This is a genomic window from Streptomyces javensis (assembly GCF_039525925.1).
Taxonomy (GTDB): domain Bacteria; phylum Actinomycetota; class Actinomycetes; order Streptomycetales; family Streptomycetaceae; genus Streptomyces; species Streptomyces asiaticus.
The window spans coordinates 805-58,053 of the sequence record NZ_BAAAIF010000059.1; the positions used below are offsets into that span (position 1 = coordinate 805).

Genomic DNA, 57,249 nt, shown 5'->3' on the forward strand with positions numbered 1-57,249 from the left:
ACCGTGACGATCGGCCTGGCTTCCGCCGGGACGATGACCGTGGTGGCTATCGGCGCGATGAGCGTCGGGGAGAGCGCCGCGACGATCGTCGTGACGAGCGGCCGCGTGGGCCTCGCCGTGATGACCGCGACGGTGGTTTCCGTCAGGGCGGTTTCCGCCGGGACCGTGACGATCGGCCTGGCTTCCGCCGGGACGATGACCGTGGTGGCTATCGGCGCGATGAGCGTCGGGGAGAGCGCCGCGACGATCGTCGTGACGACCGTGGCGGTTTCCGTCGCGATGACCGCGACCGTGACCGCGGTGGCCGGGGCGGCGGCTACGAGCGTCGTGATGAGCGGCCTTCGTACCGTCGTGATGACGACCGTGGTGGGTTCCGGCGCGATGACCGTCGTGATGAGCGGCCTTCGTACCGTCGTGACGATGACCGTGGTGGGTTCCGCCGGGACGACCGTCGTGATGAGCGTCGTGACGATCGCCGGGATGACCGGTCGCGTGGGCCGCGCCGTGATGACCGCGACGGTGGTTTCCGGGGCGGTCGGGACGACCGCGGGCCGCGTCGTCCGTACGGTCAGGGACGGGGCCGCGACGACCGGCGCTCCGGCGGCGGTGGGTTCCAGCGCCGTGACGACCGCAGCGGCGGCTATGGGCGCCGCGAAGAGCGTGGCAGGGACCGCGACCGCGAGCCGATCAAGCGGCTGCCGATCCCTGAGGACGTCACCGGCGAGGAGATCGACAAGGGCGTGCGGCAGGAGCTGATGAGCCTGCCGAAGACCCTCGCCGAGGACGTCGCGAGGAACCTCGTCATGGTGGCCAAGCTGCTGGACGACGAGCCCGAGCGGGCGTACCAGTACTCGCGCGTCGCCCTGCGGCTCGCCTCCCGGGTGGCCGCCGTGCGCGAGGCGGCGGGCTTCGCCTCGTACGCCGTCGGGAAGTACGCCGAGGCGCTCGCGGAGTTCCGTGCCGCGCGCCGGATGACCGGCAACTCCGAGCTGTGGCCGGTGATGGCCGACTGCGAGCGCGGGATGGGCCGTCCCGAGCGGGCGCTGGCCATGGCCGGTGAGCCGGAGGTGCAGAAGCTGGACCGGGCCGGTCAGGTCGAGATGCGGATGGTGGCCGCCGGAGCCCGGCGCGACATGGGCCAGGCCGACGCCGCCGTGGTCACCTTGCAGAGCCCGGAGTTGGCCTCGAACTCCATCCAGCCCTGGACCGCCCGGCTGCGCTACGCGTACGCTGACGCGCTGCTGGCGGTCGGCCGCGAGGACGAGGCCCGTGAGTGGTTCGCCAAGGCGCTCGAGGCGGATCAGAGCGGGAGCACGGACGCGTCGGACCGGCTCGCTGAGCTGGACGGGGTCGAGTTCGTGGACGCCCTCGACCCCGAGGAGGCGGCGGACGGCGATGTCTCCCAGCCCGTCGAGGAGCCGACTGCCGAGGAGTCGGAGGACGAAGAGCCGGAGGCCGAAGAGCCGACTGCCGAGGAGCCGACGGCCGACGAGCCGGAGGCCGACGAGCCGTCCGACGAGGACATGGTCGAGCCCGAGGCCGACGACGTCGAGGACGTCGAGCCGGTGGCCGAGGCCACGTCCGAGGACCGGGCAGCCGGGCCCGACGAGGACGGCGACAACCGCTGATGCCATGACATGAAGCCATGACATGAAGGGGGCGGGATCCCGGACCGGGATCCCGCCCCCTTCGCATGTCCGCCCGCGAGCCGCTCAGCCCAGCGTCAGGCTCCGCAGCACCAGCCCCGTCGCCGGTTTCGGCCCGAAGGACGTCGACTTGTGCGGCATCGCGATGCCCTGCCGTGCCAGCTCGTGCACGACGTCCTCGCGCACCGGATGCATCAGCACCGCCGTGCCGCCCAGCCGCTCCGCCTGCTCGACGGCCGCCGCCGAGTCGTGGAGGTAGCCGATGTGCTCGGGCGTGTCCGGTACGTTCCACAGCTGGTCGAGCAGGGTGTGGTGGAGCACCGTCGCGTCCAGCGTCCGCCATGCCTCGGGTCGTTCGTCGGGGACCGTACGGGCCAGCAGCTCCGGATCCGGCCGGTCCAGGAGGTGGAAACGGCCGTCCCCGGCCAGCAGGAAGGCGTTCGGCGTGCCGGGCTCGGCGCGCGCCGCCTCGGCGGCCTCGGCGAGCGTCTCCAGGGCGCGCGGCAGCGGGCCGTCGACCGTCCGCACCCGGAAGGCTTGCCGCACCGCCGGAAGCGCCTGCTCCGGGGGCAGTCGGCGGAGCAGCCGGTGGATGGCCCGGACCCGGAGCGGATAGCGGGCGGTGTCGACGAGCAGGACGAGCCCGAAGTCCCAGGGGCCGGGCTCCCGTCGCTCCTCGCGCAGCCGCAGATAGGTGGCCCAGCGGTGGTGGCCGTCGGCGATGAGGGCCTGATGGTGGCGGAGGTCGGTGGCGACCTCCACGAGGTCGGAGGGGTTCGTGACCCGCCACAGATGGTGGTCGACGCCGTCCTCGGTGGTCGTGGAGAGCAACGGCTCGCGCAGGATGGTCCGTTCGATGACCCGCGCCGCGCCGCCGGTGCCCTGCCCGGCGGCTCCGTTCCCTGAGCCCCCGTTTCCCTGAGCCCCGCTTTCCGAAGCGCCGCTTTCCGAGGTCCCGTTCCCGTTCCCGTTGCCGCGGTACGCGAGCAGCAGCGGCTCCAGGTGGGCGGCGGTGGCGCGCATCAGATCGGCTCGGTCCTCGACGACATGCGGCATGACCTCCTCGTGGGGGAGGACGATGCCCTCCTCGCGGGGGCTCAGCCGCAGCGCGCCGATCAGCCCGCGCTGGAGGGTCGGGCCGTCGCGCTGCTCGTAGACGTAGAGCGCGGGTTCGGGGTCCGGGGCGAGCACCCCGTCCGCCTGCCAGCGGCGCAGTGTCTCGGCCGCCTGACGGTTGCGGGCCTCCGGGGTTCCGGCCTGCGGCAGGATCAGCCGGACGATGTTGTACGGGTCCGCCGTCTCGAGCTCGCGCAGGCCCTCGGGCCTGACCACCACGTCGTAGGGCGGTGAGGTGACGGCCGCGAGACTGCCGACCCGCTCCGCGACATAGCGCAGCCCCCGGAAGGGGGTGAGCTGAAGACCTTGTCCGCCAGGCCCTGGAATGCTCATCAGTGAATGTTATGCCCCGCGCGGCGATACGCGATGATCGGGGGAGAAGCGCACAGATCTGCGAGGAGTGGCCCCCATGAACCAGCCCGTCCGCACCCGGCCCGAGTCGAGCCGGCAGTCGCTGAACGAGGCGTACGACACGGCTCTGCTGGACCTCGACGGGGTGGTGTACGCGGGCGGCGAGGCCATTGATCATGCCGTGGAGTCGCTGGTCACCGCGCGGGACGGCGGGATGCGGTTGGCGTATGTGACCAATAACGCGCTGCGGACGCCGGAGGCGGTGGCCGAGCATCTGACCCGGCTCGGGATGCCCGCCACCCCCGACGATGTGATCACCTCCGCCCAGGCGGTCGCCCGGCTGATCTCCGAGCAGCTGCCGAAGGGGGCGCGGGTGCTGGTGATCGGCGGAGAGGGGCTGCGGGTGGCGCTGCGCGAGCGCGGGCTGACGCCGGTGGACTCGGCCGACGACGACCCGGCGGCCGTGGCGCAGGGTTACGGCGGGCCGGACATGCCCTGGGCGCGGCTGATGGAGGCGGGGTACGCGGTGGCGCGCGGGGTGCCGTGGTTCGCCTCCAACCTGGACCTGACGATCCCCAGCGGGCGGGGCATCGCCCCGGGCAACGGCGCGGCGGTGGAGGTCGTACGGATCGTGGCGGGCACGTCCCCGCAGGCCGCCGGGAAGCCGCTGCCGCCGATGCACCGGGAGACGATCCTGCGGACCGGCGCCCGGCGGCCGCTGGTGGTCGGGGACCGGCTGGACACCGATATCGAGGGCGCGTACGCGGGCGGGGTGGACTCGCTGCTGGTGCTGACCGGGGTGACCACGCCCGCACAGCTGCTGGCCGCCGAGCCCGGGCACCGGCCGACGTATGTGGACCGGGACTTGCGGGGGCTGCTCACCTCGCAGCCGGAGGTGGAGCGGGACGGTGAGTCGGGCGGCTTCCGGTGCGGGGGCTGGACGGCGCGGGTCGAGCACGGCGCGCTGCTGCTGGCGGGCGGGGGCGAGGAGCCGCTGGACGGGCTGCGGGCGCTGTGCGCGGCGGCGTGGTCCGAGGCGGGGGACGGTGTGAGCGGCGCGGACGCGGGGAAGGCTCTGGCCCGGCTGGGGTTGTGAGCCGGCGGACGCGGCTGAGGGGCTGAGGGGCCGAGCCGACCGGGGCTGCGCGGCCGAACTCGCGCTCCGGGTGGCCCGCATGGGTGCGACCAGCGGGACTTAGGGTAACCTAACTTAACCTGAGTCCTGATCGGCCGTGCTGTGAGGTGGAGTTCCGCGTGACCCTGGTCAGTCCGGCGAAAGCCGGGACCGAGACAGCGAGCGCGCCGCCCCGGCGGCGCACCGCGCGCCGTGCGACGGGATTGGTCGTCTCCCTGGGCGTGCTGCTGGCGATCGCCGCGGCGTCCATCGCGATCGGCGCCAAACCGATTCCGCTGGACCAGGTGTGGCACGGGCTGTTCCACTACACCGGCAGTGACACCGATGTGGTGATCCGGGACGTACGGCTGCCGCGCACCGTCCTCGGGCTGCTCGTCGGCGTCGGCCTCGGCCTCGCGGGCGCGGTCATCCAGGCCCTCACCCGCAACCCGCTCGCCGACCCCGGGCTGCTGGGGCTGAACGCCGGCGCGTCCGCCGCCGTCGTCTCGGCCATCAGCTTCCTCGGTGTCACCTCCCTCACCGGCTATGTGTGGTTCGCCTTCCTCGGCACCGCCGTCGTGTCCGTGCTGGTGTACGCGCTCGGCGGCAGCCGGAGCGCCACCCCGGTGCGGCTCGCGCTCGCGGGGATGGCGGTGTACGCGGCGCTCTACGGATACGTCAACGCCGTGGAACTGCTGGACACCGCGGCGCTCGACAAGATGCGCTTCTGGACGGTGGGTTCGCTCGCCTCCGCCAATATGACGGTGGTCCGGCAGGTGGCCCCGTTCCTCCTGATCGGCGTCGTGCTGGCGGTGCTGCTGGGCCGTTCGCTGAACGCCGTGGCGCTCGGCGACGACACCGCCCGTGCGCTCGGCAGCAACCTCAACCGCACCCGGGCGCTCTCGATGATCGCGGTCACCCTGCTGTGCGGGGCCGCGACCGCCGCCTGCGGGCCGATCGCGTTCGTCGGGCTGATCGTGCCGCATCTGGTCCGCGCGCTCACCGGGCCCGATATGCGCTGGATCCTGCCGTACGCCGCGGTGCTCTCGCCCGTTCTGCTGCTGGGCGCCGATGTGATCGGGCGGTTGGTCACCCGGCCCGCGGAGCTCCAGGTCGGCGTCGTCACCACCTTCATCGGCGGGCCCCTCTTCATCTACCTCGTACGTCGCCGAAGGATGGCCCAACTGTGAACGCGAGCAAGCGCACCGTCAGGTCCGGGACGCGCGGGGTCACGCTGCGCACCGCCGGTCTCTCGCTGCGCCTGGACGTCCGCGGCGCGGTCGTGGGGTTGCTGCTGATCGCCGTGGCGCTGGTGATGGGTGTCGTACTGATCGGCACCGGCGACTTCCCCATCGCCCCCGCCGATGTGGTGCGCACGCTGTTCGGCGACGGCACCGTGGCCCAGGACTTCATCGTCAACGAACTGCGGCTGCCGCGGGTGCTGGTGGGACTGCTGGTCGGCGCGGCCTTGGGGCTGGGCGGGGCGATCTTCCAGTCCATCTCCCGCAATCCACTGGGCAGTCCGGATGTGATCGGCCTCGGCCAGGGGGCGGCGGCCGGGGCGCTCACGGCCATCGTGCTGGTCAAGGGCGATCCGAACGTGGTCGCCACCGGGGCCGTCCTCGGTGGGGTGCTGACCGGACTGGCCGTCTACGCGCTGGCCTGGCGGCAGGGCGTCCACGGCTATCGGCTGGTCCTCGTGGGCATCGGCACCTCCGCGACGTTCACCGCCGTCAACGGCTATCTGCTCACCCAGGCCCAGCAGGAGGACGCGGCCCGTGCGGTGATGTGGCTGACCGGCTCGCTGAACGGCCGCGACTGGGACCAGGTCTGGCCGCTGCTGGCCGCCTGCGCGGTGCTCATGCCCGTGGCCCTCGGGCAGTCGCGGAACCTGCGGATGCTGGAGATGGGCGACGACAGCGCCTACGCCCTCGGGGTGCGGGTGGAGCGGACCCGGATGGTGCTGATGGGCGCCGCCGTGCTGCTGGTCGCGTCCGCCACGGCCGCCGCCGGGCCCGTCGCCTTCGTGTCGCTCGTCGCCCCGCAGCTGGCCCGCAGGCTCACCCGCTCGCCCGGTCCGAACCTGCTCCCCGCGGCCTGGATGGGCGCCGCGCTGCTGGTCACCGCCGACTGGGCCGCCCAGCGCGCCTTCGGGGCCGATCAGCTGCCGGTGGGGGTGCTCACCGGGATGCTGGGCGGCGCCTATCTGCTGTGGCTGCTGGTGACCGAGCGCAGGGCGGGGCGGATATGACGAGTGCGGACACGACCCGGACGGAAACTGTGGACACGACCCGGACGGAAACTGTGGACACGACCCGGACGGAAACTGCGGACACGACCCGGACGGAAGACGACATGGACAAGGACACCCGGCAGACCGTGGCTTCCAGCACGAGCGGCACCCAGGACCAGCGGCAGCGGCTCATGGCGGAGGGGCTGACCCTCGCCTACGACCGGCGCACGGTCGCCGAGGAGCTGTCCGTGACCGTCCCCGACCACTCCTTCACAGTCATCGTCGGGCCCAACGCCTGCGGGAAGTCGACCCTGCTGCGCGCCCTGTCCCGGATGCTCAAGCCGACGGCCGGATCGGTGCTGCTGGACGGGCAGTCGATCGGCTCGCTGCCCGCCAAGAAGGTCGCCCGTACCCTCGGGCTGCTGCCCCAGTCCTCGATCGCCCCGGACGGGATCACCGTCGCCGACCTGGTCGCCCGCGGCCGCTATCCGCACCAGGGGCTGCTGCGGCAGTGGTCGGAGACGGACGAGCGGATCGTCGACGAATCGATGGCGGCGACCGGGGTGGCCGAGCTCGCGGATCGCTATGTCGACGAATTGTCCGGCGGCCAGCGTCAGCGGGTGTGGATCGCGATGGCCATCGCCCAGCAGACCCCGCTGCTGCTCCTCGACGAGCCCACGACCTATCTGGACATCCAGCACCAGATCGATGTGCTGGACCTGTGCGCCCAGCTCCACGAGGAGCAGGGCCGCACCCTGGTCGCGGTGCTGCACGACCTGAACCACGCCGCCCGCTACGCCACCCATCTGATCGCGATGCGGGGCGGGCAGGTCGTCGCGGAGGGGGCGCCGGGGGACGTGGTCACGGCAGAGCTGGTGGAGCGGGTCTTCGGGTTGAGCTGCCAGGTGATCGACGACCCGGAGACGGGGACGCCACTGGTCATCCCGGCCGCCCGCCGGTCCCGTACGGCACGGGTGGCGGCGCCTCTGGCGGGTGCCGCGGTGAGCGAGTCCTGACGACCGAGTCGGGGCGCGGCGCTCGGCTAGATCAGCTTCCGCAGCCGCAGCAGATCGCGCAGCCCGGCCTCGAGCTTGATCCGCCCGGCGCCCCACGCCCTTGCGAAGTGCAGTTCGCCGTCGACCAGGGCCACCAGGTCGTCGCCGGTCATCGCCAGCCGGATCTGCGCACGCTCGGCCGGGGGGCCCGGCTCGGTCGTCACATCCTCGATCCGGCTGTCCACGAGACGGCCGACGAAAGTGGTGTCCAGGTCGGTGATCCAGCAGCTGACCGAGCGATCGAGCGCGGCAGCGCTACGAAGGTCCCCGTTCGCGGTCGCGAGGTTCTCCGCCAGTTTGTCGAGTGCGCTGCGGCACTGCTCCAAGGTCGCCATCGCGCACGACGTTACCCCAGGTCTCGTACGTCGGAGAACGAGGGATTCGCGGTAGCGTCGGGGCCATGAGTGAGCCGATGCCGGCCGGGTGGCCCGGCCTCCAGCCCGGTCCGGCGGCCGAGGAGGCCCGGGAGGCCGTGCCGGAGCGGGTGGCCGAAGGGGCGGACGGGGCCGAGGACGTCGCGCCGGAGCGGGTGGCCGAAGGGGCGGACGGGGCCCAGGACGCCGTGCCGGAGCCGGTGCCCGAAGGGGCGGACGGGGCCCAGGACGTCGCGCCGGAGCGGGTGGACGTCGTGCCGGAGCCGGTGCCCGAGGCCGTGCCGGAGCCGCCCGGCCCCGCCGATCCGGCCCCGCTCGGCGTGGACCGCACGCCCACCGGCGTCGCCGAGGTGGACGTCCGGCTGGCCCGGCTGGCCGACGCCGACCACCTCGGGACGAGCGGACATCTGGAGGTGTACGAGGATGTCCACCAGGGCCTGCGCGACACGCTGACCGCACTCGACCGGCGGCCCGGCCCCCCTGCGCCCGGTCCGCGGCCCCCGTCCGCTACGTAAACGACCTCAGGAGCTGAACCACCCGTGGCAGTGACCCGTCCACGACGCGCACGACTCGACGCGGAGCTGGTGCGCCGCAAGCTGGCGCGTTCGCGTGAGCATGCCAGCCAGCTGATCGCGGCGGGCCGGGTCACCGTCGGCGGGGCGGTGGCGACCAAACCGGCCACCCAGGTGGAGACCAGCGCGGCGGTCGTCGTGATCGAGGACGACAGCGATCCGGACTATGTCTCGCGCGGTGGCCACAAGCTGGCGGGCGCGCTGTACGCCTTCAGCGAGGAGTACCGGAAGGGCGCGGGCGCGGGGCAGGACCCGGGGGTCCGCCCGGCCACGGGAGCCGGGGCGGGGCTGAGGGTCGCCGGGCGGCGGGTGCTGGACGCGGGCGCGTCCACCGGAGGCTTCACGGACGTCCTGCTGCGCGCGGGCGCCGCGGAGGTGCTCGCCGTCGACGTCGGCTACGGGCAGCTCGCCTGGTCGCTCCAGAGCGATGAACGCGTCAGCGTTTATGACCGTACAAACGTACGCGAGCTGACACTTGAGCGGATTGGTGGGAAACCGGTGGACCTGGTGGTCGGTGATCTCTCCTTCATTCCGCTCGGGCTCGTCCTGCCCGCCCTCGTACGGTGCGCCGCGTCCGATGCCGATCTGGTGCTGATGGTCAAACCCCAGTTCGAGGTGGGCAAGGAGCGGCTGGGCAGCGGGGGAGTGGTCCGCAGCGCCGAACTGCGCGCCGAGGCGGTGCGCACGGTGGCCGGGCGGGCGGCGGAGCTGGGACTGGGTGTGCTGGGTGTAACGGCCAGCCCGCTCCCGGGGCCGTCGGGTAACGTCGAGTACTTTTTGTGGATGCGCGCCGGGGCGCCGGCACTGGACCCGGCGGATGTTGACCGTGCAGTGGCGGAGGGGCCCAGTTGACCACTTCAGAAGCAGCGCAGCAGAAGGAAGCAGTGCCCGAGGCCGGAGCCGGAACCGGAGCCGGAACCGGAGCCGGAGCCGGAGCCGGGGACGCGGTGACGGCACCGACCGCCGAGCCGATGTCGCCGACGGCCGAGGCGACGGCGGACCGCACCGTCTTCCTCCTCGCGCACACCGGCCGCCCCGCGGCCATCCGCAGCGCCGAACTGGTCGTCCAGGGGCTGCTGCGCAGCGGAATCGGGGTACGGGTGCTCGCCGCCGAGGCGGCGGACCTGCCGCTGCCCCCCGCTGTCGAGCGCGTCGACGCGGGCCGTGACGTGCTGAACGGCTGTGAGCTGCTGGTCGTCCTCGGCGGGGACGGGACGCTGCTGCGCGGCGCGGAGTTCGCCCGGGTCTCGGGCGTGCCGATGCTCGGCGTGAACCTCGGCCGGGTGGGCTTCCTGGCCGAGGCCGAGCGGGACGACCTCGACAAGGTCGTGGACCGGGTGGTGACCCGGCAGTACGAGGTCGAGGAGCGGATGACGATCGATGTGCTGGTCCGCAACGACGGGCACATCGTGCACACGGACTGGGCGCTGAACGAGGCGTCGGTCGAGAAGGCCGCGCGGGAGCGGCTGCTCGAGGTGGTCACGGAGGTCGACAACCGCCCGGTCTCCCGGTTCGGCGGCGACGGCGTGGTCTGCGCGACCCCGACCGGCTCGACGGCGTACGCCTTCTCGGCGGGCGGACCGGTGGTGTGGCCCGAGGTGGAGGCCCTGCTGATGGTGCCGATCAGCGCCCATGCGCTGTTCGCCAAGCCGCTGGTGACGTCGCCGAAGTCGGTGCTCGCGGTCGAGGTGCAGCCGCAGACCCCGCACGGGGTGCTGTGGTGCGACGGCCGCCGCACGGTGGAGCTTCCGGCGGGGGCGCGGGTGGAGGTGCGGCGGGGTGCGGTGCCGGTTCGGCTGGCCCGACTGCACCACGCGTCGTTCACGGACCGCTTGGTCGCCAAGTTCGCCCTGCCGGTCGCGGGGTGGCGGGGGGCACCGCACTAGGGCATGTCCGATGGCTCCTGCCGCCTGCGGCGAGCCGCTCCTTCCCGAACCTGGGGCTCCGCCCCAGACCCCGCTCCTCAAGCGCCGGAGGGGCTGGAAGGCAGGGCTCCGCCCCAAGCCCGGAACCCAGGGGCGGAGCCGCGGCGGGGGGCTGGGGGCGGAGCCCCCAGGTTCGGGAAGGGGTGGGGTGGGGGCTGGCTCTCCGCCGGAGGCGCCCGCACCCCACCCACCCCGAGCAGATGTGCGGGCAGACCCCATAAGTGGCGCCCCTTCGTCGCATCGCACCGACCAAACCTCGTATGGTCGTGCACGTGCTGGAGGAGATGCGGATACGTGCGCTGGGCGTCATCGACGACGCGGTCGTCGAGCTGTCGCCCGGCTTCACCGCGGTGACCGGTGAGACCGGCGCGGGCAAGACCATGGTCGTCACCAGCCTCGGGCTGCTGCTGGGCGGCCGCGCCGACGCCGCTCTGGTGCGGATCGGGGCCAAGGCGGCGGTCGTCGAGGGCCGCCTTACGGTCGACGCCCGCTCGGCGGCGGCCGTAAGGGCGGAGGAAGCGGGGGCCGAGCTCGACGACGGCGTGCTGTTGATCAGCCGTACGCTCTCCGCCGAAGGGCGGTCGCGCGCCCATCTGGGCGGCCGTTCCGTCCCCGTGGGCCTGCTGGGCGAGCTGGCCGACGAACTCGTGGCCGTGCACGGCCAGACCGATCAGCAGGGACTGCTGCGGCCCGCCCGGCAGCGGCAGGCGCTGGACCGGTACGCGGGCGACGCGGTGGCCGGGCCCCTGGAGAAGTACGCGGGGGCCTACCGCCGGCTGCGCGCCGTCTCGGCCGAGCTCGAGGAGCTCACCACACGGGCCCGCGAGCGGGCGCAGGAGGCGGACCTGCTGCGCTTCGGCCTCGAGGAGGTCGCGGCCGCCGAACCCCGCCCCGGGGAGGACGAGGAGCTCGCGGCCGAGGCCGAACGGCTGGGGCACGCCGAGGCCCTGGCGTCCGCCGCCGCCGTCGCGCACGCCGCCCTCGCCGGGAACCCGGAGGACCCGGAGGGCGTGGACGCGGCCACCCTGGTCGCCGGCGCCCATCGCGCCGTGGAGGCCGTACGCTCCCACGACCAGGCCCTCGCCGGGCTGGCCGACCGGATCGGCGAGGTCGGCATCCTGCTGTCCGACGTGGCCGGGGACCTCGCGGGGTACGCCGACAACCTGGACGCCGACCCGATCCGTCTGTCGGCCGTCGAGGAGCGCCGCGCCGCGCTGACCCAGCTGACCCGTAAGTACGGCGAGACCATCGCGGACGTGCTGGCGTGGGCCGAGCAGGGCGCCGCGCGGCTCGCCGAACTCGACGGCGACGACGACCGCATCGGCGAGCTGACCGCCGAGCACGACGCGCTCCGCACCGAACTGGGCGGGCTGGCGCAGACGCTCACCGACGCCCGTACGGAGGCCGCGGGGCGGTTCGCGGAGGCGGTCACCGCAGAGCTGGCCTCCCTGGCGATGCCGCACGCCCGGGTCACGTTCGCGATCCGCCAGACCGAGACGGAGGCGGACGGCATCGAGGTGGGCGGCCGCCCGGTGGTCTTCGGGCCGCATGGCGCCGATGAGGTCGAGCTGCTGCTCGCGCCCCATCCGGGCGCCCCGCCCCGGCCGATCGCCAAGGGCGCCTCCGGAGGTGAGCTGTCCCGGGTGATGCTCGCGGTCGAGGTCGTCTTCGCGGGCTCCGACCCCGTACCGACATATCTCTTCGACGAGGTGGACGCGGGTGTCGGCGGTAAGGCGGCGGTCGAGGTGGGCCGCCGGCTGGCCAAGCTCGCCCGCTCCGCGCAGGTCGTGGTGGTCACCCATCTGCCGCAGGTCGCGGCCTTCGCCGACCGCCATCTGGTGGTCGAGAAGACCAACGACGGGTCGGTCACCCGAAGCGGTGTGAAGGCCATGGAGGGCGAGGACCGCGTACGGGAGCTGTCGCGGATGCTCGCGGGCCAGGAGGACTCCGAACTCGCGCGGGCGCACGCGGAAGAGCTCCTGGAGGCGGCCCGCGCGGGACGCTGACCCTTCGCGCGTTCCTTCACACGACGCTTCCCGCGATCCCTTACGCGACGCTTCCCCGAACCGTCACGCTACGCTCCCTTATCCTTCACCCGAACGGGTGGTACCGCGGACGTGGGGGCGAGTTCGGGGCAGGCGTCACCTGGGAGCGTTGCGACGAGGGTTCGGCGAGTGCTGGCATTCTTGGGCGGAGCGCGTCCGCACCGTCCCTCCATCGCCCCGACACCGCCTCAGGAGCTCCGCCCGCGTGAGCAGTACCGTGAGCAACACCCCGGTCCCGCCGCACGGGCAGTCGTCGCTGCACGCGGTCCAGGTGCTGGGCGCCGGGAGTTCGGGCAGCGGAGTGCATGTGCGGTCGCTGTCGGCCGGGCTGGTGGCGCGCGGACTGCGGGTGACCGTGTGCGGGCCCTGGAGCGCCGAGCAGGGCTACGGCTTCACCCAGACCGGAGCGCGGTTCACCGGGCTCGACGCCATGACGGACGCCGGAAGCATGGCGTCGCTGCGCCGGGCCACCCAGGGCGCGGCCCTGGTGCACGCCCACGGGCTGCGCTCGGGGCTGCTGGCGGCGGTGGCGCTGCGTGGCCGGAACGTACCCCTGATCGTCACCTGGCACACCCGTGTGGACGCCGAGGGCGCGCGGGCCCGGCTGGTCCGGCTGATGGAGCGTCGGGTGGCCCGGGCCGCCGCGATCGTGCTCGGGGCCTCCTCGGACCTGGTGGCCCGGGCCAGGGCCCGCGGTGCGCGCGACGCCCGGCTGGCCCCGGTCGCGGTGCCCGCCCCGCGGCGACCGCCGGAGGCCGCCGACGGCCGCCGTCAGCAGCGGGCCGCCGAACTGGGCGTGGTGGAGCGTCCGTTGCTGGTCACGGCGGGGCGGCTGGAGGCGATGGCGGGACACGGCCCGCTGCTGGACGCGGCGCGGCGCTGGCGGGTGCTCGATCCGCGGCCGCTGCTGGTGGTGGCGGGGGAGGGGCCGGACCGTGCGGTGCTCCAGCGCCGGATCGACTCCGAGGGGCTGCCGGTGCGGCTGCTCGGTCGCCGCGAGGATGTGCCGCAGCTGCTTTCCGCGGCCGATGTCGCGGTGCTCTCCAGCCGCTGGGAGGCCCGGTCGCTGCTGGCCCAGGAGGCGCTGCACGCGGGGGTGCCCCTGGTGGCCACGGCGGTCGGCGGGGTGCCGGAGCTGGTGGGGGAGGCGGCCGAACTCGTCCCGTACGGCGACCCCGAGGCCCTGGCCGACGCCGTGACCGGGCTGCTCGCCGATCCGCTGCGCCGGGGGGAGCTCGCGGCGGCGGGGCGGGCGCGGACGGCGGGCTGGCCGACGGAGGACGACACCGTCGCCCATGTCCTCAGCGTCTACGATGAGTTGGTGCAGACCTTTCTGCGTGAAGGGGTTGACGGGCCCGGTCGTTGATCGGCAGGGTGCTGCGCAGAGGAACGAGAGAGCGCTCTCAATTTCGCGCCTCCCGTCACCCCCCACGCCATTTTCCCGGCAACCCCCACTACGCCGAGGAGCACCATCATCATGATCAGTCGCAGGAAGCTGCTGGGTGGAATCGCCGCCTCCGCCGCCGCCGCGGGAACCGGCCTCGCGTTCGCCGGCGGCCGCGCCAGCGGAGCACCGGACACGAAGGCCGCCGCCTCCCTGCCCCTGACCGTCGTGAACAAGACGGGGCAGTACGACAACGGGTCGGTATGGCTCTACATCGTCGGCAACGAGGGCGATCGGCAGGTCCACGTCACCCCGGACGGCAACATCGCTCCCGTCGCGCTCTCCGACAACGGTTCGGACGGCTTCACCGACTACGCGATCCCGCTGGCCGGAAGCGGCGAGACCAAGCTGAACCTGCCTCAGATGTCCGGCCGGATCTATGTGGCGCTCGGCTCCAAGCTCAAGCTCAAGGTGGTCGAGGACGGGGCGGGCAAGGCCGCGTTGCAGTACCCGGCGGGCTGGGTGTCCGGCGACCCGAACTACGACATCATGCACGACTGCGCGGAGTTCACGTACAACTCCTCTGGCATGTTCTGCAACACCACCATGGTGGACATGTTCAGCGTCCCGCTGTCGATCCACCTCACCGGCGCCCAGGACCAGACGACCGGCACCCTCAAGGACGGCGCCCGCGCCAAGATCTTCTCCGACCTCGCCGGTGTCGACGCCTTCAAGAAGCTGATCGTCGGCGACAATCTGCGGGTGATCGCTCCCGGTCATGGCATGGGCGCGGGGGTGTTCGCGGAGGACTACTTCGCGTCGTACATCGACCAGGTCTGGGACGCCTACGGATCGAAGGACCTCAAGGTCACCACCAACGCGGGCACCTTCACCGGCCGGGTGAGCGGCGGGAAGTTCTCCTTCACCGGCCCGGCCTCGGTCTCCTTCGACAAGCCCTCCACCAAGGACGTGCTGTTCTGCGACGGCGCCCTGGCCGCGCCCAACGACGGGACCACGGGCCCGGTCGCGGCGATCCTGGGCGCGGGCTTCAACCGCACCACGCTGCACAATGCCGACGCTCAGCCGACGACCGATCCGGCCGCCTTCTACGGTGAGGACGTCACCAATCACTACGCCAAGGCGATGCACGCGGCGACGGAGGACGGCAAGGCGTATGGCTTCGCCTTCGATGACGTGGCCGAGTTCGCGTCCTACATCCAGGACACGGCGCCGAAGGGGATCACGCTCACGTTGACTCCGTTCTAGGGGGCATCCGGCGGCCTGTGTCGCCTGCGGCGGGCTGTTCCCCTCCCCGCCCCTTCCCGAAACTGGGGCTCCGCCCCAGACCCCGCTCCTCAAGCGCCGGAGGGGCTGGTGGGTGGGGTTCTGCCCTGGTCCCGGTTCTCACGTGCCGGAGGGGTTGGAGAGTGGGGGCTCCGTCCCTGGCCCCGGTTCTCACGTGCCGGAGGGGTTGGAGGGTGGGGGTTCCGTCCCTGGCCCCGCTTCTCATGTGCCGGAGGGGCTGGTGGGTGGGGCTCAGCCCCTGGTCCCGCTCCTCAAGCGCCGGAGGGGCTGGTGGGTGGGGTTCTGCCCTGGCCCCGGTTCTCATGTGCTGGAGGGGCTGGTTGGGATTGCGGGGTTCCCCGCCCCCGGACCCCGCTCTCAAACTCCCCCAGCTACCGCTGGGAGGTGCCCCTGGGCGGGCTGGTGGGCGGGGTTCCGCGCCGGAGTCCGGGTTCGGGGGCGATGTCCCCGCCGCGCGGCGGAGCCGCATATCGGTGCCGCGGGAAGGGGTGGGGAGGGCCCGCCGGGCCGGGCACGGTCCGGCCTGGGTCGGCACAGAGCAGCCGGGCGGGGAGGTGTCCGCGGCGCACGGCGAGGGCTGCGCGGCGGACGGTGAGGGAGCCACTCCCCGCCCGGCGGCACGGGGGGACGCCGGGCGGGGGCCCGGGGACACCGGGCGGGCCGCGGCCGCGTCGGGCGGGGCGGGCCGCCGTCGTGTCAGCGGACGTGGCGGCGGGCCTGGAGGGCCACCCCCAGGGCGAGCACCGTCCGGGGATCCTCCAGATCGCTGCCCAGCAGCGACGCGATCCGGGCCAGCCGGTCGTACAGCGTCTGGCGGTTGAGGTGCAGCGCGCGGGCCGTCTCCGCCTTGCGCCCCGCATGCCGCAGATACGTCTCCAGCGTCGGCACCAGCGGCGGGCGGGCGGTGCGGTCATGGGCCAGCAGCGGACCGATCACCCGGTCCACGAAGGCGGCCAGATCGCCGTGCTCGCGCAGTCGCCACAGCAACAGGTCGACATCCAGGCTGCGTACGTCGTACCAGCCCCGGTCGGGCGGCGATCCGCAGGCCGCGTTGGCCGCCTCCGCCGCATGCCGCAGCTCGGCTCCGGCCGCGTCCCAGCCGACCGCGAGCCCGGCCACGAGCACCGGGGGCCGGGCGCCCGCCCGGTCGGGCCAGGCCCGCTCCACCCCGGCCCGCAGCGCCGCCGCGATCCGCTCGGCCACCGCGCTCCGCTCGCTCGCGCCGCGCAGCCCCGCCAGCAGCGGAACCCGCCCCTCCGGAAGCCGTACGCCGAGCAGCACCGGCACCCCGACCCCGGCCAGCTCCTCCTGCACGGCGTGGGCCAGCGCCGCCCAGCTCTCCCCGCCCCCGGCCAGCGGCCGCGGATCCTCCACCAGCCGCATCACCACCGGCAGCAGCGGCCCGCCCGGGCCCGGCCGGAACCCCAGCACCCGGGCCTGGGCCGGGGCGTCCGACGCCTCGATCCGGCCCTCGGCGAGCTCGGTGAGGAAGTCCCCGCGCCCGCGCGCCGCCAGTTCCTCCTCCTGACGCGCCCGCAGCAGCACCACCGCCAGCAGATCCGCCGTCCGCTCGGCGGCGATCCGGTGCACCGGGCCCAGCGGCCCGGCCACCGGAAGGACGGTCAGCCGCGCCCGTACGGCACCGGGGCCGGGCCCGCCGCCCGGGATGTCCGCGATGACGCTGCCGGCCGGCGGCTCGGGCCGCTCGGCCGCGCGCGGCGCCCGCAGCCCCTCCCACACCTGGAGCGGATCGGCGGCGCCCGCCGGGGGCGTACCGCCCGGCCCCGCCGCGTACAGCAGCTGTCCGCCGGGGGTCTCCAGGAAGACCGGATTGGCCGCGAAGGCGGCGAAGTGGCGCAGGATCTCCGGCACCCCGCCGCCGCGCAGCAGCACCTCGGTGGCCTGCCGGTGCACCACATCGGCCTGGCGCAGCAGGGCGTAGTGCTCATTGACGATCTCGGTGTGGATCTCCTCGGTGACCGTCACGAACGGCACCTCGCGATGGAGCTGCACCAGTGGCAGCCCGCACGAGCGCGCGGTGTCCACGACCGGCCCCGGCAGGGTGCGGAACCGGGCGCCCAACTCCACCACCAGCGCCGCGATGCCCCGCTCGGCGAGCCTGCGGACGAACGCGCGCTGCTCGGCGGGGCGCGGCCCGACCCCGAGACCGGTGGTCAGCAGCAGCTCACCGCCCTTGAGCAGCGCGGCGATGTTCGGCGCCTCGCCCGCGTGCACCCAGCGCACCGGGCGGTCCAGCAGCTCCTGCCCGGACACCACCTCGGGGAGCCCGCGGCGCAGGGCGGGAAGGCCGAGGGCCCGCGCCACGGTGATCGTTCCCTGTGGTTCCGGTTCCATGCCGCCACGCTAAGCGCTCCGCGGGATGTGCCGCGAGGTGCGGTCGTTCGTCCGCGGCTGCGTCGTGGCTGGTCGCGCCCACGCGGCGGAGCCGCATATCGACACAGCCCCGCACCCCTTCGGGGCGCTGCCCGCCTGGGCCTGCCCGGCGGACACCGCCCGGCGGGCCGAGCCCGGATGTGGGGTGCCCGGGCCCCAGGGCCCGGGCCGGGGGCTAGCCTCCGTACGCGCCGGACGCCGTGAGGCGCAGCGCGGTGTCGATCAGCGGCACATGGCTGAACGCCTGCGGGAAGTTGCCCACCAGACGCTGGTTGTGCGAGTCCCACTCCTCGGAGAGCAGTCCGAGGTCGTTGCGGAGCGCGAGCAGCTTCTCGAAGAGCTTCCGGGCCTCGTCCACCCGGCCGATCATCGCCAGATCGTCGGCGAGCCAGAACGAGCAGGCCAGGAAGGCCCCTTCGTCGCCCTCGAGACCGTCCACCCCGGCGTCCTCGCCCGCGGTGGGGTAGCGCATCACGAAGCCGTCCTCGGTCGACAGCTCCCGCTGGATCGCCTCGATGGTGCCGATGACCCGCTTGTCGTCCGGCGGCAGGAAGCCCATCTGCGGGATGAGCAGCAGCGAGGCGTCCAGCTCCTTGGAGCCGTAGGACTGGGTGAACGTGTTGCGCTCGGCGTCGTAACCCTTCTCGCAGACCTCCCGGTGGATCTCGTCGCGCAGCTCCCGCCAGCGCTCCAACGGCCCGTCCACATCGCCGGATTCGATCAGCTTCACGGTGCGGTCGACCGCGACCCAGGCCATCACCTTGGAGTGCACGAAGTGCCGGCGCGGCCCGCGCACCTCCCAGATGCCCTCGTCCGGCTCGTCCCAGTGCTCCTCGAGGTAGCGGATCAGCTTCAGCTGGAGCACGCTCGCGTAGTCGTTGCGCGCCAGGCCCGTCATATGGGCCAGGTGCAGCGCCTCGGTGACCTCGCCGTAGACGTCGAGCTGGACCTGGCCCGCGGCGCCGTTGCCGATCCGGACCGGCTGGGAGTTCTCGAAGCCGGGCAGCCAGGTCAGCTCGGCCTCGGCCAACTCCCGCTCGCCCGCGATGCCGTACATGATCTGGAGGTTCTCCGGGTCGCCCGCGACCGCGCGGAGCAGCCATTCGCGCCAGGCGCGGGCCTCCTCGCGGTAGCCGGTGCGCAGCAGCGAGGAGAGGGTGATCGCCGCGTCCCGCAGCCAGGTGAAGCGGTAGTCCCAGTTCCGGACGCCGCCGATCTCCTCGGGCAGCGAGGTGGTGGGCGCCGCGACGATGCCGCCGGTGGGGGCGTAGGTCAGCGCCTTGAGCGTGATCAGCGAGCGGACCACCGCGTCCCGGTAGGGGCCGTGGTACGTGCAGTGCTCGACCCACTCCCGCCAGAACGCCTCGGTGGCCTCCAGCGCGCCCTCCGGCTCGGGCAGGGCGGGCGGTTCGCGGTGCGAGGGCTGCCAGCTGATGGTGAAGGCGATCCGGTCGCCGGGGCCCACCGTGAAGTCCGAGTAGGTGGTGAGGTCCTTGCCGTAGGTGTCGGCCTCGGTGTCCAGCCAGACCGAGTCCGGACCCGCGACGGCGACCGTACGGCCGTCCACCCGGTGCACCCAGGGCACGACCCAGCCGTAGGAGAACCGCATCCGCAGCGCGGAGCGCATCGGCACCCGGCCGCTGACCCCCTCGACGATCCGCACCAGTTGCGGGGCGCCGTCACGGGGCGGCATGAAGTCGATCACACGGACCGTGCCGCGCGGGGTGTCCCACTCCGACTCCAGGACCAGGGAGTCGCCGCGGTAGCGGCGGCGGTCGGCGGCGGGCGGCGGGCTTCCCGCGGGGGCGGCGGGCCCCAGCCGCCAGAAGCCGTGCTCCTCAGTGCCCAGCAGACCGGCGAAGACGGCATGGGAGTCGAACCGCGGCAGGCACAGCCAGTCGACCGTCCCGTCTCTACAGACGAGGGCGGCGGTCTGCATATCACCAATCAGTGCGTAATCCTCGATACGCCCGGCCACGTGCATTCCCCATTCGAACGGCCGTATCGCCCCGGAGGGCGTTTCCTACGGTCTCGGAAATTCTGACGAGCTCTTGTTCCGGGGGCGTGCTGGTGGTGCCGTGCCGGGGTGGCTCGCATGCGTGCGTCCGATGAGGATACGACGGACAACGGTGATCCGCTCGAGCCCGTCCACATCGTGGCTCTCATCTCACGGCCGATCGGGTGGCCAGGTCACGCATGGTGTTCGGGCGGTTGCGCAGACCGTACGCGGGAACCAGGCCAGCAGCGACCGCTCCGGGGCGCTGATACCCTGGTAGCCCGTGGAGCGGCGGGCACAAAACCCCCGAACCTCAGCGGCGGCGCCCCCGGACCCTGGAGCGGCTGCCGTACGCACCCTCACGACGCGACCACGGGAGCCCCCTCTTGGCCATTGCCGCTAAGCCCATGACGACCAAGCACCTCTTCGTCACCGGGGGTGTCGCCTCCTCACTCGGCAAGGGTCTTACCGCCTCCAGTCTGGGGGCGCTGCTGAAGGCGCGCGGTCTGCGCGTCACCATGCAGAAGCTCGATCCGTATCTGAATGTCGACCCGGGCACGATGAACCCCTTCCAGCACGGCGAGGTGTTCGTCACCAACGACGGCGCCGAGACCGATCTGGACATCGGCCACTACGAGCGCTTCCTCGACGTCGACCTCGACGGCTCGGCCAATGTGACCACCGGACAGGTTTACTCCACCGTAATCGCCAAGGAGCGGCGTGGTGAGTACCTCGGGGACACGGTGCAGGTCATCCCGCACATCACCAATGAGATCAAGCACCGCATCCGGCGCATGGCCACCGATGACGTGGACGTCGTCATCACCGAGGTCGGCGGCACCGTCGGCGACATCGAGTCGCTGCCCTTCCTGGAGGCCGTCCGCCAGGTCCGGCACGAGGTCGGCCGGGACAACGTGTTCGTGGTGCACATCTCCCTGCTGCCCTACATCGGCCCGTCCGGCGAGCTGAAGACCAAGCCCACCCAGCACTCGGTGGCCGCGCTGCGCAATATCGGCATCCAGCCGGACGCGATCGTGCTGCGAGCCGACCGCGAGGTCCCCACCTCCATCAAGCGCAAGGTCTCGCTGATGTGTGACGTGGACGACGCCGCCGTGGTCGCCGCCATCGACGCCAAGTCGATCTACGACATCCCCAAGGTGCTGCACTCCGAGGGCCTGGACGCCTATGTCGTCCGCAAGCTGGACCTGCCCTTCCGCGACGTGGACTGGACCCAGTGGGACGACCTGCTGAAGCGGGTCCACGAGCCCGACCACGAGATCACCGTGGCGCTCGTCGGCAAGTACATCGACCTGCCCGACGCCTATCTCTCCGTCACCGAGGCGCTGCGCGCCGGCGGCTTCGCCAACAACGCCCGCGTGAAGATCAAGTGGGTCACCTCCGACGACTGCAAGACGGCGGCCGGCGCCCGGGAGCAGCTCGACGGCGTGGACGCGGTCTGCATCCCCGGCGGCTTCGGCGACCGCGGTGTCATCGGTAAGGTCGGCGCGATCACCTACGCCCGGGAGAACAAGATCCCGGTGCTGGGCCTCTGTCTGGGACTCCAGTGCATCGTCATCGAGGCCGCGCGCAACCTCGCGGGCATCGAGGGCGCCAACTCCACCGAGTTCGAGCCCGCCACCACCGACCCGGTGATCTCCACCATGGCCGAGCAGCTCGACATCGTCGCCGGCGAGGGCGACATGGGCGGCACCATGCGGCTGGGCATGTACCCGGCCAAGCTGGCCGAGGGCTCGATCGTCCGCGAGGTCTACGACAACCAGCCGTATGTCGAGGAGCGCCACCGCCACCGCTACGAGGTCAACAACTCCTACCGCGGTGAGCTGGAGAAGAAGGCCGGGATCGTCTTCTCCGGCACCTCCCCGGACAACAAGCTGGTGGAGTACGTGGAGTACCCGCGCGAGGTCCACCCCTATCTGGTCGGCACCCAGGCCCACCCCGAGCTGCGCTCCCGCCCGACCCGTCCGCACCCGCTCTTCGCGGGCCTGGTGAAGGCGGCGGTCGAGCGACAGGTGGCGGCTCAGACGCCAGGCGCACGCGCCTGACCGTTACGGTTGGCAGGGGCGGGCGGCCGGCGCGGCCCACCGCCCCGTCAACCGCACGCGGAAAGGACGCTGAGCCAAGCATGCCCATCCAGGACACCCCCGAGGAATGGCCGGTCACCGCCACCGCCACGCCGTTCACCGGCAACAAGACGAGCGTGCGCACGGACGAGGTGGAGATGCCCGACGGGAGTCGGGCCAAGCGTGACTACCAGGTCCACCCCGGCTCCGTCGCCGTCCTCGCCCTGGACCAGGACGACCGCGTGCTCGTGCTGCGGCAGTACCGGCACCCGGTCCGCCAGCGGCTGTGGGAGATCCCGGCCGGTCTCCTGGACATCCCCGGTGAGAACCCGCTGCACGCCGCCCAGCGGGAGCTGTACGAGGAGGCGCACGTCAAGGCCGAGGACTGGCGGGTCCTCGTCGACCTCTACACCTCGCCCGGCGGCAGTGACGAGGCGGTGCGGATCTTCCTGGCCAGGGAGATCTCCACGGCCGAGGGCGAGCGGTTCGAGGTCTCCGAGGAGGAGGCCGACATGGAGCTCGCCCGGGTGTCCCTGGAGGAGCTGGTGCGCGGCGCCCTCGCGGGCGAGCTGCACAACAACTGCCTGGTGACGGGCGCGCTGGCGCTGCGGGCGGCGCTCTCCGGCGACGGCGTCGACGCCCTCCGGCCCGCCGACGCCTCCTGGCCGGCCCGGCCCTTCGACGCCTGACCCACTGATGGGGCCCAAGGGCCGCGCTCGACCCCGGTGAAGATCCGATGGAGTGATTTTCGGTCCGTGCTGTGGGCCGCGAGTACCGGGTACCTGACGCGGAGTGAACTACGCTCATAGTGAGCCGAAGGGGCTCGTACGCGCAGGTGGACGGGAGTGGGCCGGTGGCGGAGCAGGCGGTCGACACCGATGGGGAGCCGGCGGCCCCAGGGGAGCGGCAGCCGCCGCCCGCCGCGTCCGCTTCACCTGCTTCGTCCGCCCCGGGCCGCCCGCCGGAGTCGGCTCCCGGCCGCCGGGAATCGGCTGCCGGCCGTCCGCCGGAAGATGAGACCTCCCCTTCCGGCACCCCGCCGCGGCAACGGCGCTCCGCCGCCGACGCCCAGGACGGCGGGGTGTGGAGCGGAGCCACCCGGGCGGTGCTGTTCGCGGCGGCCGCCTCCGTGGGGCGGGGGTTCGCCGGACGGCGGCGGGAGCTGCTCTCGCTGCGCGCCGACATCGAGCGCGCGGGCCTGGACACCATCCCCGGCCGTAAGGCCGCCCGCAGCCGGGTGCTGCTGATCGCGGGCCGCCCCGGCTGGGGCCGTACGGCGCTGGCCGAGGAGCTCGCCCGGCGGCTCGCCGACGACTACCCCGACGGGGTGCTGAGCGCCCGGCTGACCACCTCCGCCGGGGACCCCGTGCCCACCGAGCGCACCGCCCGTGAGCTGCTGGGACGGCTCGGCGGGAGCGCCCCGCCGGGCGCGGACGAGGACGATCTGAGCGAGGCGCTGCGCGAGGCGCTCGAGGGCAAGCGGGTGCTGCTGCTGCTCGACGACGTGGCCGGGGCCGAGCAGGTGGACGCGCTGCTGCCGGACGAGCCCGACTGCCTGGTGGTCGCCGTCTCGCGCGGCCCGCTGACCGGGGTGCCGGATGTACGGCCGTGCACGGTGGGCGGGCTGGATGTGAGCGCGGCGGTCGGGCTGCTGGCGCAGTACACCGGCCCCACCCGGATCACCTGCGATCCGGTGGCCGCGCAGTCCCTGGTCGAGGAGTGCGCGGGCCAGCCCGCGGCGCTCGTCCTGGTCGGCGGCTGGCTCGCCGCCCGCCCCCAGGCGTCGGTGGCCGACGCCCTGGCCCGGCTGCGCGAACTGCCGCCGGACGAGGGTGACCTCGACCACGGCGCCCGCCCGCTGACCCGCGCCTTCCGGCTGGCCTACGCCGCGCTGCCGTCCGCCGTCGCCCGGATGCTGCGGCTGCTGGTGCTGGCGCCCGGCGGCTCTGCCGACGCCCAGATCGCCTCCGCGCTGGCCGGCTGCTCGGTGGCGGACGGCGAGGCGGCGCTGGAGGGCTTCGCCGCGTACGGGATGCTGCGCCCGCGCGGCACCGGCCGCTACCTGGTGCCCGGCTGTCTCGATCCGCTGCTGCGGGAGCGGCTGGCGGCCGAGGAGCGCCCGGCCGAGGTGGAGCTGGCGCGGGCGCGGATGCTGGAGCGTGCCGTACGGCAGCTGCACGCCTGCCGGCTGGCCGCCGAGCCCGCCGGTTCGCCGGGCCGGAAAAAACTGGCCGGGATGCCGAAGCCGCTGCGGTTTTCGTCGTCGGCGGAGGCCGCCGGCTGGCTGGAGGAGCGGCTGCCCACGCTGATCGAGGCCGCCCGGATGGCCGTGGAGACGGGTCAACTCGACACGCTGGCACGGCGGTTGGTGGCCGCGCTGACCCACGCCCTGAGTGCCCACCGGGGCTTCGAGGGCGCCGCGGTGGAGCTGTACGGGCTGCATCAGCTGGTGCTGGACGTGGCCCGGCGCCGCGATCTGCCGGTGGAGCGGGCGGCCGCGCTGCTCAACCTCGGCGATCTGGACGGCGGGGCGGGCCGGGTGGACAAGGCGCTCGCCCGCTACAAGAGCGCCCTGGAAGCCGCCCGCGCCTCGGGCGATCCGTATACGACCGGGCGTGCGCTGGAGTCGATCGGCGGCACCTACCAGGCGCTGGAGGACTGGCACCGGGCGGCCGACTGGTTCGGACGCGCCCTGGAGCTGCGGCTGAGCCGCCGCGACACGCCCGCCGCGGCCCGGCTGTACGCGCGGCTCGGCACCGTCCACGGCTACGCCGGGCGGTGGGGCGAGGCGCTGCGCGACTGGCGTGCCGCCGCGGCCGCCTGCCGCCGGGCGGGCGACCAGGCGGGGTACGCCCGGGCGCTCGGCGGCACCGCGGAGGCCCAGGAGCGCTCGGGGCGGCCGAGGGAGGCGCTGCGCACCTGGGCGGAAACCGCCGCGGCCGCCCGGACCTGCGGTGACACCGGACTGCACGCCGAGCTGGCGCGCCATGCGGCGGACGCGATGGACCGGCTTGGTGGGGACCCCTCGGCGGCGCGGTCGCTGCGGCGCACCGCCCGGAGGATCGAGGCGGGAGAGGCGGAAGACACGGGTCCGTCACCCTGGAGTGGGGGCTGAAACCCTGTCGACCTACGAAATCAGTAGTGGTCTTCCAAAAGATTGATGCATTGCAAGGCTAGACAGCGCGACGTCCTTCATTAGACTGGCTGTACCGCGATTGTTGCGGCCGTCTCCGGCATGCGGACGCATGTGCCGGTTTGCCTGTCTATGGTCGATGGTGTAGCGACCCATGACCGGCTATGGCGATATGTTCCTTTCCCCCCATTCAAGGACCGTGATCGACGTGAAGGTCGGTATCCCCCGCGAGGTCAAGAACAACGAGTTCCGTGTGGCCATCACCCCCGCCGGTGTGCACGAGCTGGTCCGAGGCGGCCATGAGGTCGTCATCGAGCGGAGTGCGGGCCTCGGCTCGTCCATCACGGACGAGGAGTACACCGGAGCCGGCGCGCGCATCCTCGGCACCGCCGACGAGGTCTGGGCCACGGCCGACCTGCTGCTGAAGGTCAAGGAGCCCATCGCGGAGGAATACCACCGGCTGCGCAAGGGTCAGACGCTCTTCACCTATCTGCACCTGGCCGCCTCCCGGGCCTGCACCGACGCGCTGCTGGAGTCCGGCACCACCGCCATCGCCTACGAGACCGTCGAGACCGCGAACCGCGCCCTGCCGCTGCTCGCGCCGATGTCCGAGGTCGCGGGCCGGATCGCGCCGCAGGTCGGCGCGTACCACCTGATGCGCTCGGCCGGCGGCCGCGGTGTGCTGCCCGGCGGGGTGCCGGGTGTGGCCGCCGGGCGGGCGGTGGTCATCGGCGGTGGCGTCTCCGGGTGGAACGCCGCCCAGATCGCCATCGGCATGGGCTTCCACGTCACCCTGCTGGACAAGGACATCAACAAGCTGCGCGAGGCCGACCGGATCTTCGGCAACCGGGTGCAGACCATCGCCTCCAACGCCTATGAGCTGGAGAAGGCCGTCCTCGACGCCGACCTGGTCATCGGCGCGGTGCTCATCCCGGGTGCCAAGGCGCCCAAGCTGGTCACCAACGAGCTGGTGTCCCGGATGAAGCCGGGAAGTGTCCTTGTCGACATCGCGATCGACCAGGGCGGCTGCTTCGAGGACTCCCGTCCCACCACCCACGCCGAGCCGACCTTCGAGGTCCACGACTCGGTCTTCTACTGCGTGGCCAACATGCCCGGCGCGGTGCCGAACACCTCCACCCACGCGCTCACCAACGCCACGCTCCCGTACATCGTGGAGCTGGCCAACCGCGGCTGGCGGGACGCGCTGCGCCGGGACGCCGCGCTGGCCAAGGGGCTCAACACCCATGAGGGTCAGGTCGTCTACGGCCCGGTCGCCGAGGCCCACGAGCTGCCCGTCGTCGAACTGGGCTCGCTGATCGGCTGAATGACGCCCGGAGTTCACCGGACCCGGCCGCCGGGGGCCCGTTAACCCCGGTTGCCGGACGGTCAACCCGGACCGTCAACCACATGTCAACATCGGGCATCCGGCCGGGTCTTGTCGAAGGACGAGGCCCGGCCGAAGGTGTGTCCGCTGTGCCCCGTATCGAGTGCGGACCACCGCTCGGTCAACTCGCCCTAAATGCAACTATTCAGACGCTTTATGCGGTGGTGAAATCTCCGTGGCACCGTTCACACGCCCTTGACATCGGGGTGTTCGATTGCCGACACATCGTGCCGTGTCCGGTGGATTGTGTTGCTGCGGACCGGTGACACGCCATAGAGTCGCCAACCGTCGGCATGGTGTCACGCTGACCTATAGAGAAATTTCCTGGTCACCAAGGAGGTAGGACGACTTGTGAATGAGTCGACATTTTCTCCCGGGGGTGGTCAACCAGGACCGGCTGCGCGGGGCCAGGGCCCCTCGGGGCTCGAGGCTGTCGGCTCCGTCGCTGTCCGTACCTTCGCAACCCGCCAGAGCCCGACGACAGCCCACCAGAGCCACAGCATGGACGGCCATCACGTGAACGCCATGGCCGGCGACCAGGGGGGCACGGATCCCGCCCGCTTCGCCGACTACGACGACCTCCCCGACGGGCACTTCTACGACCCGGACGCGGAGTACGAGCCAGACCCCGAATACGCGGCCACGCTCGCGCCCGACGCTGCCCGCCAGCGCCGCGAGCGGATCGGCCCCACCGGGCGTCCGCTGCCGTACTTCCCGATCCCCGGGCCGCTGACCGATCACGGTCCCGCGAAGATCATCGCGATGTGCAACCAGAAGGGCGGGGTCGGCAAGACCACCTCCACCATCAACCTGGGCGCGGCCCTGGCCGAATACGGCCGCCGGGTCCTGCTCGTCGACTTCGACCCGCAGGGCGCCCTGTCGGTCGGCCTCGGGGTCAACCCGATGGAGCTCGACCTCACGGTCTACAACCTGCTCATGGAGCGGGGCATGTCGGCCGACGAGGTGCTGCTGAAGACGGCCGTGCCCAACATGGACCTGCTGCCCAGCAATATCGACTTGTCGGCCGCCGAGGTGCAGCTGGTGAGCGAGGTCGCCCGGGAGTCGACCCTCCAGCGCGCGCTCAAGCCGCTGATGGCCGACTACGACTACATCGTCATCGACTGCCAGCCCTCGCTCGGTCTGCTCACCGTCAACGCGCTGACCGCCGCGCACAAGGTGATCGTGCCGCTGGAGTGCGAGTTCTTCGCGCTGCGCGGTGTGGCGTTGCTCACGGAGACGATCGAGAAGGTCCAGGAGCGGCTCAACCCGGACCTGGAGCTCGACGGCATCCTCGCCACGATGTACGACTCGCGCACCGTGCACAGCCGTGAGGTCCTCGCCCGCGTGGTCGAGGCGTTCGACGATCACGTCTACCACACGGTCATCGGCCGTACGGTCCGCTTCCCCGAGACCACGGTCGCGGGCGAGCCGATCACCACGTACGCGTCCAACTCCGTCGGTGCCGCCGCCTATCGCCAGCTCGCCAGGGAGGTGCTCGCCCGGTGTCACGCCGAGTGAGTCTGCCGGGAGCCGACGAACTGTTCCGCACCACCGGGGGGATGGGCCTCCAGTCCTCCTCTCCGGCCGCCGGGCGCCGCCAGGCGAACGGCGAGGGCCCACGGGTCCCGCCGCCCGCCGCCGAACCCGACGCGGGCGCCGAACCGCGCGAAGGGCAGGAGCAGCGCGCGGACGGTGAGCAGTCCGGCTCGGGCGAACACACGGGACGGGAGACGGCCTCCCAGGACGCGGTCGGCGAGCGGCGCCCCGCCGCCGGGGACCGGCCCAAGGGCCGCCAAGCCCAGGGCGGTTCGGCCGCGGCCGAGCAGAACGGCCCGGCCCGCCGCCGCGCCCGTGCGGCGAACCGCAGGCCCAGCGGGCGCGAGCGCCACGACGAGAAGATCACGGTCTATGTCTCCGCCGAGGAGCTGATGGACCTCGAGCACGCGCGTCTGGTGCTCCGCGGCGAGCACGGGCTCGCCGTCGACCGCGGCCGTATCGTCCGCGAGGCGGTCGCGGTCGTCCTCGCCGACCTCGAGTCGCGCGGCGACGCGAGCATCCTGGTGCGCCGCCTCCGCGGCCGTTGACCGGGCCGGGCGATAGCCTGCCCGGTCGTACGGGCTGCCCCGCCCGGCCCTGAGCACCCTGGACCGCGATGCCGACGAACGACACCCCCGCCCCGCCGCCCCGCCCCTCCCGCCGCACCCTCGGCCGGGGCCCCGGCGCGGCACCGGCCACGACGGGTCCGGACCGGTCCACCGCGCCCACGCACCACCGCGACGTGCCGCCCCCCGCCTCGGACGCCCCGGCCCCGCAGGCGGACACCGCCGAAGCGGAGCGCGCCGCGCCGCCCAGCGAAAACGCCCCTGCCACGGCGTCGGAGCCCGGCCCACGCACGGCGTCGGAGGCCGCCCCCGCCACGGCGTCGGAGCCTGCCCCTGCCACGGCGACGGCCGAGCCCGCCTCGCCTTCGGCGGCCGGAGGGCCGCTGGACGGCGCTCAGACGGCTCCCGAGGCCACCGCTGAGTCGTCGGGCGCGCCCGAGGCGCACGAGGCCGTCTCGGAGGAGCTCACGGCGCCGGACGCCGGGCCCGAGCCGTCTCCGGCGACGGTCGACCCCGCTGCCCCGGACGCGCGGTCGGGCGCGGGCGCGGGGCGCGGCCGTAAGGACGCGTCGGCGGACGAGCCGGAGCCGGTGCACGCTCGGGCCGATCTCGACGTGGCGCCCTCCGCGGGCGGGCATGGCCGTGCGGCGGCCGGGGCCGGGAGCGACGAGGCCGAGGCGAGTGGTGGGGCCGCGGCGAGTGGTGGGGCCCGGACGGGCGACGGGGCCCGGACGGGTGACGGGCCCGCGGCGAGCGGTGGGGACGGTAAGGGCGAGGCGCAGGCCGAGGACGGCGGCAATCGGTTCACCGTGCGGCTGGACAACTTCGAGGGGCCCTTCGACCTCCTGCTCCAGCTGATCTCCAAGCACAAGCTGGACGTCACCGAGGTCGCCCTCTCCAAGGTCACCGACGAGTTCATGGCCCATATCCGCGCCATGGGGCCGGACTGGGACCTCGACCAGACCACCGAGTTCCTCGTCGTCGCGGCGACCCTGCTGGACCTCAAGGCGGCCCGGCTGCTGCCCGCCGCCGAGGTCGAGGACGAAGCGGACCTGGCCCTGCTGGAGGCGCGCGACCTGCTCTTCGCCCGGCTGCTCCAGTACCGCGCGTACAAACAGATCGCGGACATCTTCAACGACCGGCTGACCGCCGAGTCCGCCCGTCACCCCCGTACCGTCGGCCTGGAGCCGCACCACGCCGAGCTGCTCCCCGACGTCGTCATCAGCATCGGCCCCGAGGGCTTCGCCAAGCTGGCCGTCAAGGCGATGCAGCCCAAGCCCAAGCCGCAGGTCTACGTCGACCACATCCACGCTCCGCTGGTCAGCGTCCGGGAGCAGGCCGAGGTGGTGGTCTCCCGGCTGCGGGAGCTGGGGGAGGCTACCTTCGCCGTGCTCACCGAGGACGCTCCCGACGTCCTTACGGTCGTCGCGCGCTTCCTGGCGCTCCTGGAGCTCTACCGCGAGCGCGCGATCCTCCTGGACCAGCCGGAGGCGCTCGGGTCGCTCATGGTCCGCTGGACGGGCGAGGCGGGTGAGCGGCCACTGGTCACCGACGAGTTCGACCAGGAGGCCAAACCCCGTAAGGAGCCCGAAAAGGCGCCCGAGAAGGAGACGGCCACGCCCGAGAAGGAGAAGGAAGAGGTAGCGAGTTGAGCGAGCAGCGGACACCCGCCGGGCTCTCCGAGGTCGCCGAGCTGGACCTCAAGCCCGCCCTGGAGGCCGTCCTCATGGTCGTCGACGAGCCCGCCACCGAGGAGAACCTCGCCAAGGTCCTCCAGCGGCCGCGCCGCGCGGTCGCGGACGCGCTGCGCGAGCTGGCCGACGAGTACGCGACCCAGGGCCGGGGTTTCGAGCTGCGGCTGGTCGCGGGCGGCTGGCGCTACTACACGCGCCCGGCCTACGCCGCCGCCGTCGAGGGGTTCGTCCTGGACGGCCAGCAGGCCCGGCTCACCCAGGCCGCTTTGGAAACCCTCGCGGTGGTCGCGTACCGTCAGCCGGTCAGCCGTTCCCGCGTCTCGGCCGTCCGCGGCGTCAACTGCGATGGCGTGATGCGGACCCTCCTCCAGCGGGGCCTGGTCGAGGAGGCGGGCACGGAACCCGAAACAGGTGCGATCCTGTACAGGACGACGAACTACTTCCTGGAGCGGATGGGCCTGCGGGGGCTGGACGAGCTCCCGGAGCTCGCGCCGTTCCTCCCCGAGGCGGACGCGGTCGAGGGCGAGTCCCAGGAGGGCGTGCCGTCGTTCGATCCGGACGCCATCGACGGCGATGACGCGCAGGACGACGCAGAACGCACGACGACGTAGAACACCGAGCCGGCAGCGGCCACTCTCAGACGGAAACTTGATGCGAAGCAGCGGCAGGAACAGCAGGGGCAGCGGTAGCGGCAAGAACTACCGGGGCGCGGGGAACAGGCGCGACGAGCAGCAGCAGCGCGCCGGCCGCCCCCGCCCCGAAGAGCGCCGCTACGACGTGGGCGGCGGCCCCAAGGCGGGCCCCAAGGGCTCCCAGGGAGGCCCCAAGGGCTCCCAGGGCGGCCAGGGCGGCGGCCCCAAGGGCGGCGGCCCCAAGGGCGGCGGCCCCAAGGGCGGTGGCGGGGGCCGTGGCCGCAAGCCCGGCCCGGCCCGTCCGCGCGAGTACGAGGCGCAGATAGAGGAGCGCAACCGCGCCCGCCACGACAAGCCGCGGGTCAAGATGCCCAAGACCTTCGGCGAGCCGGAGGGCGAGCGGCTCCAGAAGGTCCTCGCCCGCGCCGGTATGGGCTCGCGCCGCGCCTGCGAGGACCTGATCGACCAGGCCCGGGTCGAGGTCAACGGCAAGATCGTGACCGAGCAGGGGCTGCGCGTCGATCCCGAGAAGGACGAGATCAAGGTCGACGGGCTGACCGTGGCCACGCAGTCGTATCTCTTCTTCGCGCTGAACAAGCCCGCCGGTGTCGTCTCCACCATGGAGGACCCCGACGGTCGCCAGTGCCTCGGCGACTACGTCACCAACCGCGAGACCCGGCTCTTCCACGTCGGCCGCCTCGACACCGAGACCGAGGGCATCATCCTGCTCACCAACCACGGTGAGCTGGCCCACCGCCTCACCCACCCCCGCTACGGCGTGAAGAAGACCTATCTCGCCGCCATCCAGGGCCCGCTCCCGCGCGACCTGGGCAAGCGGCTCAAGAGCGGCATCGAGCTCGAGGACGGCTACGCCCGCGCCGACCACTTCCGGGTGGTGCAGAACACCGGCAAGAACTACCTCGTCGAGGTGAGCCTGCACGAGGGCCGCAAGCACATCGTGCGGCGGATGCTCGCCGAGGCAGGCTTCCCGGTCGACAAGCTGGTGCGGACGGCCTTCGGCCCGATCGCGCTCGGCGACCAGAAGTCCGGCTGGCTGCGCCGGCTGACCAACACCGAGGTCGGCATGCTCATGCGCGAGGTCGAGCTCTGATCGGACGCGTCTCGCCCAGCGGTCGCCCCGGGAGCCTGTCCGACCCGCTCGTTACGCTGATCGGGGTGCGGCCGGACACCGCGGCCGCGCCCGGGGCACGACAGGCACAGCGCGCACAGGGGAGCGAGACGTGGCGGTACGAGCAGTCCGCGGGGCGGTTCAGCTGGACCGGGACGAGCCGGAGCACATGCATGAGCAGGTCTCCGCGCTCCTGACCGCCATCCTGGAGCGGAACGACCTCGACCCGGACGACCTGATCAGCGTGTGGTTCACGGCCACCCCCGATCTGCACAGCGACTTCCCGGCGGTCGCCGCCCGCAAGCTGGGCATCACCGACGTACCGCTGATCTGCGCCCAGGAGCTGGACATACAAGGGGCCATGCCCCGCGTCGTCCGCATCCTGGCGCATATCGAGACCCCCCTGGCCAAGTCCGACGTCGCCCATGTCTACCTGGGCGCCGCCGGCTCCCTCCGCAAGGACATCGCCCAATGAGAACCGCCCTCGTCATCGGCACCGGTCTGATCGGCACCTCCGCCGCGCTGGCCCTGGCCGGCCGTGGCGTCCAGGTGCACCTCGCCGACCACGACGCGGCCCAGGCGCGCACCGCCGAGGCGCGCGGGGCCGGGACGCGGGCCGAGCCCGAGGGCCCCGTGGACCTGGCGATCGTCGCCGTGCCCCCGGCGTACGTGGCGGGCACGGTGGCCGATGTCATGCGCCGCGGGCTGGCCCGCGGCGTCCTGGACGTCGCGAGCGTCAAGGGCGGGCCGCGCCGTGAGCTGGAGGCCCTCGGCTGCGATCTGACCCGCTACATCGGCACGCATCCGATGGCGGGCCGGGAGCGCTCCGGGCCGATGGCCGCCACCGCCGACCTCTTCGAGGGGCGGCCCTGGGTGCTCACGCCCACCGGCGGCACCGACACCGAGGTGCTCAACCTCGCGCTCGAGCTGGTCGCGCTGTGCCGGGCGGTGCCCGTGGTGATGGAGGACGAGGCCCACGACCGGGCGGTGGCGCTCGTCTCGCACACCCCCCACCTGCTGTCCAGCATGGTCGCCGCGCGGCTCCAGGACGCCGATGAGACGGCGGTGCGGCTGTGCGGACAGGGCATCCGCGACGTCACCCGGATCGCGGCCTCCGACCCCGCCATGTGGATCGACATCCTCTCCGCCAACCCCGGCCCGGTGGCCGATGTGCTCGCCGCCGTCGCCGCCGACCTGGACGAGACGGTGCGGGCGCTGCGCGCGCTCCAGTCCGCCGACGAGGCCAAGCGCGGCGGCGGCGCGGCCGGGATCGAGGACGTGCTGCGCCGGGGCAACGCCGGGCGCGAGCGGGTGCCGGGCAAGCACGGCGCCGCCTCGGCCGTCTATGAGACCGTGACGGTGCTCATCGGCGACCAGCCGGGCGAGCTGGCCCGGATCTTCGCCGACGCGGGCCGGGCGGGCGTCAACATCGAGGACGTCCGGATCGAGCACGCCACCGGGCAGCAGGCCGGTCTGATCCAGCTGGTGGTCGAGCCCTCGGCGGCGCCTGGGCTCACCCAGGCCCTGCGGGAGCGGGGATGGTCCATCCGGCAGTAGCGGCGGAGCGGACCGCCCACGGCCCCGGCCCCGAGGCCGTCCCCCAGCGGTGCGAAGCCGCCCGGAGGAAGCCAGTAACCTTGTCCGAGGCTCACACGGCCCGTTCAACTCAGCCCCGTGCACACGAAAGGTGTCTGTCACCGTGGAAACCGCCGCCCGGACCGCCCCGGCAGCAGTGATTGTCGCGATCGACGGCCCCGCTGGCACGGGCAAGTCCAGTACCTCGAAGGCCGTCGCCGCCAAGCTGGGCCTGGGCTACCTGGACACCGGCGCCCAGTACCGGGCGATCACCTGGTGGATGGTGGCCAACGGCATCGATGTCGAGGACGCCGTGGCCGTGGCCGACGCCGCGGGCAAGCCCGCCATCGTCTCCGGCACCGACCCGGCCAACCCGACGATCACCGTCGACGGCACCGATGTCTCCGGGCCGATCCGCACCCAGGAGGTCACCTCGCGGGTCAGCGCGGTGAGCGCGGTGCCCGAGGTGCGGGCCGTGATCACCGAGCTCCAGCGGACCATCGCCACCGAGGCGCCGCGCGGCATCGTGGTGGAGGGCCGGGACATCGGTACCACGGTCCTCCCGGACGCCGACCTCAAGATCTTCCTGACCGCCTCCCCGGAGGTCCGGGCGGCCCGCCGCAGCGGTGAGCTGAAGGGCAAGGAGGCCGCCGACCTGGCCGCCACCCAGGCCGCGCTGGCCAAGCGGGACGCCCTGGACTCCGGCCGCAAGACCTCGCCGCTGGCCAAGGCGGACGACGCGGTCGAGGTGGACACCTCCGAGCTCACCCTCGACCAGGTCATCGAGTGCGTGGTCACCCTCGTCGAGGAGAAGCGGACGGTCGCGTGAGCACCACCGACGGGACACTTCCCAGCGCGGCCGGGGCCGCCGTGGGGCGGCGGATCGGCATCGGCCTGATGCACGGGCTGTGGCGGCCGCGGGTGCTGGGCGCGTGGCGGATCCCGTCCGCCGGGCCCGTCATCCTCGCGGGGAACCACTCCCACAACATCGACGGCCCGATGCTGATCGGCACCTCGCCGCGGCCGGTGCACTTCCTGGTCAAGAAGGAGGCGTTCATCGGCCCGCTGGACCCGTTCCTGCGCGGTATCGGGCAGCTGAAGGTGGACCGTACGAGCGCCGACCGCGCCGCGATCGGCCAGGCCCTGGGGGTGCTGGAGCGCGGCGGGGTGCTGGGAATCTTCCCCGAGGGCACCCGGGGCGACGGCGACTTCGCCTCGCTGCGCTCGGGGCTCGCGTACTTCGCGGTGCGCTCCGGCGCGCCGATCGTGCCGGTGGCGGTGTTCGGCACCGCCATCCCGCGTGACGACGGCCGGTCCAGGCCGCTGCCCCGGCTGCGCAGCAGGATCGACGTGGTGTTCGGCGACCCGTTCGAGGCGGGGGACGGCAGCGGCAGGCGGACGCGGGCGGCCCTGGACCAGGCCACCGAGCGCATCCAGAAGCGGCTGGCCACGCATCTGGACACCGCCGGGCGGCTCACCGGCCGCCCGGAACAGACATAGACCCGCGAGCCCCCAGGGGCGGCGCGCGGTACTGAGGGACGACGAGGAAATCTTCATGAACGACCAGATCCACAGCGGCGGCGACGAGCACGGGGAGCTTGGCGACGCCGAGTACGCGGAGTTCATGGAGCTCGCCGCGCAAGAGGGCTTCGACCTGGCGGAGGTCGAGGGCGACCTGGCCGCGGCGGGGCATGGCCCGCTGCCGGTGCTGGCCGTCGTCGGCCGCCCCAACGTCGGCAAGTCCACCCTGGTGAACCGGATCCTCGGCCGCCGGGAGGCGGTCGTGGAGGACCGCCCGGGCGTCACCCGCGACCGGGTGACCTACGAGGCCGAGTGGTCGGGCCGCCGCTTCAAGGTGGTCGACACCGGCGGCTGGGAGCAGGACGTGCTCGGCATCGACGCGTCCGTGGCCGCCCAGGCCGAGTTCGCGATCGAGGCCGCCGACGCGGTGGTCTTCGTCGTGGACGCCACGGTGGGCGCGACCGACACCGACGAGGCCGTGGTCAAGCTGCTGCGCCGGGCCGGTAAGCCCGTGGTGCTGTGCGCCAACAAGGTCGACGGGCCCAGCGGCGAGGCCGATGCCGCGATGCTGTGGTCGCTCGGCCTCGGCGAGCCGTACGCGGTCTCCGCGCTGCACGGCCGCGGCACCGGCGACATGCTCGACGCGGTCCTGGAGGCGCTGCCCGAGGCCCCGGCCCAGACGTTCGGGGCGACGATCGGCGGACCGCGCCGGATCGCCCTGATCGGCCGGCCGAACGTGGGCAAGTCCTCGCTGCTCAACAAGGTCGCGGGCGAGGAGCGGGTGGTCGTCAACGAGATGGCGGGCACCACCCGCGACCCGGTCGACGAGATGATCCAACTGGGCGGTGTCACCTGGAAGTTCGTCGACACCGCCGGTATCCGCCGCCGGGTCCACCTCCAGGAGGGCGCCGACTACTACGCCTCGCTGCGCACCGCGGCCGCCGTGGAGAAGGCGGAGGTCGCGGTCGTGCTGATCGACTCCAGCGAGTCCATCAGCGTCCAGGACCAGCGGATCATCTCGATGGCCGTCGAGGCCGGGCGCGCGCTCGTCATCGCGTACAACAAGTGGGACACCCTGGACGAGGAGCGCCGCTACTACCTCGAGCGCGAGATCGAGACGGAGCTGGGGCAGATCCAGTGGGCGCCGCGGGTCAATGTCTCGGCCCGCACCGGCCGCCATATGGAGAAGCTGGTCCCGGCGATCGAGACGGCGCTGGCCGGCTGGGAGACCCGCGTCCCGACCGGGCGGCTCAACTCCTTCCTCGGCGAGATCGTCGCCTCGCATCCGCATCCGATCCGGGGCGGCAAGCAGCCGCGGATCCTCTTCGGGACGCAGGCCGGGACCCGGCCGCCGCGGTTCGTGCTCTTCGCCTCGGGCTTCCTGGAGGCGGGCTACCGCCGCTTCATCGAGCGGCGGCTGCGCGAGGAGTTCGGCTTCGAGGGGACGCCGCTCCAGGTCTCGGTGCGGGTGCGCGAGAAGCGCGGCCGCAAGAAGTAGCGGGGTCACGACCGCGAGAAGTAGCCGGGACGCGGCCGCGAGAAGTAGCGGGGTCGCGACCGCGAGAAGTGGCGATGGCGCGGTCGCACCAGGTAGCGCTGCGCGGTCGCGGGACGTGGCGGGGCCGCGCCGGGGGGCTCACGCCGCCCCGGCCCCCGGCACCGCGTCAGTACGTGTGCCCCGGCTCCTCGCCCCGGCCGGGCGGGAGCGCGGGGACATAGCCGCGGTAGTACAGCTCGTCGGTGTGCCAGGCCCCGCCGTGGCCGTCCGGGCGGCCGTAGCCGCTGACGAGGCCCCGGGGCTGGCCGATGGCGGCGAACGCCACGAACTCCATGTTCTCCTCGTCCGAGCGGTCGCCGGGCAGCGCCCGGAACAGCCTGCGGTACTCCGCGTACAACGCGTCGTAGATCGGCGTGGCGGAGTGGCGCCAGGGATCGTGCGCTGCCTCCAGCGCGGGGCGCATGGCCGGAATGCAGCCGTATGAGGGGGAACGGTAGGAGAGGTCGTATGCGTGCACGTATGTGCCAACGACCCGGCCGCCCGTCGGATGCGGCATCGGTGGCGAATGGGCTGCTCGCCAAGGGGCGGTGCGGTCCGGAGGGAAGTCCGGGGGGAAGTCCGGGACGGCGGCGGCCATGGCGGTCATGTGCCCGCGAGCGGCATCGAAGCGCCGACCAGGGCGCCGCGCGCGGCGGCCCGGTCCAGCGCCGCGCGCAGCTGGTCCTCGCGCGGCTGGGTGCCGATCGTGCCCGCGGCCGCCGCGTAGACCAGCACCTTCTGGGAGCGGCCCAGTGCGCTCCGCCAGCCCTCGCTGAGCGGCATCGGGCTGTGCGCCTGCCACCAGGCCACCGGGCGGCCGCCGCCCGGCGCCGGCATCAGCACCGCGTGCAGCCGTCCCATGGCCAGCAGCACCGACCAGCCGGGGTTGGGCGCGGGCGGCCGGCCCAGGTCGACCACCGGGGCGAACCCCTGCTCGCTGAGGAGCTGGAGGAATTCATCGCCCTGGCCGATCGAACCGGGGCGGATGATCGGCGCGGTCGGCTCCACCACCAGCGCCGCGCACGCCTCCTGACCGACCAGCACCACCCCGCTGGTCACACCGAGCACCGCCTGCTGCGGCACCGGCGCGTGCCCGGACGGGGCCGGGATGTGCCCGGACGGGGCCGGGGCGTGCGACCCGGCGACGGGCGACACCGGTGACGGGACCGGGGCGGGCGACGGGTCCGGGGCCGGTGCCGCCGGGCCGGGGAAGTACGACGTGGAGGCATGCGACGCGGCCGGTACGGGCGGTGCGTGGGACGCCTCGGCGGTCGGCGGCGCGCCGTCCTCGCCCGTGATGGAGCGCACCGCACCGCGCAACTGGTCTTCCGAGACCGCGACGACCTGGGAGGGCACGCAGGTGGCGTGCGCGAAGGCCAGCACCGCCGTCTCCTGCCCCACGAAGAGCACGGTGCTGGTCCGCTCCTGCTCGGTGTTGCCGGGGGTGCGGCAGGACGTGCAGTCGTAAGCGCCCGGGGCGTTGTCCCCGGCGAGCAGCCGGTCGGCTTCTTCGTCGCCGATCTCGGCGCGTACGTCATCGCTGACGTCGAGCATGCGCGGCACGGGTGGCTCCTCGGTCTCGGTGGGTGGGCCGGGTGGTTCCCGGCTCATACGTAGACAACGGGCCATGCGGGGCGTGGGTCACGCGCCTGGCCACCCCGCGGTCTGATGCGCCGTCGGGTCGAAAGGTTCCCCCGACTCCCTACCGATTTCACATCTGTTGGAGCACAAGAAGGTGATGAAACCCAACCCTGTGCCACTTTTCACCGTCTTACATCGTGGTAGGCGGACGACACACCCGTCCGCGGGGAAGCAGTGGGATACGGGGCCGGATGCACATCTCTTTCCTTATTCACAACGCGTACGGGATCGGCGGGACGATCCGGACCACGTACAACCTCGCCCGCACCCTGGGGGAGCAGCACGATGTCGAGATCGTGTCGGTCTTCCGCCACCGCGACCAGCCGATCTTCGATCCCGGTCCGCAGGTGCGGCTCAGCCATCTCGTGGACCTCCGGAAGAGCAGTCCTTCCTACGACGGCGCCGACCCAGACCACGGTCGCCCGGCGAAGGTCTTCCCCGCGATCGAGGGCCGCTCCAGGCAGTACAGCGCGCTCACCGACCGCCGTATCGCGGATCATCTGCGCTCGCTCGAGGCCGATATCGTCGTCGGAACCCGGCCCGGGCTCAATGTCCACATAGCCCGGGAGGCCCGTCGCGGTCCGGTACGAGTCGGCCAGGAGCATCTGACGCTCAGCACCCACTCCAAGGGACTGAAGCGGGCCCTGCGCGCCGTCTACCCCCGGCTGGACGCGGTGACCACCGTGACCGAGGCCGACGCCCGGACCTACCGCGGCCAGATGCGGCTGCCCGGTGTGCGGATCGAGGCGGTCCCCAACAGCGTGCCCGAGCCCGGTCTGGACCCCGCCGACGGCACCGGCAAGTGGGTGGTCGCGGCCGGCCGGCTGGCCCCGGTGAAACGCTACGACCTGCTGATCCGCGCCTTCGCGAAGGTCAGCGAGGCCCGCCCCGACTGGCGGCTGCGGATCTACGGCGGCGGCGCCCAGCACGCCAAGCTGCGCGCCCTCATCGACAAGCTCGGCCTCTACAACAACGTCTTCCTGATGGGCCCGGCCAATCCGCTCGACCCCGAGTGGGCCAAGGGCTCCATAGCCGCCGTCACCTCCAGCCTGGAGTCGTTCGGCATGACCATCGTGGAGGCCATGCGCTGCGGCCTTCCCGTGGTGTCCACCGACTGCCCGCACGGGCCCGCGGAGATCATCGACAATGGTGTGGACGGCCGTCTCGTCCCCACCGGCGACACCGACGCCATCGCCGCCGCGCTGCTCGACCTCATCAACAACGACGAGCTGCGCCAGCAGATGGGGCAGGCCGCGCTGAAGGACTCGGCCCGCTTCGACCCCTCGCGGGTGGCCGGGCGTTACGAGACGCTGTTCTCCGAGCTGATCGGCCGCGGCGGTCTGCGGGGCTCCCTGCACCGGGCCCGCGGCTCCCTGATCGGCGGCGCGTTCGCCGCCAAGGACTCCCTGCGGAAGGTGCGTGTCGCATGAGTGCACCGGCACAGGCAACACAGCACGTCGAGGAGGACAGAATGAGTGAGGCCGCCGAGGCCGCCCCCGCCCGCGCCGACTGCGTGGCGGACTCCGCCGGTGGGCTCACCTTCCACATCGCCGACTGGGCCCGCCCGGCCCCGGGCGGCCAGGACGACTGGAGCGGTGCGCTGGTGCTGGTCCGCCGGGGCGGGAAGGACGTCCCCGACGGTGAGGTGCGGCTGCCACTGGGCCCCACCGCGGACGGCCGGCTCCAGGCCGCCCTGCCCAGCAATGTCGCCCTGGCCGAGGGCCGCTGGGACGTGCATGTGGCGTACCGGGACGCCGAGCCGCGGCGGCTCGCCCCGGGCCTGAACGATCTGCGCTCGCTCGTGGACCGCCGTCCCGGGCCGAGCACCTCCCCGCTGTCCGTCCGCATCCCGTACGCCACCAAGCACGGCAACCTCTCGCTGCGCAGCTGGCGGCGGGCGCCCCACGCCGAGGCCGGGGAGATCCGGCTGGAGGACGACACGATGGCGGTGCGGGGGCGGCTCTACCGCGTCGCGTACCCGTCCGAGTGGCTGGCCGACGCGGTGGTGGAGGCCCGCTGCCGCGGGGGCGAGGGCCCGGTGCGCACGGCACCGCTGGAGGTGGAGGGCTCGGACTTCTCCTTCACGCTCTCCTACGCCGACCTCGCACGGACCTGGGGTGGTGGCGCGGACGTCTGGGATCTGTGGCTGCGCCCGGCGGACCAGAGCATGGCCCCGGCGCGGCTCGCCCGGATACTGGACGATGTCGCGGACAAGAAGGAGATCTTCACCTATCCGCCGCGCACCGTGACCGGTCCGCACGGGGAGGCACTGGCCCGGCCGTACTACACCATGGACAACGATCTCGCGGTGCGGATCGAGGCGCTCGCCTGAGCCCGGGTCTATGAGGACGAAGGCTGTCCTCGATGGGTGACAGACTCGGCGCATGCTGGAGACCTCGGCCCGCCTGCTCCGCCTGCTCTCCCTGTTGCAGGCCCACCGCGAATGGTCCGGCGCGGACCTCGCCGACCGGCTCGGGGTCACCCCGCGCACCGTGCGCCGCGATGTCGACCGGCTGCGCGAGCTCGGCTACCCCGTGCACTCCGCGCCGGGCACCGGCGGTGGCTATCAGCTGGGCGCGGGCGCCCAGCTGCCGCCGCTGCTGCTGGACGACGAGGAGGCGGTGGCGGTCGCGGTGCGGCTGCGCCAGGCGGCCGGCGGCGGGGTCGAGGGCATCGAGGAGACCTCGGTGCGGGCCCTGGCCAAGCTGGAGCAGGTGCTGCCGGACCGGCTGCGCCGCCGGGTGGGCGCGCTGACCGCCTTCACCGTGCCGCTGTCCGGCTGGAGCGGCGGCTCCGGGGTGGACCCCGCGGTGCTGACCGAGCTGGCCGCCGCCTGCCGGGACTGCCATCAGCTGCGCTTCGAGTACCGCGACCACGGTGGCGCGGTCTCCCGCCGCACCGCCGAACCGCACCGGCTGGTCGCCGCGCAGCGCCGCTGGTACCTGGTCGCCTGGGATGTGGAACGCGCCGACTGGCGTACGTACCGGGTCGACCGGATCACCCCGACCCCGCCGCACGGCCCCCGCTTCACCCCGCGCCGCCCGCCCGCAGACGACATCGCCGCCTATGTGGCCCGGGGAATCACCACCTCCGTCTACGCCCAGCGGGCCACCGTGCTGCTGCGGGTACCCGCCGAGCGGGCGGCCGAGCGGTTCGTGCCCACGGTGGGGGTGCTGGAGGCCGTGGACGAGCACAGCTGTCTGCTGCACACCGGGGCCCACAGCCTCGACGCGCTGGTGATCCATATCGCGTTGAGCGGCTTCGACTTCGAGGTGCGCGAGCCGGTGGAGCTGAACGACCACATCCGGGAGCTCAGGAATCGGCTGGACCGGGCCCTGGGCTGACCGAGCCCCGCGGCTTCAGCTGCTGGTCCCGCTCCTGCGCCAGGCTCGCCACCTCGGGGTGGTTCAGATCGAAGGCCGGTGACTCGGAACGGATCCGGGGGAGCGTGGTGAAGTTGTGCCGGGGCGGGGGACAGGAGGTCGCCCACTCCAGGGAGCGGCCGAACCCCCAGGGGTCGTCGACCTCCACCTTCCTGCCGTACTTGGCCGTCTTCCAGACGTTGTAGAGGAACGGCAGGGTCGACATGCCCAGCAGGAAGGAGCCGATCGTGGAGACGGTGTTGAGCGCGGTGAAGCCGTCCGCCGCCAGATAGTCGGCGTAGCGGCGCGGCATCCCCTCCACACCCAGCCAGTGCTGCACCAGGAAGGTGGTGTGGAAGCCGGTGAACAGCGTCCAGAAGTGGATCTTGGCCAGCCGCTCGTCCAGCAGCTTCCCGGTGAACTTGGGCCACCAGAAGTAGAACCCGGCGAACATCGCGAAGACGACCGTCCCGAAGACCACGTAGTGGAAGTGGCCCACGACGAAATAGGTGTCCGTGACGTGGAAGTCCAGCGGCGGTGAGGCCAGGATGACGCCGGTGAGCCCCCCGAAGAGGAAGCTCACCAGGAACCCGACCGCCCACAGCATCGGCGCCTCCAGGGACACCGAGCCGCCCAGCATGGTGCCGATCCAGTTGAAGAACTTCACCCCGGTCGGCACCGCGATCAGAAACGACATCAGGGAGAAGAAGGGCAGCAGAACCGATCCGGTGGCGAACATGTGGTGCGCCCAGACGACCATCGACAGCCCGGTGATGGCCATGGTCGCGCCGATCAGCGTCACATAGCCGAAGATCGGCTTGCGCGAGAAGACCGGGATGATCTCGGAGATGATGCCGAAGAACGGCAGCGCGATGATGTAGACCTCGGGATGGCCGAAGAACCAGAAGAGGTGCTGCCACAACAGCGGCCCGCCGTACCGGGGATCGAAGACCACCGCCCCGAACCGCCGGTCCGCCTCCAGCGCCAGCAGCGCCGCCGCCAGCACCGGGAACGCCATCAGGATCATGATCGAGGTGAAGAGGGTGTTCCAGGTGAAGATCGGCATCCGGAACATCGTCATGCCCGGCGCGCGCATCGCCATGATGGTGGTCAGGAAGTTCACCGCGCCCAGGATCGTCCCGAACCCCGACAGCGCCAGCCCCATGATCCACATATCGGCGCCGATACCGGGGGAGCGGATCGGGCTGTTGAGCGGGGCGTAGGCGGTCCAGCCGAAGTCCGCGGCGCCCCCCGGCACCAGCAGACCGGCCACCACGATCAGCCCGCCGAACAGATACAGCCAGTACGACAGCATGTTGAGACGCGGGAAGGCCACATCGGGCGCCCCGATCTGGAGCGGCATGATCTCGTTGGCGAACCCCGCGAACGCCGGGGTCGCGAACAGCAGCAGCATGATCGTGCCATGCAGGGTGAACGCCTGGTTGAACTCCTCCTGCGAGACGATCTGGAGTCCCGGACGGGCCAGCTCGGCGCGCATCACCAGCGCCAGCACGCCGCCGACCAGGAAGAAGCCGAATGACGAGATCAGATACAGATGCCCGATCTTCTTGTGGTCGGTGGTGGTGAGCCAGTCCACCAGCACGCTGCCCTGCCGCGTTTCCGGTACCGGACCGGCGGCCCGCGCGGTCTCTGTCGCCATCGGGACTCCTCCGTGTCCTGGGCGGGTAACGCCATGATCGCCCCGTGGGCGGCGTGATCCGGGGAGCTGCCCCGAGCGTCACTCCCTCGGGGGCAGCAGCGGACCGAGTGGCCCAAGGTCCAGATTGAGATCGGAGGGCGCGATGCCGTAGCGGTCGCAGAGCGTGCCCATCCGGTCCTCCAGGAGCATCAGCGTCAGCCCGATCCGCTCCTCCTGGTCCTCCGTCAGGTCGCCCTGGTCCACCCGGCGCAGCGCCTGCCGCTCCATGAGCTGGCGCAGCAGCTCCACGACGGTGAGCACCAGCTTCATCAGGTCGCGTTCGACGGTGTCCTGGTCCAGCTCGAGCTTGCGGCTCACGGTTCCTCCCAGGGGGACGGCACATTGGCGTTGACCGAGCTGATGAGCGCGCGCAGATCGATACGGACCAGATCGACGTCGGCGATCCGCAGGGTCAGATCACCCGTGATCACCACGCCGCCCGCGAGCAGCCGGTCCAACACGTCCACCAGGGCGATCTGTTGATGGGCCAGGGGACCCCCGGGGGCCATCGTCATCCGTCCGCCCCCGCGCTCTCGGTCTCCCCTGCCGCGCCGGAGTTCTCGTCCATGGCGGTGAAGGAGTACGGTGCCCAGGGGCCGGTCAGCTCGACCCGCAGCGCGGGCGTCCGCCCGGCCAGCTCACCGACCCGCTCGGCGAAGTCGGCGCTGTCCTCGCGCCGCACCAGATAGGCGGCGTTCAGCACATTGCGGTCGGCGATCCCCGACAGCCGGGGGTCCTGCGGCGGATGCAGCCGGGACTGTTCGGCCAGCCCGCTGAGGGTGTCGTGCACCAGCCGCGCGCCCTCCTCCGTATCGCCCCAGCGTCGCTCGGCGGCCTGCCGCTGGGCCTTGCGGCGGCGCAGATAGTCGCGGCCGGACATGGTGCCAGGGGAGTTCGGGGTGCTCGGGGCGGCCACGGCCCCGGCGGGCGGCTGTTCGGCCCCGGCGGGCGGCTGCTCGGCGGCGGGCTGTGTGGCGTACGCCTTGACGCCCCATTCGACCCGGCCCTCCAGCCGGTCCAGCGCGGAGGCGAACCGCTCCCGGCCGGTGGCGAGCATCCGCCGCAGCCCCTCGTCGCCGAGGCATATGGTGGCCAGCCGGACCGGTATGACACAGGACTCGGCACCGGCGGTGTCGACCACCCGCTGATGGGCCCGGGCCATCTTCTCCAGCCACGCCATGTCCTCCAGCCGCTCCCGCAGCGAGCCCTCGGCGTAGTCCTCGGCCGGTACGGCGCCCGCCAGCACGGCGAGCCCCAGATGGCGTACGGCGTACACCGATTCGTCCGCGACGCCGGTCACCCCCTCCAGGGCGGTGAGGGCGTCCAGGGCGGCCTCCGGCGCACCGGTGTCGCGCACGACCGCGTAGGCGTACCGCAGTCCGTCGGTCATTCGGTGGTCCCCCGGTTCTCCCCGCCGGTCACCTCGGCCTTCTCGCCGCCGTCCACCCCGGTCCGGGCGCGTGACGAGAGCGAGGGATCGTGCTCCCACCAGTCGATGCCCATCTCCTTCGCCTTATCGACCGAGGCCACGATCAGCCGGAGCTTGATCGTGAGAAGCTCGATGTCGAGCAGATTGATGCGGATATCGCCCGCGATCACCACTCCCTTGTCGAGCACCCGCTCCAGGATGTCGGCGAGGTTCGCCCCGCCCTCACCCCGTCCGGCCAGCCCGTACGACCCCGAGGAGCCGAGCGACGACGCCGGTGAGCCGTAGGCGCCGGCCGTCGGGGCCACACCGCCCCGGGTGGTCACAGAGTCCCGTTCGCCCACTGGTGCGCCTCCTCCAACCGGTCGAGCAGCACGTCCTCCTGCCGCTCGAACTCCTTCTCGTCGATCACGCCCTGGTCGAGCTGGGCCTCCAGCTCGGCCAGGGCGCGCTGGATGTTGGCCGGGTCGTAGTACTCCCGCTCCGCCGCGGCGACGACCTGCCTCAGCACCCAGCCGATCATCAGCATCAGGACTCGACGAAGCTGTACGGCGGCAGCGGACCGTTGATCCGCAACTTCAGCCAGGGATGGGACCGCTCCAGATCGGCGGCGGCCGACAGCAGCGGATCGGCGGAGTCCTTGCCGAGCAGCAGCGACAGGCTCACGAACCAGCCACCGCTCTCCGGGCCGGGCCGCACCTCCTCGGCGGTCGGCGCCAGCGCCTCCTCCACGAGCTTCGCGTCCCGTACCTCACGGGCCCGTACCGCGCCCGCCATCAGCTCGCCGAAGCGCACCCGGTCCTCGTAGGTGCCGCCGCCCGCCGCCCGGTTGGCCTCCGCCATCATCCGCAGCTCCGGCTCCTCGGCGAGCACCTGGTGCAGCACCGAGTCCTCGTCGTGCACGGCCTTGACGTTGTACTCCACCCGGTCGGACAGCCGGTTCAGCTGGTCCTGGTAGCGGTCGGCGTGCTCGGCCAGCACGCTGCGGACGTCGTCGTCGCTGGACGAGACGCTGCCGAAGCGCATCGGCAGCACCGCGCGGGAGTCGCTGACCTCGGCCAGCACATGCTGGTGGGCCAGCAGATCGCGGCGCCGGGGCTTGAGCTCGGGCGGGCAGTCGCTGACGATCGCGGCCAGCTCGCCCTCGTTCAGCGCCCGGACCGGCAGCGGGGGGTCGCCGATGCCCAGCAGCTGATCGCCCAGGTCCGGGACCTCGCCCCGCGCGATGCCGTAGACATACGTGGTCATGAGGACTCCTCGGACTTCCGTGGCGCCGCCTTACGGGCCGGACGGCGCCGGCGCGGCTCCTCCTCCTCTTCCTCCTCCGACGGACGGATCGCGTCGGCCACCGACTGGGCGGCCTTGGAGACGGTGTCGCCCGCGCCGGAGAGGGCGCCCTTGGTCTTGGACCGCGCACCGTTCTCGGTGATGCCCTCGACGACCTCGGGCAGTCCGGGCGACTTGTTCGGGCCCGACTCCAGGTCGAGTCGGTTGCACGCCTCGGCGAACCGCAGATAGGTGTCGACGCTCGCGACCACGATCCGAACGTCGATCTTGAGTATTTCGATACCGACCAGGGAGACTCGGATGAACGCGTCGATCACCAGCCCTCGGTCGAGGATGAGTTCCAGGACGTCGTACAGGCCGCTGGTGCCGCCCCCGCCCCTGGATTGCTGTGCTGGGACAACAGTGGTCATGTCGGGTGGTTCCTCTCGTTTCCGGTGGCGTCCGGGCCCCCGCCGGCGTCAGCGGCGGTCGCTCCGGCCGCGCTCGTAGCGGCGCAGGCGTCGGTAGCCGGTCAGCAGGCCGTCCGGGTCGAGGGTCACCTCGTACAGGGCCATCAGGCTCATCGTCTCCGGCACCCGGACCAGCTCCGTCACCTCGGCCTCCAGCAGCCACCCGTCGTCGGTCCGCTCCAGACGGGGGAGGGACTCGGGGTACAGGCCCGTCAGCTCGGCGAGCTGCTCACGGGCGGCACGCAGGAGTGCCAGCGGGCTCGTACCGCCGGCCGCCGTCTTCTCGGGGGTCTCATCGGATCTGTCAGTCATGTTGGCTCCGGGACGGCGGGTACCGCGTCCGGGTGGGGGTAAACCCCGGGCTTCGGCCCTCGGCGATTTGTGGTGGAATTGTGCGCTCCGGAGGGGTCCGGGCCGTGCTTTTCCGGTCGCCGCGGGAATTGTTCGACAGATCTCGGCCGCGCGCCCCCGCCCATACCGGAGCCGGCCGTTTGGCGCGGGATATCGACGGAAACTCGCAATCATCTTCGAGGCGTCAACACAAGCCCCGGAAGAGTGACGAAGTCGTTCACAAACCCGGGCGTGTTTTCTGTGACACAAGTGTGACGAATGGCGGCCGTGAGAGGCATGGGGCGGTGGTAGTCCCTTGGCGGTCCAAGGCAACTCTGGGTTTGCCACCCGTAGGGAGCCACCTACGGTGGCTCCCATGGGACCTGTACCGAACCTTCCGGCCGAACCCGACGACGACCTCGACAGCTATGTGGGCCTCGATGCGGGCACCGCCGAGGAGAGGGCGCGCGCACGCGGCTGGAGCACCGTACGGACGCTTCCGCCGGGCGCGATCATCACCATGGAGTATCTGCGGGGGCGGATCGACTTCGAGGTGGACGGGGGCACGGTGAAGCGCTGCTGGCGCGGCTGACCGGGCGCGGCTGACCGGGCACGGCTGACCGAGCGCGGCTGACGGGCCGACAGCCGACCGGCCCGTGTCCGCGCCGCCGGTGCGCGCCCGCGCCGGTGCGCGCCCGCGCCAATGGGCGCGTGCCGCGATGGGCCGGGGCGCCCGGCGCGGATACGGCGACGGCCCCGGAACGCTCTCGTGGGAGCGCTCCGGGGCCGTGGTGCGGGTGCGACCGGTCGGCGCGGGGAGAGGGTGCGTACCGCCCCGCGGCCCGGTGGGCGGCTCAGCCTCCGGTGGCCGTACGGCCCCGGGAGGCGCCGGACGGGCCGAAGGGCGCCGTGGCGCGCGGCACCCGGTCGGCGTGCGGCGGCCGGCGGCTGCCGACCGGGGTGACCGGCGTGCGCTCGGAGCGCACCGTGTGCTGGCGGACCGGGTGGAGGGGCCGCCCGTCGGGGCTCCGGCCGGTGGCGGTGCCGGGCCGGACCACGGCCACGGTCTCGCGGGCGGGCAGCTCGTCGTCGCGGGCGGTGCGCGGGGTGGCCAGCGGGGTCCCGGCGACCGGCCGTCCGGACGGCACCGGAGCGGGCGCCCGGCGCGCGCGCAGCCGATGCCACAGGGTCAGCAGCAGCACCTCGGCGCGGGCCATGGCGGGCTCCAGCCAGGGCAGCGCCAGCAGCACCAGCACCCCGGCGGCCCAGCCCAGCACCACATCGCTCAGCCAGTGGGTGCCGAGGTAGACGGTGGTCATGCCGACCCCGAAGGCGAAGCCCGCGGCGATCAGCGAGGCGACCCTGCGGGCCACGGGGGTGGTCGCCAGATAGGCCAGAATGCCCCAGGTGACCACGGCGTTGGCGGTGTGACCCGAAGGAAATATATCGCCGGTGCCCCACATCTCATTGGACCCGACGGTGGTCGCGTAGTGCGGACCGAGCCGGCCGAAGCCGATCTTCACCGCGCCCACGGTGGCGTTCAGCAGCAGCAGGGAGGTGCCCAGCGCCAGCAGCGGGCGCAGGGTGCGCTGCCGGTGGCAGCACCACCCCAGCCAGGCGGCGACGGCCACGGCGGTGGGCCCGCGCTGGCCCATGACCACGAAGTAGTCCAGGAAGGTGTGGAACTCGGGCCACTGCTTGTAGGGCCGGAAGAGCATGACCTGCCAGTCGAGCTTCACCAGCCATGAGGTGGTGAGCACGCCGATCACGGTCGCCGCGTAGACCGCCAGCGTGGTCCCGAGCAGCCAGAAGCGTGTTCGGGTCATGCGCGGTCGCGCGGGATCGGGCCTTCGCTCCTCGGTCGCGGGGAGCTTGTCTTCGGTACGCACCTAATCGACGTTACATTGCGTGACAGGCGGGTTCAGTCGATCAGGTCGCTTTGTGATGACGATGTGATGTGGAGTACGTCTCGTCCACGGCTTTTGGCCGCGCCCTTTCCAAGGAATGCACGAGGCCCCGGACTTTTCTGCTCGCCACCTTCCAATGGGCGTGTCTCAGGGACTTTATGGAATTCTTACAGGGCGTGTTTATCGCCTATTAGCCATGGCGTTCCCCGAAGTTTCCCTTGGCGTCGCCGGGTGGCCGGGGGTGATCGTCGGCGGGGCTCAGCCGGGCCGGTCGGGGTGGCCGGATCGCGGCGGTGGCCGGATCAGGGCGGCCCGGAGCCATGCAGCCAGAAGGCCCCGTACGCCGCAGAGGCGAGCCCCACCGACCCCAGGACCAGCGCGGTGCGCGCCGGGCGCAGCCGGGCCAGGGCGACCGCGATCGGCAGCAGCAGCGGGAAGGCCGGTATCAGCAGCCGGGGCTTGGAGCCGAAGTACCCCTTCGCGGCCAGCGCCAGGACGAGCACCGCACCGCCGTAGGCCAGCAGCGGCAGCGGCTGGCGCTGCCGCACACAGCGGGCCGCGAGCCAGATGAGCGCCCCGACGCCGAGCAGCAGCCCGAGCCCGCCCACGAAGGGCGGCTCGACCAGCTGCCCCCCGATGAAGCCCGCGAAGGCCAGACCGCCGTCGAAGCCGTTGCCCCAGCCGTTCTGCACGTCGAAGTAGCCGGTGACGCTTCCGGTGCGGAGACCGACCCACACCACATAGCCCAGCCAGCCCAGCGGCGCCAGCACGACGCCCGCGAGCAGACTCCGGTCCTGGCGCCACGCCTGGCGCCATCGCCCGCCGGGCAGCAGCTCCGCCGCGGCCGCCACCCATACCGCGGCGACCACCGCGGCCCCCACCGGCCGGGTGAGCCCCGCGAGCGCCGCGCACAGCCCCGCCCACAGCCACCGCCGGGTGAGCGCCGCGTAGACCCCCCAGGCGGCCAGCGCCGTGAAGAGGGACTCCGAGTACGCCATCGACTGCACGATCCCGACCGGCAGCACACCCCACAGCACGGCCAGCGTGACGCCCACCCGCCGTCCGTACAGCAGATCCCCGATCGCGAAGATCCCCCAGGCGGCGAACAGGGACGTGACCGAGCTCACCAGCAGACCGGCGTCGGCCGCGCCCAGCGGGGCCATGGCCGATATCACCCGCTCCAGCCCCGGGAGCAGGGGGAAGAACGCCAGGTTGGAGTGGATCGCGCCGTCGGGCAGATGGAGCGTGTAGCCGTACCCCTCCTCGGCGATGCGGGTGTACCACAGCGAGTCCCAGCGCGCGGAGAGCAGCTGGTGCGGGCTCTTGTCCGCGAAGGCACCCCAGATCGCGAGAACCACCAGCCCGAGCAGGCGCGTCCCCGCATATGCGAGCAGTGCCGGAGCGGCCCGGCGCAGCGCGCGACCAGCGGCGCGGCCCGGTCGGCCGTCGTCGCTGAGCGGCGCGGTGCCGGCCTGGGCGAGATCAGTCACGGCGACGATTATCGAGGATGTTCCGGGCTACTCGCGGGGCCTGTGGACAACCCTCCGCTGAGGGCCCCGGGGGCTGTGGACAACCGAGTCCGCGGGGACCGCGGACGGCAACGGAGAGCGAACGGAAGACGGCCACCGGTGGGACGCGAGGGGGACTCGGGTGGGACGCCGGGAGGACACAGGAGGGACGGCAGAGGGCCAGGGGGACAAAAGGGGAAGTCTGGAACGTACGCCTCCGTAACCATCCGCGATCCGGTCCCAACATGACCTGCGGCACACGGCTCGCGCGGGGACTCGCGTACCCTGACCTCTCACTCGCGCCTTCGCCACCGGGGCCACCCGGACGTCCCTACGACGTGACGTACCGCCCTCACGACGGCGGACCGCGAGCGCAAGACCCAGGGAGGTGCGTACATGTCCGGGACGACCACGGCCGGCAATCGGCGGACGGCGGGCGTACCCCGGCAATGGCGCGGCACCGAGGCGAGCGGCGGGTCGAACCGCTGGGTCGTGCTCCTCGTGCTCTGCGTCAGCCTGCTGCTCGTCGCCGTGGACGCGACCGTGCTCCACGTCGCGGTCCCGGCCGTGACCGAGGATCTGCGCCCCGGCGGGATCGAACTGCTGTGGATCGTGGACGTCTACCCACTGGTCTGCGCCTCGCTGCTGATCCTCTTCGGCACCCTCGGCGACCGCGTCGGCAGACGACGCGTTCTGCTGCTCGGCTACGCGCTCTTCGGCGCCGCCTCCGCGATCGCCGCCTTCGCCCCCAACCCCCAGGTCCTCATCGTGGCCCGCGCCCTGCTGGGCGTCGGCGGCGCGATGATCATGCCCGCCACCCTGTCGATACTGCGCCAGGTCTTCCCGGACCGCCGGGAGCGGGCGCTGGCGATAGGCGTCTGGAGCGCGGTCGCCGCCGTCGGCGCGGCGGTCGGCCCGCTGCTCGGCGGCTTCCTGGTCGAGAACTTCTGGTGGGGCTCGGTCTTCCTGGTCAACCTCCCCCTGATGGTCGTGGCGCTGCCCGTCGGCCGCTGGCTGCTGCCCGAGTCCACCGGCGACAAGAACGGCCCCTGGGACGTGCTGGGCGCGGTCATGGCCGCGTGCGGGCTGTTCTGCGTCGTCCTCGGCGTCAAGCGGATGGGCAGCGGCGCGGGGCCGCTGGACGCCGTGACCGCTGCCCCGGTGCTGGTCGGGGTGGTGCTGCTGGTGCTCTTCGTACGCCGCCAGCGCCGTCGTACGCATCCGCTGGTGGACCTCAAGCTGTTCGCCCGGCCCGCCTTCTCGATCTCCGTCGGCTGTATCGTGCTCGCCCTGCTGGCGCTCGTCGGCCTGGAGCTCATAGCCGCCCAGTACCTCCAGCTCGTCCTGGGGCTCACCCCGCTCGAGACGGGGCTGCGGCTGCTGCCGCTCACCTTCGCCGCCATGGCCGCCGGGCTCGTGGGGTCCCGGATGCTCCAGTGGCTCGGCCCGCGGGTCATGGTCGCGGTCGGCTTCGCGCTCACCGCCCTCGCCGTGCTCTCCCTCACCGCCATGGGCCAGTCCGACCGGCCCGCGGTGCTCGTCGGCGGCTTCATCGTCCTCGGCTTCGGCCTGGAGACCACGCTCTTCAGCGCGTACGAGTCCATGCTGAACGAGGCGTCGTCCGGTTCCGCGGGCGGCGCGGCCGCCATCGGCGAGACCTCCTACCAGCTCGGCGCGGGGATCGGCATCGCGCTCCTCGGCAGCGTCATGAACGCCGCCTACAAGCCCGGCGTCTCCTCGGTGCCCGGCGTCCCCGCCTCCGCCAGCTCCGACGCCAGCCAGTCGCTGGGCGCCGCGTACAAGGTCTCCGACCGGCTCGGCGGCCACGCCGGGGAGGCCCTGCGTTCGGCCTCCCGCGCCGCCTTCGTCCACGGTCTGCACGTCACGCTCGCGGTCAGCGCCGGTCTGCTGCTGCTCGGCGCGCTGGCCGCGCTGCGGCTGCCCAAGGTCATGGAGTGCGCCGCCGACGACGAGGAGTCCACCCAGGGCCCGGCGGAGCAGCAGGGGGCGGCGGAGCAGGGGCCGGTGGACCAGCAGAGCTCGGCGGACCAGCAGGGCCCGGATGCCTCGGACGCCCCGGCCCGCCTCGACCGCGCCACCGTCGCCGCCGAGTCCTGACCGACCCGGGCCCGAGTCCGGGCCGGGCCTCGGCCGACCCCGCCCGGGTCCCACGCGGTGGCTGGCGGATTTTCCCCTCCCCGCCCCTTCCCGAAACTGGGGCTTCGCCCCAGACCCCGGGCCGGGTTTCGCCCCAGGCTCCGAGTGGGGGGCTTTACTCCAGGCCCTGGGCGGGGGCTTTGCCCCTTTCTGCGGCAGCGGTATGCGGCTTCGCCGCGTGGCAGGGCTCGGCTGGCCCGGCCTGAGCAGGTCTGGACGTCAGGGGTTACCCGGCCGTAGCGTCGGATCGGCCGGGCTGATCACCCCGGCCGCCGGGCGGGAGGACGCGCCCCGGCGGCCGGTACCGCCCGGCGTACCCGGAACCGCATCCACCGGAGGCCGCCACCCATGTCCGCTGGCACCCTGCCGTCGTTCGATCCGCGCGACCCGCTGGGGCTCGACGATCTGCTCGAGCCCGAGGACCTCGCGGTCCGCGACACCATGCGGCAGTGGGCCGCCGATCGCGTGCTGCCGCACATCGCCGACTGGTTCGAGCGCGGCGAGGTGCCCGGCATCCGCGAGCTGGCCCGGGAACTCGGCTCCCTCGGCGCGCTCGGGATGTCCCTCACCGGCTACGGCTGCGCGGGCGCGAGCCCGATCCAGTACGGCCTGGCCTGTCTGGAGCTGGAAGCCGCCGACTCCGGGATCCGCTCCCTGATGTCGGTGCAGGGCTCCCTGTCCATGTACGCCATCCACCGCTTCGGCTCCGAGGAGCAGAAGCAGCGGTGGCTGCCCCGGATGGCCGCCGGCGAGGTCATCGGCTGCTTCGGGCTGACCGAGCCCGACCACGGCTCCGACCCGGCCGGAATGCGCACCTACGCCAAGCGGGACGGCTCGGACTGGGTGCTCACCGGCCGCAAGATGTGGATCACCAATGGCTCGGTGGCCGGGGTCGCCGTGGTGTGGGCCCGCACCGACGAGGGCATCCGCGGCTTCGTCGTCCCCACCGACACGCCCGGCTTCTCGGCCCCCGACATCAAGCACAAGTGGTCACTGCGCGCCTCGGTCACCAGCGAGCTGGTCCTGGACGAGGTGCGGCTGCCCGCCGACGCGGTGCTGCCCGAGGTCACCGGTCTGCGCGGGCCGCTGAGCTGTCTGAGCCACGCCCGCTACGGCATCATCTGGGGATCGATGGGCGCGGCCCGCTCCGCGTTCGAGTCGGCGCTGGAGTACGCGCGCGAGCGGGAGCAGTTCGGCCGGCCGATCGGCGGCTTCCAGCTCACCCAGGCCAAGCTGGCCGATATGGCGCTGGAGCTCCACAAGGGGGTGCTGCTCGCCCACCATCTGGGGCGGCGCTTGGAGGCGGGGCGGCTCCGCCCGGAGCAGGTCAGCTTCGGCAAGCTGAACAATGTGCGGGAGGCGATCGAGATCTGCCGCACGGCCCGGACGATTCTGGGCGCCAACGGGATCTCGCTGGAGTATCCGGTGATGCGGCACGCCACGAATCTGGAGTCCGTGCTCACCTATGAGGGCACCGTCGAAATGCACCAACTGGTGCTGGGCAAGGCGCTCACCGGAATCGACGCCTTCCGGTGAGCGGCCCCGGGGCCAGGCCCTGACAGGGCCTGGTTCTGGCCTAGCTCTGGCCTAGCTCTGGTTGAAAAAGCCCGTGGCGTGGCCGGACTGTCCGCTGACGATCTGGAAGTCGGCCGGGGTGAGGAGGAACACGCGATTGGCCACCCTGTCGATCGAGCCCCGCAGCCCGAAGATCAGTCCGGCCATGAAATCCACCACGCGCTTGGCGTCGGCGGACTCCATCGTCGTGAGGTTCACGATGACCGGTACGCCCTCCCGGAACAGCTCGCCGATGCCGCGGGCGTCCCGGAATCCGTCCGGGGTGACCGTGGCGATCCGGGTGCCCTGGTCCCGCGCGGCTTCGTCGGCCACCCGCGCTCGGGGGTCCGTCATCCAGGAGTCGCCGGGCTCGGACCCCTCGGCGTAGTCGTCGTCGTAGTAGCGCTCGTCATCGCTGTCGTCGACGAGGCCAAGCCAGGCACTTGCCTTGCGTACCGATCCCATGGACGCCTCCTCTCCCTGATGGTGTGTACTGTCCGCCCCTCTATGGTCGTCCATGATGCGGATGGTCTGCCACGTGGATTGCGGCCGCACAGGGGATTCGTGACGTTACTGGTGCACAACGGCTGGCGCCATATCAGAGTTCCACCTGCTTATGAGGGCTGACGGAGCGATGGGTAGACTCCGCCGCTGCCGGACGGGTGACGTCGGGGACGTACGGGTGAACGGGGATCGTGGTGTTTGGCATTATCCGGCCTTGCCGGCATCGGCTGTCGGAAAACCTGCGCACTGAGTGGATGGCGCATTTGTGCGGGCTGTGCCTCGCGTTGCGGGGTGATCACGGGCAGTTCGCCCGCATCGCCACCAACTACGACGGCCTGGTGATATCGGTGCTGGTGGAGGCCCAGGCGGGGCGGTCGGAGGGCTGGCGGCGGACCGCCGGACCCTGTCCGCTGCGCGGGATGCGGACGGCGTCGGTCGCCCAGGGTGAGGGGGCGCGTCTGGCGGCCACCGTCTCGCTGGTGCTGGCCTCGGCGAAGATGCGCGACCATGTGGCGGACGGCGACGGGGTGTTGGCCCGGCGGCCGGTCGCCGCGGCCGCCCGCCGGGTGGCCGGGCGGTGGGACCGGGCGGGGGAGCGCAGCGGCGCCGCGCTCGGCTTTGACACCAGCTTGTTGCTCGACGCGGTCGGCCGGCAGGAGGAGCTGGAGTCCCTCGCGGGCCCCGGCACCCAGCTGCTGACCGTCACCGAGCCCACCGAGACCGCGACCGCCGCGGCCTTCGGGCACACCGCCGTGCTGGCCGGGCGGCCCGGCAACCGGGCCCCGCTGGAGGAGGCGGGCCGGCTCTTCGGGCGGCTGGCGCATCTGCTGGACGCGGTGGAGGACCTGGCCGAGGACGCCAAGACCGGCGCCTGGAACCCGATCGCGGCCACCGGGACCGACCTCGCCGAGGTCCGCAGGCTGTGCGATGACGCGGTGCACGGGGTGCGGCTGGCGCTCAAGGACACCGAGTTCGCGGGCAAGGGCTCCGGGCGGCTCGCCCACGTACTGCTCGTCCATGAGCTGGGGCGCGCGGTGGACCGTGCCTTCGGCACGACCGGCTGTGCGCATGGCGGTGGCCAGGGCGCGGGTACGCCGGGCGCTCTGGGCACCCCGGGCGCTCTGGGCACCCCGGGCGCTCTGGGCACCGCGGGCGCCCCGGGCGCCCCGGGATCCCCGGGCGGCCCGGAGTCCTCCTTCGGGCCGCCGCAGTCGCCGTGGATCAACCCGGGAGGCCCCGGCGGCGCGCCCCCGGAGCCGCCGCAAGGCCGTCGGCGGGGGCTGATCGCGGGCTGCCTGGTGTGGACCGGGCTCTGCTGCACCTGCCAGGTGTGCTGCCGCGATCCGTACCACGATCCGTGGACCGGGCAGCCGCGCGAGGGTCTGTGCCATAAGTGCGATGATTGCTGCGACTGTTGTGACTGCTGCGGCAACTGTGGTGACTGCTGTAGCTGTGACTGCTGTGATGGCTGTGACTGTGGCTGCGACTGTTAGCCGCTAGGGGTGTTGCGGCGGCGGGTGGTGCGGCGGCGGGTCGTGCGGCGGCGGGTGGTGCCGCCTGCGGCGGGCTGTTCCCCTCCCCGCCCCTTCCCACAACTGGGGCTCCGCCCCAGCCCCCGCTCCTCAAGCGCCGGAGGGGCTGGAGTTGGGGGCTCCGCCCCAGGCTTGCCCGGGCCGGACGGCCCGGATGGGCGCGGGTGTCCGCGCGGTCATCCGCCGCGTCGGCGTGCCGATGACGATCGGCACACCGACGCGGGTCTCCACGGCGACGGTGGCCGGCTCGTGGGCCCGCGGGGGCCAGGGGTGAAGCCCCTGCCACGCGGCGGAGCCGCATATCGATGCTGCGGGAAGGGGCGGGAAGGGGCGGGTAGGGGAAAGCGAGGGGGTGGAGCAGTGACGTGTGTGGGAAGGCCGAAGGCGCGTGACGACGCGGATGTGCTGCGGCCGCACCGGGGGAGGGAGCCCGGCGGGCGCGGGCGAAGCCTCGAAGCGCTGGGGAAGGGAGTCCCCTTACGGCAGCGGAGGCGGGCGGTCAGCCCGAACAGGACGACGACCACACCCGACCGAAGTCGATGTGGTCGCGCGTGACCAGTCGCTGCCATGAGTCCATGGGGCAAGTGGAGCAGCCTCCCGCTTCCCCGTCAACCGCGGTGAGACGCGCTGCCCACAGTTCGGACAGTCTTGACAGCGCACCGTGGGATCGTCCTACTCTCGGGCCCATGCCGGGCTGAGGGGCCCGGCCGTTGTCGAGCTGAGGGGCTCGGCGTGTGTGAAGGCCATGCGTGTGTTCACTTCAGAACTCACGGAGCCTCCGCATGTCCGCGAACCCGGACCATCCAGCGCATCCGGACCACCGCCCCTTCCGATCACCCGCCACGGTCGTCTCACCCGCCACGGTCGTCTCACCCAACGCGGTCGTCTCACCCGCCACGGTCGTCATCGTCGGCGCGGGCCCGCGTGCCACCGGACTGATCGAGCGCATCGCCGCCAACGCCCCCGAGCTGTACGGCGACGGCGTGCCGTTCGAGCTGCACCTGGTCGATCCGCATCCGCCCGGTGGCGGTCGCATCTGGCGCCCCGACCAGTCCCCGCTGCTGTGGATGAACTCCATGGCCGAGGACGTCACCATGTTCACCGACGAGTCGGTGGAGCGCGAAGGCCCGATACGTCCCGGCCCCTCCCTCGCCGAATGGGCCCGCGAGGTTCGCGGAGCGGAGCAGCCGTACGCCCTGCCGCCCGAACTCGCCGCCGAGGCCGCCGCCCTGACCGGGCGGAGCTTCGCCACCAGACGGCTCCAGAGCGCCTATCTGCGCTGGGTGTACGAGCGGGCGGTGGCCGATCTGCCGCCCGGCACCATCGTCCATGAGCACCGGGACCGGGCCGTACGCGTCACCGGGCCGCGCGACGGACGGCAGCAGGTGTGGCTGGAGGGGCGTACCGCGCCGCTCACCGCCGACGCCGTGGTCCTCGCCCTCGGTCACCTCGACGCCGAACCCGACGCCGAGCAGCGGGCGCTCACCGCGTTCGCCGCCGAGCACCAACTGGTCCATATCCCCCCGGAGTTCACCGCGGACAGCGATGTGAGCGCGCTGCGCCCCGGCGAGCCGGTGATCGTACGCGGCCTCGGC

At 72.6% G+C, this 57,249-nt stretch carries 51 protein-coding genes and 1 pseudogene (1 of these 52 only partly in view); 34 read left to right on the plus strand and 18 right to left on the minus strand.

Annotated elements, in window-relative coordinates; genetic code table 11:
* Positions 1 to 756, plus strand: a pseudogene (locus ABD329_RS35780) (hypothetical protein); the annotation flags it as partial.
* On the plus strand, positions 687 to 1,628 hold the full coding sequence (locus ABD329_RS35785; protein WP_309142928.1) for a tetratricopeptide repeat protein: 942 nt from the start codon (positions 687 to 689) through the stop codon (positions 1,626 to 1,628). The pseudogene ABD329_RS35780 and the gene ABD329_RS35785, both read left to right, overlap by 70 nt.
* An 84-nt stretch (positions 1,629 to 1,712) precedes the next feature.
* Here the strand turns inward: ABD329_RS35785 and ABD329_RS35790 are convergent, their stop codons facing one another.
* Positions 1,713 to 3,095 (minus strand): DUF1015 family protein, encoded by a 1,383-nt coding sequence (locus tag ABD329_RS35790; protein ID WP_198281402.1) that lies wholly within the window; start codon positions 3,093 to 3,095, stop codon positions 1,713 to 1,715.
* Between the two features lie 76 nt (positions 3,096 to 3,171).
* Here ABD329_RS35790 and ABD329_RS35795 point away from each other — a divergent pair, with 76 nt between their 5' ends.
* The 4 genes from ABD329_RS35795 to ABD329_RS35810 all read left to right on the plus strand — a co-directional run bounded on the left by ABD329_RS35795 (position 3,172) and on the right by ABD329_RS35810 (position 7,476).
* A complete protein-coding gene (locus ABD329_RS35795) occupies positions 3,172 to 4,209 on the plus strand; it encodes an HAD hydrolase-like protein (RefSeq protein WP_344317448.1) in 1,038 nt (345 codons plus the stop codon).
* A 158-nt stretch (positions 4,210 to 4,367) separates the two neighbouring features.
* A complete protein-coding gene (locus ABD329_RS35800; RefSeq protein ID WP_344317449.1) occupies positions 4,368 to 5,417 on the plus strand; it encodes a FecCD family ABC transporter permease in 1,050 nt (349 codons plus the stop codon).
* Entirely contained in the window at positions 5,414 to 6,478 is a 1,065-nt protein-coding gene (locus ABD329_RS35805) for a FecCD family ABC transporter permease (protein ID WP_344317450.1), read from the plus strand. Before ABD329_RS35800 ends, ABD329_RS35805 begins: the two co-directional genes overlap by 4 nt.
* Before the next feature lie 104 nt (positions 6,479 to 6,582).
* Positions 6,583 to 7,476 (plus strand): ABC transporter ATP-binding protein, encoded by an 894-nt coding sequence (locus tag ABD329_RS35810; protein WP_344317451.1) that lies wholly within the window; start codon positions 6,583 to 6,585, stop codon positions 7,474 to 7,476.
* 26 nt (positions 7,477 to 7,502) lie between these two features.
* Here the strand turns inward: ABD329_RS35810 and ABD329_RS35815 are convergent, their stop codons facing one another.
* Positions 7,503 to 7,850: a sterol-binding protein gene (locus ABD329_RS35815; protein ID WP_198282379.1), complete on the minus strand. Its 348-nt coding sequence runs from the start codon at positions 7,848 to 7,850 to the stop codon at positions 7,503 to 7,505.
* Between the two features lie 284 nt (positions 7,851 to 8,134).
* Between ABD329_RS35815 and ABD329_RS35820 the strand changes: the two genes are divergently transcribed.
* The 6 genes from ABD329_RS35820 (at position 8,135) to ABD329_RS35845 (ending at position 15,081) form a co-directional block, all read left to right on the plus strand.
* A complete protein-coding gene (locus ABD329_RS35820) occupies positions 8,135 to 8,404 on the plus strand; it encodes a hypothetical protein (RefSeq protein WP_198282380.1) in 270 nt (89 codons plus the stop codon).
* Positions 8,405 to 8,434: 30 nt separating this feature from the next.
* Complete coding sequence (locus tag ABD329_RS35825; protein ID WP_344317465.1) at positions 8,435 to 9,313, plus strand: TlyA family RNA methyltransferase; 879 nt, start codon at positions 8,435 to 8,437, stop codon at positions 9,311 to 9,313.
* Positions 9,314 to 9,432: 119 nt separating this feature from the next.
* A complete protein-coding gene (locus tag ABD329_RS35830) occupies positions 9,433 to 10,347 on the plus strand; it encodes an NAD kinase (protein ID WP_198282327.1) in 915 nt (304 codons plus the stop codon).
* Between the two features lie 299 nt (positions 10,348 to 10,646).
* A complete protein-coding gene (gene recN, locus ABD329_RS35835) occupies positions 10,647 to 12,392 on the plus strand; it encodes a DNA repair protein RecN (RefSeq protein WP_198282045.1) in 1,746 nt (581 codons plus the stop codon).
* Between the two features lie 244 nt (positions 12,393 to 12,636).
* Entirely contained in the window at positions 12,637 to 13,797 is a 1,161-nt protein-coding gene (locus ABD329_RS35840) for a glycosyltransferase family 4 protein (protein WP_425574420.1), read from the plus strand.
* Between the two features lie 111 nt (positions 13,798 to 13,908).
* Positions 13,909 to 15,081, plus strand: a complete 1,173-nt coding sequence (locus ABD329_RS35845) for a glycoside hydrolase family 64 protein (protein ID WP_344317452.1) — start codon at positions 13,909 to 13,911, stop codon at positions 15,079 to 15,081.
* 735 nt (positions 15,082 to 15,816) lie between these two features.
* Here the strand turns inward: ABD329_RS35845 and ABD329_RS35850 are convergent.
* Together ABD329_RS35850 and ABD329_RS35855 are read right to left on the minus strand one after the other, a co-directional pair.
* The gene (locus ABD329_RS35850) at positions 15,817 to 17,475 is read right to left on the minus strand and encodes a PucR family transcriptional regulator (RefSeq protein WP_344317453.1); all 1,659 of its coding nucleotides are present in this window, start codon (positions 17,473 to 17,475) and stop codon (positions 15,817 to 15,819) included.
* Between the two features lie 214 nt (positions 17,476 to 17,689).
* Complete coding sequence (locus ABD329_RS35855; protein ID WP_344317455.1) at positions 17,690 to 19,498, minus strand: glycoside hydrolase family 15 protein; 1,809 nt, start codon at positions 19,496 to 19,498, stop codon at positions 17,690 to 17,692.
* A gap of 419 nt (positions 19,499 to 19,917) precedes the next feature.
* Here ABD329_RS35855 and pyrG point away from each other — a divergent pair, with 419 nt between their 5' ends.
* The 14 genes from pyrG to der all read left to right on the plus strand — a co-directional run bounded on the left by pyrG (position 19,918) and on the right by der (position 36,259).
* Complete coding sequence (gene pyrG, locus ABD329_RS35860) at positions 19,918 to 21,573, plus strand: CTP synthase (RefSeq protein WP_198280048.1); 1,656 nt, start codon at positions 19,918 to 19,920, stop codon at positions 21,571 to 21,573.
* 80 nt (positions 21,574 to 21,653) lie between these two features.
* Positions 21,654 to 22,280, plus strand: a complete 627-nt coding sequence (locus ABD329_RS35865; protein WP_198280047.1) for an NUDIX domain-containing protein — start codon at positions 21,654 to 21,656, stop codon at positions 22,278 to 22,280.
* Positions 22,281 to 22,444: 164 nt separating this feature from the next.
* Positions 22,445 to 24,706, plus strand: a complete 2,262-nt coding sequence (locus ABD329_RS35870; protein WP_425574421.1) for a tetratricopeptide repeat protein — start codon at positions 22,445 to 22,447, stop codon at positions 24,704 to 24,706.
* A 226-nt stretch (positions 24,707 to 24,932) separates the two neighbouring features.
* Complete coding sequence (ald, locus tag ABD329_RS35875) at positions 24,933 to 26,048, plus strand: alanine dehydrogenase (RefSeq protein ID WP_198280049.1); 1,116 nt, start codon at positions 24,933 to 24,935, stop codon at positions 26,046 to 26,048.
* 561 nt (positions 26,049 to 26,609) lie between these two features.
* On the plus strand, positions 26,610 to 27,626 hold the full coding sequence (locus tag ABD329_RS35880; RefSeq protein ID WP_020872375.1) for a ParA family protein: 1,017 nt from the start codon (positions 26,610 to 26,612) through the stop codon (positions 27,624 to 27,626).
* The gene (locus ABD329_RS35885; protein ID WP_198280046.1) at positions 27,611 to 28,192 is read left to right on the plus strand and encodes a hypothetical protein; all 582 of its coding nucleotides are present in this window, start codon (positions 27,611 to 27,613) and stop codon (positions 28,190 to 28,192) included. The genes ABD329_RS35880 and ABD329_RS35885 overlap by 16 nt, the downstream gene beginning before the upstream one ends.
* A 68-nt stretch (positions 28,193 to 28,260) precedes the next feature.
* On the plus strand, positions 28,261 to 29,862 hold the full coding sequence (locus ABD329_RS35890) for a segregation/condensation protein A (RefSeq protein ID WP_344317458.1): 1,602 nt from the start codon (positions 28,261 to 28,263) through the stop codon (positions 29,860 to 29,862).
* Positions 29,859 to 30,515 carry an SMC-Scp complex subunit ScpB gene (gene scpB, locus ABD329_RS35895; protein WP_138911310.1) on the plus strand — a complete coding sequence of 219 codons (657 nt, stop codon included), beginning with the start codon at positions 29,859 to 29,861 and terminating at the stop codon, positions 30,513 to 30,515. Before ABD329_RS35890 ends, scpB begins: the two co-directional genes overlap by 4 nt.
* Before the next feature lie 40 nt (positions 30,516 to 30,555).
* Positions 30,556 to 31,647, plus strand: a complete 1,092-nt coding sequence (locus ABD329_RS35900) for a pseudouridine synthase (RefSeq protein WP_198276208.1) — start codon at positions 30,556 to 30,558, stop codon at positions 31,645 to 31,647.
* A 130-nt stretch (positions 31,648 to 31,777) separates the two neighbouring features.
* Positions 31,778 to 32,140: a chorismate mutase gene (gene aroH, locus ABD329_RS35905; protein ID WP_198276207.1), complete on the plus strand. Its 363-nt coding sequence runs from the start codon at positions 31,778 to 31,780 to the stop codon at positions 32,138 to 32,140.
* A complete protein-coding gene (locus ABD329_RS35910) occupies positions 32,137 to 33,222 on the plus strand; it encodes a prephenate dehydrogenase (RefSeq protein WP_198276206.1) in 1,086 nt (361 codons plus the stop codon). The genes aroH and ABD329_RS35910 overlap by 4 nt, the downstream gene beginning before the upstream one ends.
* A 142-nt stretch (positions 33,223 to 33,364) precedes the next feature.
* Positions 33,365 to 34,069 carry a (d)CMP kinase gene (gene cmk / locus ABD329_RS35915; RefSeq protein WP_309142664.1) on the plus strand — a complete coding sequence of 235 codons (705 nt, stop codon included), beginning with the start codon at positions 33,365 to 33,367 and terminating at the stop codon, positions 34,067 to 34,069.
* Positions 34,066 to 34,740, plus strand: a complete 675-nt coding sequence (locus ABD329_RS35920; protein ID WP_198276204.1) for a lysophospholipid acyltransferase family protein — start codon at positions 34,066 to 34,068, stop codon at positions 34,738 to 34,740. The genes cmk and ABD329_RS35920 overlap by 4 nt, the downstream gene beginning before the upstream one ends.
* A 55-nt stretch (positions 34,741 to 34,795) precedes the next feature.
* Positions 34,796 to 36,259, plus strand: a complete 1,464-nt coding sequence (der, locus tag ABD329_RS35925; protein WP_198276203.1) for a ribosome biogenesis GTPase Der — start codon at positions 34,796 to 34,798, stop codon at positions 36,257 to 36,259.
* Between the two features lie 166 nt (positions 36,260 to 36,425).
* On the opposite strand, the gene ABD329_RS35930 is transcribed toward der, so the two are convergent.
* Together ABD329_RS35930 and ABD329_RS35935 are read right to left on the minus strand one after the other, a co-directional pair.
* Positions 36,426 to 36,722, minus strand: coding sequence for a hypothetical protein (locus ABD329_RS35930; protein WP_306420095.1), 297 nt, complete (start codon positions 36,720 to 36,722; stop codon positions 36,426 to 36,428).
* A gap of 179 nt (positions 36,723 to 36,901) precedes the next feature.
* On the minus strand, positions 36,902 to 37,861 hold the full coding sequence (locus tag ABD329_RS35935) for a hypothetical protein (protein WP_425574422.1): 960 nt from the start codon (positions 37,859 to 37,861) through the stop codon (positions 36,902 to 36,904).
* A 269-nt stretch (positions 37,862 to 38,130) separates the two neighbouring features.
* Here ABD329_RS35935 and ABD329_RS35940 point away from each other — a divergent pair, with 269 nt between their 5' ends.
* From ABD329_RS35940 to ABD329_RS35950, 3 genes are read left to right on the plus strand one after another with little or no spacing between them, the layout of a single operon-like run.
* Positions 38,131 to 39,369, plus strand: coding sequence for a glycosyltransferase family 4 protein (locus tag ABD329_RS35940; protein ID WP_198276201.1), 1,239 nt, complete (start codon positions 38,131 to 38,133; stop codon positions 39,367 to 39,369).
* Positions 39,370 to 39,410: 41 nt separating this feature from the next.
* A complete protein-coding gene (locus ABD329_RS35945; RefSeq protein WP_198276200.1) occupies positions 39,411 to 40,271 on the plus strand; it encodes a hypothetical protein in 861 nt (286 codons plus the stop codon).
* A gap of 52 nt (positions 40,272 to 40,323) precedes the next feature.
* Complete coding sequence (locus tag ABD329_RS35950) at positions 40,324 to 41,283, plus strand: helix-turn-helix transcriptional regulator (RefSeq protein ID WP_198276199.1); 960 nt, start codon at positions 40,324 to 40,326, stop codon at positions 41,281 to 41,283.
* Here ABD329_RS35950 and ctaD read toward each other — a convergent pair.
* The 9 genes from ctaD to gvpO form a co-directional block, all read right to left on the minus strand.
* Positions 41,252 to 42,961, minus strand: a complete 1,710-nt coding sequence (gene ctaD / locus ABD329_RS35955) for an aa3-type cytochrome oxidase subunit I (RefSeq protein ID WP_198276198.1) — start codon at positions 42,959 to 42,961, stop codon at positions 41,252 to 41,254. The genes ABD329_RS35950 and ctaD overlap by 32 nt on opposite strands.
* Positions 42,962 to 43,039: 78 nt before the next feature.
* The gene (locus ABD329_RS35960; protein ID WP_037949869.1) at positions 43,040 to 43,318 is read right to left on the minus strand and encodes a gas vesicle protein K; all 279 of its coding nucleotides are present in this window, start codon (positions 43,316 to 43,318) and stop codon (positions 43,040 to 43,042) included.
* Positions 43,315 to 43,515, minus strand: a complete 201-nt coding sequence (locus ABD329_RS35965; RefSeq protein ID WP_198276197.1) for a gas vesicle protein — start codon at positions 43,513 to 43,515, stop codon at positions 43,315 to 43,317. Before ABD329_RS35965 ends, ABD329_RS35960 begins: the two co-directional genes overlap by 4 nt.
* On the minus strand, positions 43,512 to 44,390 hold the full coding sequence (locus ABD329_RS35970) for a GvpL/GvpF family gas vesicle protein (protein WP_198276196.1): 879 nt from the start codon (positions 44,388 to 44,390) through the stop codon (positions 43,512 to 43,514). Before ABD329_RS35970 ends, ABD329_RS35965 begins: the two co-directional genes overlap by 4 nt.
* Positions 44,387 to 44,668, minus strand: coding sequence for a gas vesicle protein (locus tag ABD329_RS35975; RefSeq protein ID WP_246618310.1), 282 nt, complete (start codon positions 44,666 to 44,668; stop codon positions 44,387 to 44,389). Before ABD329_RS35975 ends, ABD329_RS35970 begins: the two co-directional genes overlap by 4 nt.
* Before the next feature lie 80 nt (positions 44,669 to 44,748).
* Positions 44,749 to 44,937: a gas vesicle protein GvpG gene (locus ABD329_RS35980; protein WP_425574423.1), complete on the minus strand. Its 189-nt coding sequence runs from the start codon at positions 44,935 to 44,937 to the stop codon at positions 44,749 to 44,751.
* Positions 44,938 to 44,954: 17 nt separating this feature from the next.
* A complete protein-coding gene (locus tag ABD329_RS35985; protein ID WP_198276194.1) occupies positions 44,955 to 45,674 on the minus strand; it encodes a GvpL/GvpF family gas vesicle protein in 720 nt (239 codons plus the stop codon).
* Positions 45,671 to 46,123 carry a gas vesicle structural protein GvpA gene (locus ABD329_RS35990; protein ID WP_037950146.1) on the minus strand — a complete coding sequence of 151 codons (453 nt, stop codon included), beginning with the start codon at positions 46,121 to 46,123 and terminating at the stop codon, positions 45,671 to 45,673. The genes ABD329_RS35985 and ABD329_RS35990 overlap by 4 nt, the downstream gene beginning before the upstream one ends.
* A 48-nt stretch (positions 46,124 to 46,171) precedes the next feature.
* Positions 46,172 to 46,474, minus strand: coding sequence for a gas vesicle protein GvpO (gene gvpO, locus ABD329_RS35995; protein WP_037949882.1), 303 nt, complete (start codon positions 46,472 to 46,474; stop codon positions 46,172 to 46,174).
* 394 nt (positions 46,475 to 46,868) lie between these two features.
* Here gvpO and ABD329_RS36000 point away from each other — a divergent pair, with 394 nt between their 5' ends.
* On the plus strand, positions 46,869 to 47,084 hold the full coding sequence (locus ABD329_RS36000) for an I78 family peptidase inhibitor (protein ID WP_198276193.1): 216 nt from the start codon (positions 46,869 to 46,871) through the stop codon (positions 47,082 to 47,084).
* Positions 47,085 to 47,346: 262 nt separating this feature from the next.
* Here ABD329_RS36000 and ABD329_RS36005 read toward each other — a convergent pair whose 3' ends face one another.
* Both ABD329_RS36005 and ABD329_RS36010 read right to left on the minus strand, forming a co-directional pair.
* Complete coding sequence (locus tag ABD329_RS36005; RefSeq protein WP_198276192.1) at positions 47,347 to 48,381, minus strand: phosphatase PAP2 family protein; 1,035 nt, start codon at positions 48,379 to 48,381, stop codon at positions 47,347 to 47,349.
* A gap of 320 nt (positions 48,382 to 48,701) precedes the next feature.
* Positions 48,702 to 49,889: a hypothetical protein gene (locus ABD329_RS36010; protein WP_198276191.1), complete on the minus strand. Its 1,188-nt coding sequence runs from the start codon at positions 49,887 to 49,889 to the stop codon at positions 48,702 to 48,704.
* Between the two features lie 414 nt (positions 49,890 to 50,303).
* On the opposite strand from ABD329_RS36010, the gene ABD329_RS36015 reads away from it, so the two are divergent.
* On the plus strand, positions 50,304 to 52,025 hold the full coding sequence (locus tag ABD329_RS36015) for an MFS transporter (protein WP_198276190.1): 1,722 nt from the start codon (positions 50,304 to 50,306) through the stop codon (positions 52,023 to 52,025).
* A 387-nt stretch (positions 52,026 to 52,412) separates the two neighbouring features.
* Positions 52,413 to 53,600: an acyl-CoA dehydrogenase family protein gene (locus ABD329_RS36020; RefSeq protein WP_198276189.1), complete on the plus strand. Its 1,188-nt coding sequence runs from the start codon at positions 52,413 to 52,415 to the stop codon at positions 53,598 to 53,600.
* A 51-nt stretch (positions 53,601 to 53,651) separates the two neighbouring features.
* Here the strand turns inward: ABD329_RS36020 and ABD329_RS36025 are convergent, their stop codons facing one another.
* Entirely contained in the window at positions 53,652 to 54,083 is a 432-nt protein-coding gene (locus ABD329_RS36025) for a cell division protein SepF (RefSeq protein ID WP_198276188.1), read from the minus strand.
* A 233-nt stretch (positions 54,084 to 54,316) separates the two neighbouring features.
* Between ABD329_RS36025 and ABD329_RS36030 the strand changes: the two genes are divergently transcribed.
* Together ABD329_RS36030 and ABD329_RS36035 are read left to right on the plus strand one after the other, a co-directional pair.
* The gene (locus tag ABD329_RS36030) at positions 54,317 to 55,615 is read left to right on the plus strand and encodes a DUF5685 family protein (protein WP_198276209.1); all 1,299 of its coding nucleotides are present in this window, start codon (positions 54,317 to 54,319) and stop codon (positions 55,613 to 55,615) included.
* Between the two features lie 821 nt (positions 55,616 to 56,436).
* Positions 56,437 to 57,249, plus strand: partial view of an FAD/NAD(P)-binding protein gene (locus tag ABD329_RS36035; protein ID WP_246619192.1) — the 5' end (the start) only. 1,146 nt of this gene lie beyond the right edge of the window; only the first 813 of its 1,959 coding nucleotides appear in the window; its start codon is at positions 56,437 to 56,439; its stop codon lies beyond the right edge, outside the window.

Excerpts from the sequence above, each read along its gene's own strand:
- ABD329_RS35850 (WP_344317453.1), bottom strand. The coding sequence starts at position 17,475 with ATGGAACCGGAACCACAGGGAACGATCACCGTGGCGCGGGCCCTCGGC.
- ABD329_RS36000 (WP_198276193.1), top strand. The coding sequence starts at position 46,869 with ATGGGACCTGTACCGAACCTTCCGGCCGAACCCGACGACGACCTCGAC.
- gvpO (WP_037949882.1), bottom strand. The coding sequence starts at position 46,474 with ATGACTGACAGATCCGATGAGACCCCCGAGAAGACGGCGGCCGGCGGT.
- der (WP_198276203.1), top strand. The coding sequence starts at position 34,796 with ATGAACGACCAGATCCACAGCGGCGGCGACGAGCACGGGGAGCTTGGC.
- ABD329_RS35945 (WP_198276200.1), top strand. The coding sequence starts at position 39,411 with ATGAGTGAGGCCGCCGAGGCCGCCCCCGCCCGCGCCGACTGCGTGGCG.
- ABD329_RS35795 (WP_344317448.1), top strand. The coding sequence starts at position 3,172 with ATGAACCAGCCCGTCCGCACCCGGCCCGAGTCGAGCCGGCAGTCGCTG.
- ABD329_RS35880 (WP_020872375.1), top strand. The coding sequence starts at position 26,610 with ATGGACGGCCATCACGTGAACGCCATGGCCGGCGACCAGGGGGGCACG.
- ABD329_RS35970 (WP_198276196.1), bottom strand. The coding sequence starts at position 44,390 with ATGACCGACGGACTGCGGTACGCCTACGCGGTCGTGCGCGACACCGGT.
- ABD329_RS36020 (WP_198276189.1), top strand. The coding sequence starts at position 52,413 with ATGTCCGCTGGCACCCTGCCGTCGTTCGATCCGCGCGACCCGCTGGGG.
- ABD329_RS35845 (WP_344317452.1), top strand. The coding sequence starts at position 13,909 with ATGATCAGTCGCAGGAAGCTGCTGGGTGGAATCGCCGCCTCCGCCGCC.
- ABD329_RS35830 (WP_198282327.1), top strand. The coding sequence starts at position 9,433 with ATGTCGCCGACGGCCGAGGCGACGGCGGACCGCACCGTCTTCCTCCTC.
- ABD329_RS35930 (WP_306420095.1), bottom strand. The coding sequence starts at position 36,722 with ATGCGCCCCGCGCTGGAGGCAGCGCACGATCCCTGGCGCCACTCCGCC.
- ctaD (WP_198276198.1), bottom strand. The coding sequence starts at position 42,961 with ATGGCGACAGAGACCGCGCGGGCCGCCGGTCCGGTACCGGAAACGCGG.
- recN (WP_198282045.1), top strand. The coding sequence starts at position 10,647 with ATGGTCGTGCACGTGCTGGAGGAGATGCGGATACGTGCGCTGGGCGTC.
- ABD329_RS35990 (WP_037950146.1), bottom strand. The coding sequence starts at position 46,123 with ATGACCACTGTTGTCCCAGCACAGCAATCCAGGGGCGGGGGCGGCACC.
- ABD329_RS35815 (WP_198282379.1), bottom strand. The coding sequence starts at position 7,850 with ATGGCGACCTTGGAGCAGTGCCGCAGCGCACTCGACAAACTGGCGGAG.
- ABD329_RS35890 (WP_344317458.1), top strand. The coding sequence starts at position 28,261 with ATGCCGACGAACGACACCCCCGCCCCGCCGCCCCGCCCCTCCCGCCGC.
- ABD329_RS35900 (WP_198276208.1), top strand. The coding sequence starts at position 30,556 with ATGCGAAGCAGCGGCAGGAACAGCAGGGGCAGCGGTAGCGGCAAGAAC.
- ABD329_RS35950 (WP_198276199.1), top strand. The coding sequence starts at position 40,324 with ATGCTGGAGACCTCGGCCCGCCTGCTCCGCCTGCTCTCCCTGTTGCAG.
- ABD329_RS35985 (WP_198276194.1), bottom strand. The coding sequence starts at position 45,674 with ATGACCACGTATGTCTACGGCATCGCGCGGGGCGAGGTCCCGGACCTG.
- ABD329_RS35865 (WP_198280047.1), top strand. The coding sequence starts at position 21,654 with ATGCCCATCCAGGACACCCCCGAGGAATGGCCGGTCACCGCCACCGCC.
- ABD329_RS35965 (WP_198276197.1), bottom strand. The coding sequence starts at position 43,515 with ATGACGATGGCCCCCGGGGGTCCCCTGGCCCATCAACAGATCGCCCTG.
- ABD329_RS35790 (WP_198281402.1), bottom strand. The coding sequence starts at position 3,095 with ATGAGCATTCCAGGGCCTGGCGGACAAGGTCTTCAGCTCACCCCCTTC.
- ABD329_RS35940 (WP_198276201.1), top strand. The coding sequence starts at position 38,131 with ATGCACATCTCTTTCCTTATTCACAACGCGTACGGGATCGGCGGGACG.
- ABD329_RS35810 (WP_344317451.1), top strand. The coding sequence starts at position 6,583 with ATGGACAAGGACACCCGGCAGACCGTGGCTTCCAGCACGAGCGGCACC.
- ABD329_RS36015 (WP_198276190.1), top strand. The coding sequence starts at position 50,304 with ATGTCCGGGACGACCACGGCCGGCAATCGGCGGACGGCGGGCGTACCC.
- ABD329_RS36025 (WP_198276188.1), bottom strand. The coding sequence starts at position 54,083 with ATGGGATCGGTACGCAAGGCAAGTGCCTGGCTTGGCCTCGTCGACGAC.
- pyrG (WP_198280048.1), top strand. The coding sequence starts at position 19,918 with ATGACGACCAAGCACCTCTTCGTCACCGGGGGTGTCGCCTCCTCACTC.
- ABD329_RS35910 (WP_198276206.1), top strand. The coding sequence starts at position 32,137 with ATGAGAACCGCCCTCGTCATCGGCACCGGTCTGATCGGCACCTCCGCC.
- ABD329_RS35855 (WP_344317455.1), bottom strand. The coding sequence starts at position 19,498 with ATGCACGTGGCCGGGCGTATCGAGGATTACGCACTGATTGGTGATATG.